We start from the raw sequence: 56392 nt of genomic DNA, 5'->3' as shown, positions 1-56392 counted from the left end.
CGCGCCGCAGGCGCTCCAGCTGCGCGCAACTGCCGGTGTTCACCACTTCGGCAATCTTGCCGGCCAGGTCCGCCCCGATGCCGGGCAGCGCGTCGAGGTCTTCGCCGCGTTCCAGCATCGCCCGCACGCTGCGTCCCATCTCGCCCAGCGTCCGCGCGGCGTTGCGGTAGGCGCGGATGCGAAACGGATTGGCGCCCTGCAGCTCCAGCAGGTCGGCGATCTCGCCGAACACGGCGGCGATGTCGGCATTGACGATCGGCATGGCCGGCCCCTTGCTCCGCTACCAGGCCAGCGCCAGCGCGCCGCCGTCGTCCGCAGCGACGACACGCGTGCCCAGCGCCCTGCCCTCGCGGTCCAGCGTGGTGCGCAGCCAGGCCGCGCCTTCGGCCGGGGCGCGCTCCAGCCGCAAGCGCCGGGTGCGCATCGGCACCGCCTGCAGCCGCTGCAGCTTGCCGGTGGCCGCGTCGAGCTCGGGAAAGTACATCAGCGACAGCTCGCCGCGGAACTCGCCGTAGCCGCCGATGCCTTCGTAGTCGTTGAGGAAGTCGCCGCAGCCGTACAGGATCGGCTTGCCGCCATGCACCTCGATGCCCTTGACGTGGTGCGAGGAATGGCCGTGCACGATGTCGGCGCCGCCGCCGTCGAGCAGCCGGCGGGCGAAGGCGCTGTGCTCGGGCGGGATCTCGAAGCCCCAGTTGCCGCCCCAGTGCAGCGAGACCACCACCACGTCGCCCGGTTTGCGCTGCGCGGCGACGGCCCGGCAGATGCCATCGGCCGTGTGCAGCGAGAGCGATTCCAGCAGGTTGACGCCGCCGTGCGTGCGGCCCGCCGCCCAGCCGCGCGGCACGCCGCTGCTCTCGTCGGCGAAGGCGAACACCAGCACCCGCCCCTGCGGCAGCGCGATCACGGCGGGTGCGGCCGCCTCCTGCGCGTTGCCGCCGGCACCGGCGGTGCGCAGGCCGGCGCCGTGCAGGCTGGCCAGCGTCTGCGCCAGCCCGGCGTGGCCCCAGTCCAGCACGTGGTTGTTGGCCAGCACGCAGCAGTCGATGGCCGCGCGCGCCAGGCACGGGACGTTGCCCGGATGCATGCGGTAGTGGATGCCCTTGCCCGGTTGCGCGTCCTCGCTGGTGGTGACCGCGGTCTCCAGGTTGACGATCCGGGCGTCCGGCCGCTGCTGCGCCAGCACCGCCAGCGCGTCGCCCCAGGGATAGCCGAAGTCCTGCCCGCGCCCGATCGGCCCGGCGCTGCGCTCCGCCAGCGCGACATACTCGACCGCCGATTTCACCCACGATTCGAACAGCTGCGGCCGGCTGGGATGCGGCAACACCTGGTCGATGCCGCGCCCGGTCATCACGTCGCCGCACAGGAACAGCTTCATGGTCAGCGCACGGCCCTGGTCGTGTGCGCCGCGGTGCCGAGCAGCCGGATCGCCTCTTCATCCTCGACCTGACCGAAGGTCCGGTAGAACTGGCCGACGGCGAAGAAGTCCTCCGGCGCGTGCAGGCACACCAGCTGGTCGGCGAAGGGCCGCACCAGTTCCAGGCTGTCGCGCGAGGCCACCGGCACCGCGCACACCAGCGTCTCCGGCCCGCGCGCCCGCACGGCGTGCAGCGCCGCCATCATGGTGGAGCCGGTCGCCAGGCCGTCGTCCACCACGATCACCACCCGGCCGGCGGGATCGGCCGCTGCCCGCCCCGGCGTGTAGCGGGCCCGCCGCTCCTTGAGCAGCGCCAGCTGGTGGCGCTTTTCCTCCGCCAGGTAGCCGGCGTCGGCGCCGGCGGAGCGGGCGTGCGGCGCCAGGTAGACCCAGCCGCTCTCGTCGATCGAGCCGACGGCGAATTCGGGCGAGCCGGGGGCGCGCAGCTTGCGCACCAGCACCACGTCGAGCTCCCCCTCCAGCCGCTCGGCCAGCAGCCACCCCATCGGAACGGCACCGCGCGGGATGGCCAGGATCAGGGGATGGCGGCCGCGGTAGGCGTGCAGGGCCTTGGCCAGCTGTTCGGCCGCGTCCAGGCGATCGGCGAAATACATGGAGACCTCCTTCAGTGATAGGAACGGACGAGATAGGCCGTCAGCCCGCGCAGCGTGCGCAGCTGCGGCGTGTCGGCCTCGGGAATGGCGATCCCGCTGCGCTCGCTCAGCCCGATGACCAGGTTCATGAAGTCCATCGAATCGAGGTCGAGCGCCTCGCGCAGGTCTTCGTCCTCGCCGACGCTGTCCAGGCTGGCTTCCGGCGCGATGCCGGCCAGCACGTCGGCGGCCAGGGCGCGGGCTTGCTGCGGTGTCATGGCTGCCTCCTCATAACGCTTCGGGTTGCTGCAGGGCGCGGTCGATCGCCGCCAGCAGCTGGCCGCCCAGGTGGCCGTCGCTCACCCGGTGGTCCGCCGCCAGGCTGGCCTGCAGCAGCGGGCGCACCGCAAGGGCGCCGTCGCGCACCCAGGGCCGGTCGGCCACGCAGCCGAAGCCGACGATCGCCACCTGCGGCGGGTAGATCACGCCCAGCACGCTGTCGGCGCCGCGCTCGCCCAGGCTGGTCACCGTCACCGTGGGGTCGCTCAGCTCGGAGCTGCGCAGGCCGCCGGCGCGGACCCGCTGCACCAGGTCGCGCAATTCCGTCATGAGCTGGGCCAGCGGCTTGCGGTCGGCGTCTTGCAGCGCCGGCGCCACCAGGCCGCCACCGCGCATGGAGATCGCCCAGCCCACATGGATGCCGGCGCCGGCGCGGAAGGCGCCGCCGTCGTAGAAGCCATTGAGCTGCGGCACCTGCGCCAGCGCGCGCGCGGTGGCCTTGAGCAGCAGCACGGCCGGCAGCAGGCGCTGCGCCGGCGGCCGCTCGCGGTTGTAGTCCTGCAGCCAGGCGCTGGCGGCGCCGAAGTCGATGCTGCTGGTCAGGTAGTAATGCGGGATCTCGCGCTTGGAGCGGCTCATCGCCGCGGCGATGGCGGCGCGCATCGGCCCCGGATCGAACACGGCCGCCGAAGCGGCGCGCGGGGCGGTCGCTGCAGCGGCTGGCGCGGCGGCACGCTCGACGTCGGCCAGCGTCACCGCGCCTTCCACGCCGCTGCCGGCCAGCCGGTCCGGGTCCAGCCCCAGCTCGCGCGCCCGCTGCCGCGCCGCCGGGCTGACCTTGGCGCGCGACGGCTGCTGCTGCGGCTGCTGCTGCGGGTGCTGCTGTGGCTGCTGCTGTGGCGGCGGCAACGGCGCGGCGGGCGTCGCGGCGCCGTCCGCATCGCGCACATGGGCCAGCACCGCGCCCACCGGCACATCGGTCCCGACCGGCAGCAGGTCCTGGATCACGCCATCCAGGAAGATCTCCACGTCGATCGCGCCCTTGCGGGTTTCCACCACCGCCACCACGTCGCCGCGCCTGACCCGGGCGCCGGGCTGCACCAGCCACTGCACCAGCTTGCCGGCCTCCATGTCGGCGCCCAGCGAGGGCATCAGGAAGTCCGCCATGGCGCTCAGGCCTTGCCGAGCACGGCGCGCACCGCGGCCACCACCTGCTGCGGCTGCGGCAGCGTGGCCTGCTCCAGATGCGCCGCATAGGGCACCGGCAGCTCGCGGGCGCAGACCCGGCGGATCGGCGCGTCGAGTTCGAAGAAGGACTCCTCGGCCAGCCGCGCCGACAGTTCCGCCGAGATCGAGCCGCTGCGCCAGCCTTCGTCCACGATCACGCAGCGCCGGGTGCGGGCCAGCGAGGCAGCGACCGTCGCATGGTCCAGCGGCCGGAGCACCCGCAGGTCGATCACCTCCGCCTCGATGCCCTCGTCCGCCAGCGTTTGCGCCGCGGCCAGGCACTTGGGCAGGCTGTTGCCGTAGGTGGCCACCGTCACGTCGCGGCCGGGCCGGCGGATGCGGGCCTGCGCGATGTCCACGCCCTGCAGCGCCGGGTCGAGCTCGCCCTCGGTGTTGTAAAGTACGATGTGCTCGAAGATCAGCACCGGATTGGGGTCCGCCAGCGCCGCGGCCAGCATGTGGCGCGCGTCCTCCACCGTGCCGGGCACCAGCACCTTCAGCCCCGGGATGTGCGCGTACCAGCCCTCCAGGCTGTGCGAGTGCTGCGCCGCCAGCTGCCGGCCGCCGCCGGTGGCCATGCGGATCACCAGCGGCACCGCGAACTGGCCGCCCGACATGTGGGCCAGGGTGGCGGCGTTGTTCATGATCTGGTCCAGCGCCAGCAGGCTGAAGTTGCAGGTCATGATCTCCACGATCGGCCGCAGGCCGGCCAGCGCCGCGCCGATGCCGGCGCCGACGAAGCCGTTCTCGGCCAGCGGCGTGTCGACGATGCGCTGCGGCCCGAACTCCTCCAGCAGGCCCTTGGTGACGGCATAGCAGCCGCCGTACTTGCCGACGTCCTCGCCCATGACGAAAGTGCGCGGATCGGCCAGCAGCGCCGCGCGGATCGCCTGCCGGCAGGCCTCGCGGTAGGTGACGCTCATGGCGCCGGCTCCCGCTGCGATTCCTGAACCACCTGATCCATCAGCACGAAGCGCTCCAGCTCTTCCACCGGCTCCGGCGTGCCGGCGTCGGCAAAGGCCACCGCTTCCGCGATCTCGGCTTCGATGGCCGCTTCGATCGCCGCCAGTTCGCCGGCATGCGCCAGGTGGTTGGCCGCCAGCCAGTCGCGCAGCGCCACGATCGGGTCGCGCTGCTTCCAGTGCTCGACCTCCTCGCGGCTGCGGTAGCTCTGCGGGTCGAACATGGAGTGGGCGCGGAAGCGGTAGGTCCGGCATTCGAGGAGGAACGGTCCCTGGCCGGCGCGCACCTGGTCGAGCGCGCGCTGCGCCGCCGCCTGCACCCGCACCGGGTCCATGCCGTCGACCTGCTCGGCCGGCATGCGGTAGGCCTGGGCCTTGCGGTAGACGTCGGTCTGGGCCTCGGCATCCGCCAGCGGCATGCCCATCGCGTACAGGTTGTTCTCGCAGACGAACAGCAGCGGCAGCCGCCAGACCATCGCCAGGTTCATGGCCTCGTGGAAGGCACCCTCGGTCACCGCGCCTTCGCCGAAGAAGCAGGCCGTCACCGCCCCCGGCCGCAGCCGCTGGTCGGCCAGCGCGATGCCGGTGGCCAGCGGCAGGCCGCCGCCGACGATCGCGTTGCCGCCGAAGAAGCGGCGCGCGCTGTCGAAGATGTGCATCGAGCCGCCGCGGCCGCGGCAGCAGCCCTCGCGCTTGCCCAGCATCTCGGCCATCAGCGGCGCCATCGGCAGGCCGCGCGCCAGCGCATGGCCATGCTCGCGGTAGGTCGCCACCGTGGCGTCCTGCGGCTGCAGCGCGCCCATCACGCCGACGGCCACCGCCTCCTGGCCGTCGTACAGGTGCAGGAAGCCGCGGATCCGCTGCGCCTGGTACAGCTCCACGCAGCGCGCCTCGAAGCGGCGGATGCGCAGCATCTCACGGTAGAGCCCGTGCAGGTGGGCGCGGTCGAGATGGAGCTTGCCGGCGCTCATGGCTGCTCGTCGCTTTCCAGCGTCGACAGGTCGCCCTCGGGCAAGCCCAGCTCGCGCGCCTTCAGCAGGCGCCGCATGATCTTGCCGCTGCGGGTCTTGGGCAGGTTGGCGCGAAACTCGATCTCCTTGGGCGCGACCGCCGCGCCCAGCCGCTTGCGTGCGTGCCCCAGCAGTTCGCGCCGCAGCGCCTCGTCCGGCGCAACGCCGGTCCTGAGCGCGACGAAGGCCTTGACCACCTCGCCGACGATCGGATCGGGCATGCCGATCACGCCGGCCTCGGCCACCGCCGGATGCTCCATCAGCGCGCTCTCCACCTCGAACGGCCCGATCAGGTGGCCGGCCGACTTGATGACGTCGTCGGCGCGGCCGACGAACCAGTAGTAGCCGTCGGCGTCGCGGCGGGCCAGGTCGCCGGTGAGGTACCACTCGCCCGCGAAGCACTTGCGGTAGCGTTCCTCCTCGTGCAGGTAGCCGCGCATCAGCGAGGGCCAGGGCGTCTTCAGCGCCAGCTCGCCCTGCACCATCGGTTCGTCGACCGGCTCGACGCCGCCGCCTTCGGTGCGGCGCACGACGGCAGCGGTGATGCCGGGCAGCGGCCGTCCCATCGAGCCGGGCCGGATGTCGAGCGCCGCGAAGTTGGCGATCATGATGCCGCCGGTCTCGGTCTGCCACCAGTTGTCGTGGAACGGCAGCCCGAACGCGTCCAGTCCCCACAGCACCGCTTCCGGGTTGAGCGGCTCGCCGACGCTGGCGGCGAAGCGCAGCGCCGACAGGTCGTAGCCCTGCAGCGCCTGCGCGCCCAGCTTCATCATCATCCGGATCGCGGTGGGCGCCGTGTACCAGACCGTCACCCGCTCGCGCTGCAGCACCGAATACCAGGCCTGCGCATCGAACTCTGCTTCCACCACCACGCTGGTGACGCCGTTGCACAGCGGCGCCAGGATGCCGTAGCTGGTGCCGGTGACCCAGCCCGGATCGGCGGTGCACCAGAACACGTCGTCGTCGTGCAGGTCGAGCGCGTAGATGCCGGTGACGAGGTGGGACAGCACCGCCTGGTGGACATGCACCGCCGCCTTCGGCCGTCCGGTGGTGCCGCTGGTGAAGTGCAGCAGCGCGGTGGATTCGGGGTCGGTCGGCCCGATGGCGTAGTCCGGCGCGGCCGTGGCGACGACCTCGTCCCACCGGCAGGTGCCGGCCCAATCGTCCCCAACGGCCCCGCCGGCCCCGCCGGCCCCGGCCAGGATCACGTGCCGCAGGCCGGGCAGCCGCTCGCGCAGCGCCTTGACCTTGCGCTGGTACAGCTCCGGCGAGGTCACCAGCACCCGCGCATCGGCCGCCTCGACCCGGGTGGCGATCGGCTCGGGCCCGAACTGCGAGAACAGCGGCGTGACCACGCAGCGCGCCTTCAGCGCCCCCAGCACGGCGATGTAGAGCTGCGGGACGCGGCCCATCATGACGAACACCCGCTCGCCGGGCTGCACGCCGAGCGCGGCCAGCGCGTTGGCGAACCGGTTGGTCTGCTGCGCCAGCTGGCCGAAGCTCAGCTCCTGCCGCGCGCCGGCCTTGCCGATCCAGCGCAGCGCGACCTTGTCGGCGCGGCCGTGGCGCAGGTGCCGGTCCACCGCCTCGTACCCCATGTTCAGGCCCTGCCCGTCCGGCAGGCCGTCGAGCAGCCTGGCGGCTTCGTCCCACTTGAAGGCGGCGCATGTCGCCGGGTAGTCGAGCAGGTTCGGCGCCACCGGCAGCAGCGCCACGTTCTTGCGGATGATGCTGCGCCCCGCGGCGCCGTCGACCGGTTGCAATTCGGCTGTCATGGCTGCTCCTGCGAGCATGATCGGCGCGATCCGGGATGCAGCCTTGACCTGCGTCAAACGCGCGTGCCTGCGCCCCACCGCGGCGCGGCTTGATCCCCGTCAACTCCAGCCCCTGGTCCGCGGCGCACAGTGGCTGCAGCACGGAGAATCCCATGAACGACACAGCCGCCTGCCTGTTTGCGCTGGACGCCTCCCGGGCCTGGGGCGAGGCCGTCGCCGCCCGGATGGGCCTGGCGCTGATGCCGCACGAGGAGCGCGAGTTCGAGGACGGCGAGCACAAGGCCCGGCCGCTGGCCAGCGTGCGCGGCCGCGACGTCTACGTGCTGCAGTCCCTGTACGGCGACGGCGACCAGAGCGTCAACGACAAGCTGTGCCGGCTGCTGTTCTTCATCGGCGCGCTCAAGGACGCCGCCGCCGCCAGCGTGACCGCGGTGGTGCCCTGCCTGGCCTACGCCCGCAAGGACCGCAAGTCCAAGCCGCGCGACCCGATCACCACCCGCTACGTGGCGGCGCTGTTCGAGGCGGTGGGAACCGACCGCGTGCTGACGCTGGACGTGCACAACCTGGCCGCCTACCAGAACGCCTTCCGCTGCGGCACCGAGCACCTGGAAGCCAGCGGCCTGTTCGCCGCGCACTTCCTGCCGCTGCTGGGCCGGCAGGAGGTGGCGGTGGTCTCGCCCGACGCCGGCGGCATCAAGCGGGCCGAAGCCTTCCGGCTGCGGCTGGCGGCGGCGCTGGGCCGCCCGGTGGCTGCGGCCTTCGCCGAGAAGCACCGCAGCGAGGGCGTGGTCAGCGGCGAGATGATCGTCGGCGACGTCGCCGGCCGCTGCGCGATCGTCATCGACGACCTGATCGGCGCCGGCACCACCATCCTGCGCACCGCCCTGGCCTGCCGGCGGCTGGGCGCCACCGCGGTCTACGGCGCCGCCTCGCACGGGCTGTTCGTCGGCTCCGCGCCGCAGCTGCTGGCCGCCGATGCGCTCACGGGCCTGGTGGTGACCGACAGCGTGCCGCCGTTCCGGCTGCCGCCGGGCAAGGTGCGCGACAAGCTGGTGGTGCTGTCCACCGCGCCGCTGTTTGCCGAAGCGATCGCCCGGATCCACGGCGGCGGCTCGATCACGGCGCTGCTGGAGGAAGCTTGACGGCGCAGGCCCGCAGGTGGCGCGCCGCCAGCGCCAGGTAGCGCAGCGTCCGTCCGCGCCAGACCGACGGCGCCCGGTAGCGCGCCTCGCGCAGGTGGCGGATCGCCAGGCCGGCCCGGATGCAGGCGCGCAAGCTCTGGTAGAAGTGCACCAGCTCCGGCGGCACCGGGTCGCCGCTGGCCTGCCGGTAGGCCTGCAGCAGCACGGCGGCCAGCGCGCCGGCATGGGCGCGCTCGCATTCCAGGGCCAGGAAGCCGACCTCGTCGATGCCATCCAGCAGGCGCAGTTCCTGCGAGAACTCCAGGCAGTCGATCACGGCCAGCGGCTCGCCCAGAAACACGTGCTCCGGCCGCAGGTCGCCGTGGCCGTCGACCACGCGGCCGGCGCCGGCCCGGCGATCGAGATCGGCCGCGTGCGCGGCAAGGAAATCGCGCTGCCGCGCGCAGATCGCCGCGATGCGGGCGCCCGGCAGGGCCCAGGCGGGATCGCACAATTCCCGCTCGGACTGCCCGATGCGGTGCAGCAGCAGCGCGCGGTATGCCGGTCCGTCCAGCGGCGCCGGCGGCTGGCTGCCGTGGAACGCCGCCAGCCGCACGGCGATGGCCTGCATCTGCGCCGGCGCGGCTTCCCGGCGCGCCAGCAGCCCGTCCAGCATGGCGCCGGAGGGCAGGCGCCGCATCCGCACCAGCCAGTCGACGGTGCGGCCTCGCGCGCCGACGCAAAGCCGCCCGTCCGGCGTGCGCACCAGCGGCACCACGTCCAGGTAGACGTCCGGCGCCAGCCGCCGGTTCAGGCGCAGCTCCTCGCCGCAATAGAAGCGGCGACCCTGCACCGTACGGAAATCCTGGTGGTCGTACTGCACCGGCTTCTTCAGCTTGTAGGCATGGGCGTCGGTCAGGAACACCCAGGACATGTGGGTCTCGATGGCCTGCAGCGCGCGCGTCGTCTCCGGATAGCAGGCCGGATCGCGCAAGGCCGCCACCTTGTCGGCCAGCGTCAGCAGGGCCTCATCCATGTCGGTCGGCGCCGGTGGCATGTGGGCACCCGGCCCTGCTGGCGTGGTCTGGCCCATGTCAGGCGGGCGCCAGCACGTCGCGCACCAGGCTGGCGATCACCAGCCGGGACGCGCCGCCCTGGTCCAGCGTGGCGGTCGCAAGCTGGAACCTGGAGCGCTCGCCGGCCGGCGAGAGGACCACCATGTCGTCGGCGTCCGCGGCCGACTCCATCCGGTGCCGGGCGTAGGCCGGTCCGTACTGGCGCGGGGGCAATTGGCGGTCGATGAATTCGCCGACCGCGGCGGCGCCGTGGATCTCGCCGGCGGGGGAGGCGGTGGACCACCGTCCCTGCGGATGGAACAGGCGGGCGGCGCCGAGGCCGTCGCGCCGGTCCACGCAGTCGAGGAAGCGCATCAGCAGCAGCCGCGCGGAGTTCCTGGCCGCATAGCTGGTGTGCAGCAAGGCATGGGCGCGCCCGGAGTTCGGATGCCCCAGCTGCGTGGCATACAGCTCCTGCACCGCCTCGTTCTCGTGCGGGCGCCGCCGCGCCGACTGCCGGTCCACCTGGTAGACCGCCTGCATGCGCTTGTGCAGGATCAGCGGGTCCATCGACTTGGGCTCGCCGCCGCCGCCCAGGCAGCCGCCGACGCAGGCCATCACCTCGATCGCCACGAAGTCCTGCCGCCACTGCGGCGTCTCCAGCAGCCGCTGCGCGGCGGCGATGCCGTTGCAGACCGCCACCCGGCCCAGCCCGGGAACCTCGGCCGATTTCACGCCCGCATCGACGCCGCGGAACTGCTGCCATTCCAGCGGCAGCGCGCTGTCCTGCCCGGTCAGGTGCAATGCGGCGCGCACCATCGCCTCCATCACGCCGCCGGAGGCGCCGAACAGCTGTCCCGCCCCCGTGCTTTCGCCCAGCGGATGGTCGAACTGCCCGTCCGGCGGCAGCGCGCCGAACGCGATCCCGCGCGCCCTGATCATCCGCGCCAGTTCGCGGGTGGTGAGCACGTGGTCGACGTCGCCGCAGACGCCGGGCCGCTGGGCCTCGTCCTTCTTGGCGGTGCACGGCATCACGCTGACCACATAAGGCTCGGCCGCGCCCTGCGCGAATGCCGGGCCGAGCCCGCGGGCGAAGGCGCCCCGCTTGGTGACGGCGCCATGCATCTGCTGCGGCGACTTGGTGGTGCTCAGGTGCGGCAGCAGTGCGGGCCGGTTGAGCTCCACCCAGTTCACCCATCCGGGACAGCAGGACGTAAAGAGCGGCAGCCGCTGGCGGGCCTGCAGCCGGGCGAGCAGCTCGCTGCCCTCCTCCATCGCCGTCAGGTCGGCGGCGAAGTTGGTGTCGAAGACATGGTCGAAGCCCAGCCGCCGCAGCGCGTTGATCAGCCGGCCGGTGCTGACCGTGCCCGGCGCCATGCCGAACTCCTCGCTGATCGCGATCCGCGTCGCCGGCGCGACCTGCACCGCGCTGACGCGGCGCCGGCCGTCGAGCGTCTCAAGGACCTCGTGCCAGTGCGGCGTTTCCACCAGGGCACCGACCGGGCAGACGGCGGTGCACTGGCCACAGGAGATGCAGTTGGTCTCGGCCAGCGGCCGGTCGAACACCGTCACCGGCAGCCGGTCCGAGCCGCGCTCGGCGAAGCCGATCACGAACTGCTGCTGTCCCGGCTCGCCGCAGGCCTGCGCGCACAGCCCGCATTCGACGCACTTGGACAGGTCGCGCCAGATGCTGGGCGAGGTGTGGTCGGCCAGCCGGTGGCCAGGGTGCTCGGCCGACCCCATCGGCACCTTGCCCCAATGCTCCTGCAGCTGGTACTCGCCGACCAGCGCCTGCAGCTTGCAGGCGCCGCCGGCTTCGCAGCGGATGCAGTCGTCGGGGTGGCGCGCCAGCAGCCAGCCGAGGTTGGTCTGCCGGAACTGCCGCAGCGCGCCGGAGTCGGTGCTGACGCGATCGCCGGCCCGGGCCCGGGTGGCGCAGGCCGGCTGCGGGCGCGGCTGGCCATCGACCTCCACCAGGCACAGGCGGCACACGGCCTGCGCCGGCAGCCGCGGATGGTGGCAGAGCGTCGGGACATGGACGCCGGCAGCGGCGGCGGCATCGAGCAGGGTCGCGCCCTCGTCGACCTCCACCGGCCTGCCGTTGATCGTGAGCTGGATCATCTGCGTCCCAGCCTAAGCCGGCCGCCCGGCCGCGGCCTTGCGCTGCATCAAGCCCGCTCAGCGCAGCCGCGGCAGCGCCAGGCCGAGCGCGCCGATTCCCAGCAGCGCCATGGCGGCGTATTCGAAGGGATGGCTGCCCAGCCCGCCGCCCTTGAGGAACAGGTCGCGCACCACCACCAGGTAGTAGCGCAGCGGATCCAGCCAGCTCAGCCACTGCAGCAGCGGCGGCATGTTGCTGATCGGAAAGGCGAATCCCGACAGCACGATCATCGGCATGATGAAGAAGGCGGCCCACATCATCGCCTGCTGCTGGGTGGCCGCGTGGGTGGAGGCCAGCAGGCCCAGGCCCTGGGTCCCCAGCAGCAGCACCAGGGTGGCGCCGGCCACCGCGGCCAGCTCGCCGCGCAGCGGGATGCCGAACCAGGCGGTGGCCACCAGCGTGATCAGCATGGTGTCGAACAGGCCGACGCAGGCCACCGGCACCATCTTGGCCAGCAGGAACTCGATCCGGCCGACCGGCGTCACCAGCAGCCGCTCCAGCGTGCCGAACTCGCGCTCGCGCACCACCACCATGGCGCTGAGCATCATGGTGGCGACGAACACCACGTTGGCCAGGATGCCGGGGATGAAGTACCAGCGGTCCTCCAGGTTCGGGTTGAACCAGGCGCGCTCCTCCACCCGGATCGCCGGCAGCGCGCCGGCCGCCACCAGCGACGCCTGGGAGATCACCCGGCTCAGCTCGCCGGCAATCAGCTGCGCGCTGTTCGGATCGGAGCCGTCGCCCACCAGCTGCACCGTCTGCGCATGCTGCAGGTCGGGCGGGATCTGCAGGATCACGCGCACCCGGTTGTCGTCCATCGCGGCGCTGGCGGCGCGCATGTCCGGCAGGAAGTGCAGCGTGTAGTGGCCGGTGGCGCGCACGGCGGCGACCAGCTCGCGGCTGGCCTGGCTGCCGTCGTGGTCCACCACCGCCACCTCGGCATGGCGCACGTCGAAGGTGGCGGCATAGCCGAACAGCACCAGCTCGATCAGCGGCGGCGCCACCAGCACGAAGCGCATGCGCGGGTCGCGCAGCAGCTGCAGAAATTCCTTGCGCAGCAGCGCGCCCAGCCGGCGCAGCGAGCGCAGCATGCCGCCGGCCATCAGCGCAGCCCCAGCACGCGGCCGCGCCGCAGGAAGCCCAGCGTCAGCAGCGCCAGCTGCGCCGACAGCGCCGCGACGTTGATCCACAGCACGCCCTGCGTGGTGCCCTTGAGGAAGATCGCCTTGCTCAACGTCACGAAATAGCGGGCCGGCACCACCAGCGTCACCGCTTGCACCGCCTCCGGCATGTTGGCGATGGCGTAGATCGCGCCCGACAGCAGGAAGGCCGGCAGGAAGGTCGTGACCTGCACCATCTGCGCGGCCAGCACCTGGTTGCCGGCGTTCAGCGAGATCAGCGCACCCTGGGCCATCACCACCAGCAGGAACAGCGCCGACACGCCGGCCAGCTCTGCCAGCGAGCCGCGCAGCGGCACGTCGAACACCACCAGTGCCACCAGCACGCTGCCGGCCACGTCCAGCATGCCGACCACGAAATACGGCAGCAGCTTGCCGGCCAGGAACTCGCCCAGCGCCAGCGGCGTGGTGCGCAGCAGCGCCACGTTGCCCGACTCCATCTCGCGGGCGATGGTCAGCGCCGTCATCAGCGTGCCCACCACGCCCATCACCATCACGATCACGCCCGGCACGATGGCGTAGCGGCTCTCGCTGGTCTCGTTGAACCAGGTGCGCATCTCCACCGTCACCATGCCGGGCGGGCGGCCGCGCGCCAGCGCCAGGTCGGTCACCAGCTGCAGCACCTCGTTGCGCAGCAGGCGGGCAGTGTTGGCGTCCATCCCGTCCAGCACCAGCTGCACCTGCGCGCGGCCCTGCTGCAACTGCAGCGAGTAGTCGTCCGGGATCACCAGCGCCGCCCACACCGCGCGCGCGCCGACCGCGTCGCGCAGCTGGCGCCGGTCCTGGAAGCGCAGCACGCGGAACGCCGGGCTGGCAGCCAGGTGTGCCGCCAGCTCGCGGCTGTCGGCGTCCTGCGCCTCCTGCAGCAGGCCGATCGGCGCCTGCCGCAGGTCCAGCCGGATGCCGTAGCCGTAGATGAACAGCATCATCGCCGGCAGCAAGAACATCAGCGCCAGGCTGCGCGGGTCGCGCAGCAGGTGGCGCACCTCCTTGGCCGCGACGGTGAGCACCCGGTGCAGGTTCATGCGGCGGCCTCCTGCTGCTCCAGCAGCGCCACCACCACGTCCTCGAGTTCGCGCGGCGCCTGCGCATCGATGCGCAGCGCCAGCCCCTGGCCGGCGGCCTGCGCCGTGGCCGCCTGCGCCCACGCCTGCGGATCGAGCCCGGATTGCAGCCGGATGCGGTGGCGGCCGGCGCGCGGCAGCACCTCGCGCACCTCCGGCCGGGCCGCCAGCCAGGCCCCGCTGGCCGCTTCGTCGTCGCAGCGCACCTCCAGCGGCGGCGCCGCCAGCGGCATCGCCAGCAGCGCCTGCGGCGTGCCGCCGGCGATGATGCGGCCGCGCTCCATCAGGGCCAGCCGGTCGCAGAACAGCGCCTCGTCCATGTAGTGGGTCGTGACCAGCACGCCCATCCCGCCCGCGGCCAGTTCGTACACCAGTTCCCACAGCTGCTGGCGCGCCAGCGGGTCGATCCCGGAGGTGGGCTCGTCCAGGAACAGCACGTCCGGCTGGTGCAGCAGCGCCGCGGCGACGGCCAGCCCCCGCTGGTAGCCAAGCGGCAGCGCCGCCGCCCGCTGGTCCTCGACCCCGGCCAGCCGGAAGCGCTGCAGCGACTGTGCGATGCGCTCGCCCAGCAGCGCCGGTTCCACGCCGTACAGGCCGCCCTGCAACTGCAGGTTCTCGCGCGCCGTCAGGTCGCCATACAGAGTGAAGCGCTGCGTCACGTAGCCGATGCGGGAGCGCGCGCGGCGTGCATCGCGCAGCATGTCCACGCCCGCCACGGTGATCGCGCCGGCACTGGGCGCCAGGGTGCCGCACAGCATGCGGATGGCGGTGGTCTTGCCGGCGCCGTTGGCGCCAAGCAGGCCGAACACCTCGCCCTGGGCGACGTCGAGGTCGAAGTCGCGCACGGCCTCGAAGCTGCCGAAGCGGCGCGCGACGCCGCGCGCGGAGATCGGCACCTCAGGCATCGCCGCCCTCCTGCTGCAGCGCCAGGTCGCGCAGCGCCACGTCGTGCAGCCCGGGCGCGAGCGGGGTGAACTGAACGTCCGGGATCGCGGCCTGCAGCGCCGCGATCGCAGCGCCGGCCGGCAGCCAGACGCGGGCCTGGCGGCCGACCGGAAAGGCCAGCTCCACCTCCGGGCGGGCCCGCAGCAGCGGCACCAGCGCCCGGCCCTGCGCGCCGGCCGCCAGGTACAGATGCGAGCGCACCGAGGCGATCAGCTCCAGCGCCGTGCCGATGTGCCGGAAACGGCCGCGCCGCATCATCGCGATCCGGTCGCAGCGTTCCGCTTCCTCCATGTTGGCGGTGGCGCAGACGATCGCCACGCCCTCGGCGCGCACGCCCTCCAGCAGTTGCCAGAAGGCGCGCCGCGACACCGGGTCGACGCCGGTGGTCGGTTCGTCCAGGAAGATCGCGCGCGGCCGCGTCACCAGCGCGCAGGCCAGCGCGAGCTTCTGCATCATGCCGCCGGACAGCTGGCCGGCGCGCCGCTGCTCGAAGCCGCGCAGCCCGGCGCGGGCGGTGAGATCGGCCACCATCGCCGAGGCGGCGGCGCCGCGCAGCCCGTGCAGCGCGGCGTAGAAGCGCAGGTTCTCGCGCACGCTCAGGTCCGGGTACTGGCCGAACACCTGCGGCATGTAGGCCAGCCGCTCGCGCACCTGCGGGTCGCCGGCCGGGCGGCCGAACAGCGCGAGCGTGCCGGCGCTGGGGCGCTGCTGGCCGGTGAGCAGGCGCAGCAACGCGCTTTTGCCGGCGCCGTCGGCGCCGACGATGCCGAAGATCTCGCCGGCGGCGACGCTGAAGCTCACGGCGTCGACGATGGGCCGCCCCGCCGCCTGCAGGCACAGGCCGGTCGCCAGTACCGCGGGCGCGGTCATCCGGGGCTGCGCTCCAGCGGCAGCGAGACGTCGGCCGGCATGCCGATCTTCAGCAGGCCGCCGGCGTTGTCGACCTCCACCTTGGCGCGGTACACCAGGTCGACCCGCAGTGCACGCGTCTCCACCGTCTTGGGCGTGAACTCCGCCTGCGGCGCGACGAAGCTCAGGCGGCCGGCGAACACCTGGCCGGGGCGGCCATCGACGCGCACCTCGGCCGCCTGCCCGAGCCGCACGCGCGCCAGGTCGGCCTCGGGCAGGTAGATGCGGACCCAGGGCCGCGCCAGTTCCGACAGCCGCAGCACCGGCTGGCCGGCGGCGACCACCTGGCCGGCCTCGGCCACCCGCACGCTCACCACCCCCGCCACCGGGCTCGTCACCTCCACCTGCGAGAGCTGCCGGCGGGCCGCGTCGCGCGCGGCGGCGGCCGCCTTCAGGTCGGCCTCGGCGCGCTCCACGTCCTCGCGCCGCGCGCCGGCCCGCAGCAGCGCCTCGTTCTGGCGCGCCTGCTCCAGGCGGGCGACGGCGGCATCGGCGGCGGATTGCACCCGGTCCATCTGCTGCGCCGCCACGAATTGCTGGTCCACCAGTTGCCGCGTGCGCACCACCTCCTGCGCGGCAAAGCGCGCATCGGCGCCGGCCTGCGCCACGGCGGCGGCGGCCGCGCGCAGCTCCTGCGGCCGGGCGCCGGCGCGCAGCGCGGCCAGCACCTTGGCGGCAGCGACGGCCTGGGCCTCGGCCCGGCTGGCGGCCAGTTGCAGGTCGCCCGGATCCAGCCGCGCCAGCAACTGGCCGGGCTGCACCGGCTGGCCTTCGTCCGCCGCCAGCCGTTCGATGCGGCCCGGGACCTGGAACGCGATGTCCACCTGGCGCGCATCGACCGTGCCGGACAGCTGCAGCGGCGCACCGGCCGGCGCCTCCTGCCACGGCCAGTGGCAGCCGGCCAGCGCCAGCGCGAGCGCACAGGCAGCAGCACGCCACGGGCGGGGAATCGGCGGACACGCGCGCATGGGACAAGGATAGGGACGCAGGGGCGAGGCAGCTTGCGCGAGATCAAGCGCCGCGCGCCCGGACCATGACGGCGCCGCTCGCGTTCACCCCACGGACCGGCGCAAGCTGACTAAGATCGGCAGCGTCGAGGCCAAGCTTGGCGCGGTCGACCAACCCACTGGAGGCAATCGGATGCGCGCAGCAGCCTGGTGGCTGATCCCGGCCCTGGCCCTGGCGCCGGCGCTGGCGGCCGCGCACACGGCGCAGCCCGGGCTGGCGGACAGCCTGCCCGCGCCCGGCGCCTGGTCCTTCGAGCCGTGGGTGGTCGGCCTGCTGCTGCTGGCCATGGCCGGCTACGCCCTGGGCACCTGGCGGGTCTGGCGGCGCGCGGGCCGCGGCCGCGGCGTCCAGCCCAGGCAGCTCGCCGCCTTCGTGCTCGGATGGCTGGCCCTGGCCGCGGCGCTGCTGTCGCCGCTCGACGCGCTGGGCGCCTGGCTGTTTTCCGCGCACATGGTGCAGCACGAACTGCTGATGGTGGTGGCCGCGCCCCTGCTGGTGATCGGCCGTCCGCTGGCCGCCTGGGCCTGGGCCTTCAGCCCCGCCGCCCGGCCGGCCCTCAGGGCCGCGATCCGGAGCCGGCCGATCGCCGCGACCTGGCGGCTGCTGACCGCGCCGCTGGCGGCCTGGGCGCTGCACGCACTGGCGCTGTGGCTGTGGCACGTGCCGAGGCTGTTCGACGCGGCGCTGCACTCCGAAGCGATCCACGTGCTGCAGCACGCCAGCTTCCTGGCCTCTGCGCTGTTGTTCTGGTGGGCCGCCCTCGGCGGCGACCAGCGCGTGCCCGGCCCGTGGGCCATCGTGCTGCTTCTGACCACCATGCTGCACACCAGCGTGCTGGGCGCGCTGCTGACGTTTGCCGCCACGCCCTGGTACAGCGGCTATGCGGCCACCACGGCGTCGCTCGGACTCACGCCGCTGGACGACCAGCAGATCGGCGGCCTGGTGATGTGGGTTCCCGGCGGGCTGGCCTATCTGGTGGCCGGCCTGGCGCTGGCGCTGCAGTGGTTCGGCGACCGGCCGCAGCGTCCACACGTCGCCTCGCTGCATTCGCGTTACCGCTGACCTACGTCAGTCGGAATTCAGAAAATTTCGCGCTTCGATGTTGTGACAGCGCGTCCCGCTCCGGTGTATCGTATATATCGTAATGTGATGTATCTGGAACAGCCGATGAAGAACGACAACTGCGTGCGGGGGATTGTTGCCTGGGGCCTGGCGGCCTTCGTTGCGGCCGCCGGCGCGGCGCCCGCAGCGCCGCCGGGCGAATGGCACAGCCAGGCCCATGACGACGCCAACACCCGCTTCAGCGCGCTGGCCGACGTCAACACCAGCAACGTGTCGCGGCTGAAGGTGGCCTGGACCTTTTCGGACGGCACGCAGAACGGCCACGAAGCCGCGCCGCTGGTGCTCAACGACACGATGTACCTGGTGACGCCCTATCCCAACATCGCCTACGCGCTGGACCTGACCCGGCCCGGCGCGCCGATCAAGTGGAAGTACGAGCCCACGCCGACGCCGGTGGCCAAGGGCAAGGCCTGCTGCGACACGGTCAACCGCGGCGGCGCCTATGCCAACGGCAAGATCATCTACAACCTGCTGGACAACCACACGGTGGCCGTCGACGCCAAGACCGGCAAGGAAGTGTGGCGCACCAAGATGGGCGACGTCGGCCGCGGCGAGACCATGACGATGGCACCGTTCGTGGTCGGCAACAAGGTGTACGTCGGCAACAGCGGCGGCGAGATGGGGGTGTGGGGCTGGCTGGCGGCGCTGGACGTGGACACCGGCAAGCAGCTGTGGCGCGCCTACAGCACCGGCACCGACGCGCAGGTGATGATCGGTCCGGACTTCAAGCCCTTCTATTCCTGGATGGTCGGCAAGGACCTGGGCCAGAGCAGCTGGCCGGCCGGCATGGCGCAGCGCGGCGGCGGCGCCGTCTGGGCCTGGATCTCCTACGACCCGCAGCTCAATCTCATCTACTACGGCACCAGCAATCCGGGGCCGCGGGTGCCCAGCCAGCGGCCGGGATACAACCTGTGGACCAGCGCCGTGTTCGCGCGCGACGCCGACACCGGCATGGCCAAGTGGGCCTACCAGTTCACGCCGCACGACCAGTGGGACTACGACGGTGTCAACGAGAACGTGCTGATGGACATCACGTTCCAGGGCAAGCCGCGCAAGGTGCTGGTGCACTTCGACCGCAACGCCTTCGCCTACACCATCGACCGCACCAACGGCGAGGTGCTGCTGGCCTCGCCCTTCGCCTACCAGAACTGGTCCACCGGCATCGACCTGAAGACCGGCATGCCCAAGGTCGTGCCCGAGATGCAGCCCAAGCCGGGCGTCAAGCTGCCCAACGTCTGCCCGCCCGACATCGGCGGCAAGGACTGGCAGCCGTCGGCCTACTCGCCGCGCACCGGCCTGGTCTATGCCGGCATCTTCAACATCTGCATGGACCTGACGGACCACCCGCAGTCCTACATCCCCGGCACGCCGTACGACGGCATGGAGATGCAGCGCTACCCGGCGCCGGGCGGCAACTGGGGCGAGTTCATGGCCTGGGACCCGGTCGCCGGCAAGAAGGCCTGGGCCATCAAGGAGCACTTCATGACCATGAGCGGCGTGCTGGCCACCGCCGGCGACCTGGTGTTCTACGGCACCGCCGACGGCTGGTTCCGCGCCGTCGACGCCCGCAGCGGCAAGGTGCTGTGGTCGCACAAGCTGGGCTCCGGCGTGATCGGCCAGCCCATGACCTACACCGGGCCGGACAAGCGCCAGTACGTGGCGGTGTACTCCGGCGTCGGCGGCGCCGCGATGGTGAGCAAGTCGATGCCGGGCTTTCCGCCGCGCGGCAGCACGCTGTACGTGTTCTCGATCGACGGCGACTCGCCCAGCAGCGGCGCCGGCATGCTGACCACCGAAAGCGGCCCCGTCCCGGCCGCGCCGGCGGGCGTCACCGGGGGCCGGCCATGACAGCCCGCCGCCCAGGCTTGCGCCAGCTCGGCCCGGCGCTGCGGCTGGCCGCCATCGCCGGTGCGATCGCGCTGGCAGGCTGCGGCCGGACCCAGGGTCCGGGCGCGGCCGGCCCGGCGCCGCAGGCCGGCGTCCCGGTGGAGGCGCTGTCGGCGCTGCCGCTGGGCGACGAATCGGGCGGCGCCCAGAACAACCGCGCCGACATGATGCCCAACCCGCAGGAGGGCAACCCGGAGTCGGTGCAGGAGGGCCGCCGCCTGTTCGTCAGCATGAACTGCGCCGGCTGCCACGGCTACGACGCCAAGGGCGGCATGGGGCCCGACCTGACCGACACCAGCTGGCGCTACGGCGGGGTTCCGGCGATGCTGTTCAAGTCGATCTACGAAGGCCGGCCCGAAGGCATGCCGGCCTGGAATCCGGCCCTGCCGCCGGACCAGATCTGGAAACTGGTGAGCTACCTGCAGTCCCTGGGCGGCACCTTCCCGCCCGGCTCGCACCAGGCCTGGGTGCAGGGCGACCGCGCCGGCGACCTGGTGCCGCCGCAGGTGACGCGCACCCTGCCCGAAGGCGCGCAGGCGCCGGCGCCGCAGGGCAAGGACAGCTCCGCCACCTGGGCCCACCATCCGGGGAACAAATAGTGGCCGCCTCGCCGATGTCCTACCTGCAGACCCACGGCCCCGCGGGGGATCCGGCGACGCTGCTGGGCTGGGGACTGGGCATCGTCTCGGCCGTCGTGCTGCTGGTGGTGGTTGTGCTGCTGCTGGCCGGCCTGCTGCGCCAGCGCCCCGGCACGCCGGCGCTGCGCGAGCTGGCGGTGGAAAGCGACAGCGGCGGGCTGCGCTGGATCTACGTCGGCGTCGGCATTTCCACCGTCGTCCTGGTGGCCTGCGCGGTCTGGACCATGACCACGCTGCAGGCCATCGCCATGCCGGCCCGCGCCGCCGACCTGACGCTGCAGGTGACGGCCTCGCAGTGGTGGTGGAAGGTCCGCTACGTGGGCGCGCAGCCGGCCGGCACCTTCGACACGGCCAACGAGATCCACATTCCGGTCGGCCATCCGGTGCGGGTGGAGCTGAGCAGCAACGACGTGATCCATTCGTTCTGGATCCCGCAGCTGGCCGGCAAGACCGACGTGATTCCCGGCAAGACCAACGTCATGTGGCTGCAGGCCGCCCGGCCCGGCGTGTTCCGCGGCCAGTGCGGCGAGTTCTGCGGCGCGCAGCACGCCCACATGGCGATGTACGTGGTGGCCCAGGACGAGGCGGCGTTCGCGGCCTGGCGCCAGCAGCAGCTGCAGCCGGCTGTGGACGGCGCGACCACCGGGCAGAAGGTGTTCGACGCGTCCTGCGCGGCCTGCCATTCGGTGCGGGGCACCGCGGCCGGCGGCATCTTCGGGCCCGACCTGACGCACCTGATGGCACGCAGCACCATCGCCGCCGGCATGCTGCCCAACACGCCCGGCCAGCTGGCCGCGTGGATCTCCAACCCGCAGTCGATCAAGCCCGGCACCCGCATGCCGGCGCCGACGCTCTCCCCCGCCGAACTGCAGGCCGTCGTCGCCTACCTGCAGACGCTGAATTGAGGACATGACCTTGCCCACTCCGCCCGGTTACCGCGTTCCCGTCATTGCCCGGCTGGCCGACGACCCTTCCCTGGAGCAGCGGCTGGAGCGGATCTGGAAGACCGCCCCCGGGGTGATCGGCTGGCTGTCCTCGGTGGACCACAAGCAGATCGGGATCCGCTACCTGCTGACCTCGTTCTTCTTCCTGCTGGTGGGCGGGATCGAGGCGGCCGTGATCCGGGCCCAGCTGGCGCGGCCGGAGCAGGCGCTGCTGTCGCCCGAGCAGTACAACCAGCTGTTCACGATGCACGGCGTGACGATGATCTTCCTGTATGCGCTGCCGGTGCTGTCGGGATTCAGCAATTACCTGTGGCCGCTGATCCTGGGCTCGCGCGACATGGCGTTCCCGCGGCTCAACGCGCTGTCGTACTGGGTGTTCCTGCTGTCCGGCATCTTCCTGTACGCCAGCTTTCCGATGGGCCGGGCGCCCGACGCCGGCTGGTTCAACTACGTGCCGTATACGGCGCTCGAATACAACCCGGGGCCGAACATCGACGTCTACGCGCTCGGCATGGTGCTGCTGGGCGTCTCGACGACGGTCGGGTCGCTGAACTTCGTCGTCACGCTGTTTCGCACCCGCGCGCCCGGCATGTCGATCAACCGGGTGCCGATCCTGGTGTGGGGCACGCTGACGGCGTCGGCCGGCAACCTGCTGGCGGTGCCGGCGGTCAGCCTGGCCTTCCTGATGCTGTGGATGGACCGCCAGTTCGGCAGCCACTTCTTCGACGTCCAGGGCGGCGGCCAGCCGCTGCTGTGGCAGCACCTGTTCTGGATGTTCGGCCATCCCTGGGTCTACGCCATCGTGCTGCCGGCGATGGGGATCGTCTCGGACGGCCTGCCGACCTTCTGCCGGCGGCCGCTGGTGGGCTACACCGCGGTCTCGCTGGCCACCATCACGACGATGGTGCTGGGCTTCGGCGTCTGGGTGCACCACATGTTCGCCACCGGCCTGCCGCCGCTGTCGCTGTCCTTCTTCAGCGCCGCCAGCTTCGTGATCGTGATCCCCAGCGCGGTGGCGGTGTTCGCCTGGCTGGCGACCATCTGGACCGGCCGGCCGGTGTACCGCACGCCCTTCCTGTTCTTCGCCGGCTTCGTGGTGCTGTTCGTGATCGGCGGCCTGTCGGGCTTCATGACGGCGGCGGTGCCGGTGGACCGGCAGCTGACCGACACCTACTTCGTGGTCGCCCACCTGCACTACGTGATCGTCGGCATCAACGTGTTCGCCGTGGCCGGCGGCACCTATTACTGGTTTCCCAAGATCACCGGCCGGATGATGAGCGAGCGGCTGGGACGCTGGAACTTCTGGACCATGTTCATCGGCTTCAACGTCGGCTTCTTTCCGATGCACATCGCCGGCCTGCTGGGCATGCCGCGCCGGGTCTACACCTATCCCGGCGACGTCGGCTGGAACACGGTCAACGCCGTGATCTCGGGCGGCTCGCTGCTGTTCGCCGTCGGCGTGCTGCTGTTCCTGGTGAACGTGGCGCGCAGCCTGCGCCACGGCGCCCCCGCCGGGCGCAATCCCTGGGATGCGGCGACGCTGGAATGGTCGACCTCCTCGCCGCCGCCGTCCTACAACTTCGCCGTGATCCCGCTGGTGGCCAGCCGCCATCCGCTGTGGGAGGACCGGCTCTCGGGCGCCGCCGGCAAGAGCTCGATCGACACCGGCTTCGTGCTGGACCACGGCCGCGAAACCATCGGCACCAGCGGCCTGGACGCCGAGCCCGACGTCATCCTGAAGATGCCCGGCGACTCGCTGGCGCCGGTGCTGCTGGCGCTGGCGCTGGCCGGCTGCTTCGTCGGCCTGCTGCTGCATTCCTGGGCCGGCGCGGCCGCGGGCTGCGCCGCCACCGGGCTGGCCACCCTGGCCTGGCTGTGGCCGCAGAACAGCCTGGGCCAGACCGCGGAGATCGCCCATGCGCGCTGAAGCCATCCTCCCGTCCGAGCCGGCGCTGCCGGTCGGCAGCAAGGGCCGCCTGTCCTCCGGCTGGTGGGGCATGTGGACCCTGGTCGCCACCGAGGCCGCGCTGTTCGCGTACCTGCTATTCAGCTACTTCTACGTCGCCTCGCAGACCGTCGGCGCCTGGCCGCCGTCGGGGCCGCCCAAGCTGGGCATCGCCCTGCCGGACACCTTCATCCTGCTGGCCGGCAGCCTGACCATGTGGCTGGGCGAGCGCGGCGTGCGCAAGGGCCGGCGCGGCCAGCTGCTGCTGGGAATCGCGGCGACCCTGGTGCTGGGCGTGGTGTTCCTCGGGCTGCAGCTGATCGAGTGGCGCAACAAGCCCTTCTCGCTCCACACCAACGCCTACGGCTCGCTGTACTTCACCGTCACCGGCTTCCACATGGCGCACGTCGTGATCGGCCTGCTGATGCTCGCGGTGCTGTTCGTCTGGACCCTGCTGGGCTACTTCGACGAACGCCGGCACAGCGCGGTCTCCACCGGGGCGCTGTACTGGCACTTCGTGACCGCCGTCTGGATCGCGGTGTTCCTGTCCCTGTACGTCGTTCCGCAGTTCGGGTGATCGCCGTGAGCCAACTCGTCTCCTCCCTGCCCGCGTCCGAGCAGCCCTCGCACCCCGCGCCGCACCGCGAGCGCGTGTCGGCGCTGTCGGCCTTGCTGGGACTGCTGCTGGCACCGCTGGCCTGGTTCCTGCAACTGAGCCTGAACGTGGCGCTGGCCAGCCAGGCCTGCTTTCCGAAGGACATGCCGCTGGATGCGCCGGTCATGCGCGGCCTGCTGCCGCTGGCGGCGGGCGCCGAAGTGGCCGCGCTGGTGCTGGCGGCGGTGGGCGGCTGGCTGGCGTGGCGCAACTGGCAGCGCACGTCGGGCGAGCGGCCCGGCCCGGTCCACCATCTGATCGAAAGCGGCGACGGCCGCACGCGCTTCCTGGCCCTGTCCGGCATGATGACCAGCGGGCTGTTCCTGCTGGCCGTGCTGTTCGACGCCGTGGCCCTGAGCGCCGCCCCGGTGTGCGGGGGATGAGCATGCGTGCACGGATTGCGAGCGCCTCCCGCAGACACGTGCGGGAACTCTGCGCCCTGGCGGCCCTTGTGTTGTGCAGCCTGTCCTGCAGCGCCGAGCCGGTCTGGACCGTGCCCGGCGGCGACCTGCGGCGCGGCGAGGCGCTGATCCGGCAATTCGGCTGCGCCAGCTGCCATGCGATCCCCGGGATCGGCGGCGCGCGCGGCAACGTCGGGCCGCCGCTGAACCACGTGGGCAGCCGCACCTTCATCGCCGGCATGCTGCGCAACAACCCGGCCAACCTGGTGCGCTGGATCAGGACCCCGCAAAGCGTGGTGCCGGGCAACGCGATGCCCGACCTGGGCCTGACCGAGGTCCAGGCGCGCGACATCGCGGCCTATCTGTACACGCTCAGGTAGGAATCGCCCGGCCGCTAGCGGCGCAGCCGCGCGGTGAAGGTGGTGCCGTCCTGCTCCGATGAAACCACCTCCAGCGACCCGCCGTGCGCCACGGCGATCTGGCGCGCGATGTACAGCCCCAGCCCCAGGCCGGAGGAACCGGAGTGGCGGTCGCCGCCCATGTCCTTGGCCTGCGCCAGCGGCTCGAACAGCGTCGCCAGCGATTGCGGACGGACCGGCCGGCCCTTGTTGTGCACCGCGATGCTGACATCGCCGGCGCCGGCCCTGGCCGTCACGGTGACGGGCAGTTCGTTGCCGTGCTGGATGGCGTTGCTGACCAGGTTGGACAGCATCTGGCCGACCCGGCCCGCATCCCACTGGCCGCTCAGGTCGCCCTCGCAGGCCAGGCTGATGTCGCGCTCCGGATGCAGGGCCTCCAGCTCCGCCAGCACCTCGGCGCAGACCGAGCCGAGGTCGCTCGGCACCCGGCTGATCGGCAGCCGCATCCCGAGCGAGGTCTGGGTGAAGTCGAGCAGTTCGTCGACCATCGAACGCATGCTGTCGGATGAACTGAGGATGCGCTGGACCGCCTTGGACTGCCGCTCGTCCAGGCCCTTGGTGCGCTCCAGCAGCTGCGCCGACATGCGCACCGCGCCCAGCGGCGTGCGGATGTCGTGGCCCAGCACGCCCAGCAGCAGGCCGCGCGACTGGTCCACCTTGGCCCCGAAGAAGGCCACCGACTCGGTCAGTGCCTGGTCCATCGCTTCCCCGTAGCGGATCAGCTCGGCGACCGCGTCGGGGTCGTAGCGGTCGTTCTGTTCCACCCAGCGCCGCAGGACCGATGCCCGCAGCGCGCGCACTTCCGACAGCATCTGGTCGAGCGTGAAGCGCTGCTCGAAACGGTGCTGGGCATGTTCGTGGGCGGTGGCGGTGATCTGCGGCGAGTTGTCCGGCAGTTCGCCGCGCGATTTTTCATGCTGCTCGGCTTCGCCCTGCACCGTTTCCAGGTCGGCTGCCACCGCCAGCAGCAGCAGGCGGGCATGGTCGCGCAGGTCCTCGGGCGACAGGTCTTCGGCCGCCGGGATCGAGCTTCTGGCGAACTGCTCCCACTCGTCGACGATGTCGTCGACGTCGCGCCTGATCAGCTCTGCCAGCATCGCTGGAGTCCTTGGCGTGCTCACTGCGCGCGGCCCGGGCCGCGCAGAGAGCCCTGCTCCTGCCTGGAGGCATCCTCGAACAGGGACTGCGTCTCGCTGCGCAAGGCGGCGATCTGCGCGGCGAGTGCGTGCTGGGATTCCATGCGGGCGCCGCCGGAGTGGATCGCCGCCACCAGCGCGCGCTCGAGCGCCCTGAGCCCCCGGTGCGAATCCTTCCAGGCAGCGAATGAGTTGCCGGCGGCGGTCTCGGCGCGTCCAGTGGGTACGTTGATGGAAACTCCAGTTGAGGTCTCGGATGGGCCGCGGCCCATGCGCAGCAGGCGATGCCGGTGTCGGGCAGGACACGCCCGCATGCATGGTGCCATGCAGTTCGCAGTATTGGTCCTCAAACGAAATCGTCCGTCATCCAATGCGGCCAATGCGCGTAGTCAATCCGCCCGCCGCGCCCTATCGCGCCGCCAGCGCCTGCTGCTGCCCGCCGCCGCCGCTCCTCTGGGCTTCGGCCCCGTAGATGCCGCAACCCAGGATCAGCTCACCCACGCGTTCCAGGTAGACCGACTTGGGCTCGACCCGGCCGCTCTTCGGATTGAGGAACTTGAAATCGCACCAGCCGATCCCCTGGGTGGAGGCGATGCGAATGAGCTCCTTGCAGATCGGCTTGCCGTCGGCGTCGGTGCGCTCCAGGTCGTACTGGCCCACCACGCTCGGATCGGGTGCATAGGCGCGCCGCACGCCTTTCATGTCGACCGCGAACACGTAGTCCTCGCCGCCGAACCTGCCGGAGCGGTCGTTCAGCACGTCGCAGGCGGCCGGTGCGCCGCGCGCCAGCACCAGCTTCACCGCGTCCTTGACCTGCCTGACCGCCCGGCTGCGTTCTTCCCCGCGGTCCACCTTGAACTGGCTGACCGCCTCGAGCAGCCGGCCGGCTTCCTCCTTCAGAGCCACCCCCGCGCTGGAGGCCTCTACCACCAGGGCCGTGTTCTCCTGGGTCATGGCGTCGATCCGGCTGAGCGCCCGGTCGATCTCGGCCACGCCCGCGCTCTGCTCGGACGACGCCAGGGCGATGCGCTCGATCACCTCTCCCACCTCCTGCACGCGGCCGACCACCTGGCCCATGGTCGATTCGGCCTCGGTCGCCAGCTGCCTGCCGTCCGCCACGCTGCTTTGCGACTGGCCCAGGATCTCCTTGATCTCCTTGGCGGCCTGGGCGCTGCGCTGCGCTAGGCTGCGCACTTCCGCAGCGACCACCGCAAAGCCGCGACCCTGGTCGCCCGCCCGCGCCGCTTCGACCGCGGCGTTGAGCGCCAGGATATTGGTCTGGAACGCGATGCCCTCGACAGTGCCCAGGATCTCGCCGACCCGGCGGGCCCGGGCATCGATCTCGTGCATGGTGCGGGCCATGTTGCCCATCTGCTCGGCGGCCAGTGCGGCCACCGCGCGGGCGGAAGTGGAGATCTCGGTGGCCTGCTTGCAGTCCTGGGCGTTGCGGCGGGCGGACGCCGCCAGCTGTTCGACGCCGGCGGCCGTTTCCTCCATCGCGCTGGCCTGCTCCTCGGTGCGGCCGGAGAGGTGGTTGTTGCCGTCGACGATGTGCCGCGAGGTGCCCACGATCACCTCGGCGCTGGCGCGGACCTGCCGCACGATCAGGTGCAGGGTGCCGTTCATCTTCATGATCGAGCTCCACAGGCGGTCCGCCGTGTTGCTGGTCGACTCGTCGCCGGTGGCGCCGCGGCCGGACAGCAGTTCGCCGGCGGCGATCCGCTCGGCCACCCGGATCAGGCGCGACACGCCGAAGATCATGTACGCGTACAGCGAGAACAGCAGGTAGAACGCCAGTGCAGTGAGCAGGCCGATCAGCGCGATGCCGGCGGCAGGCAGCGCCTGCAGCTGCGGCAGCAGCGAGAACGCCGCGATGGCCGGCAGCACGAACGCCGCCGCGGCCAGCGAGAACCCGGCACCGAAGCTCAGACGCTTCAGGATGAAGAATGCCGGTGCGAGAAGGCGGTTGATCATTGCTGCTCCAGCGAAACGCGTTGCCTAGCCCGCGATCGGGAAGGTGTCAGCAAATGTTACCGAGGTCCGCTGCATTTGCCAGAGGGTAAGCCGCCATTGCGATGCAAATCGCACACATCCGCGCGAAAACGTTGCGTCGCGCTCACCGTTCGCGCAGGCGCCTGGCGCCGCCGTGGCGCCGGTCGGCTTTCTCCGGCACCGGCTTGCGGGCGGCGATGCGCTCGGCCGATTCGGTCAGCTTGTGCAATGCCGCGTCGAACGCGTCGCGCTCCGCATCCGTGAGCACCGCCAGCACTTCGCGACTGAAGGCCACCGATTGCGGCAACAGTTCGGCGTACAGCGTCCGTCCCGCCGCAGTGATGGCGACTTCGGCGCGCCGTCCGTCGCCCCGCACCGCGACCCGCGTGATCAGCTCCTTGGCGACCAGTTCGGGAATCAGCCGCGACACGCGATTGCGTTCGAGGTTGGCGCGCTGCGCCAGTTCCGAGGGCGACATGGCGCCGTGCTCCGTCAGCAGGGCCAACAGCCGCCACTCGCGCCGCGTGATTCCGTAGCGGCCTTCGCAGAGCCGGACGATCATCGCGCCGCTGCTGGCCAGCAACCGGTTCAAGCGGAAATTCAACAGGTCGCTGGTGGTGCGCGGTTCGGTCAGGGACATTGGACTGAGGGATAGCACGGGGGGTAGTTGAATAGATGAATTATCTGTCCGGCTCCTAGACTCGCCGCCACACCAACCATACAACCTTCATGACAACAATGCAGCTGCAGCCGGGCGCCACGAGCGGCGACGCGGAAGTGTTCGACCCTCGCACTGCCCTGGCGTGGCCACGGCCGGTCAGCCACCTGACCGACAACTAGCAACCGGGGCGCAGCGCCCCGAACCCAGGAGACAGACATGACGACGTTCATCCGGAACGCGTGGTACGTGGCGGCGTGGTCGGGCGAGGTGGCGCGCACGCTGTTCAAGCGGCGCATCCTCGACCAGCCGGTCGTCCTGTACCGCAAGGAAGACGGCACGCCGGTGGCGCTGATCGACCGCTGCGCACACAAGCTGTTGCCGCTGTCGATGGGCCAGCTGGTGGGCGACAACGTGCAATGCGGCTACCACGGCCTGGAGTTCGACTGCTCCGGCAAGTGCGTGCGGGTGCCGGGCCAGGCGATGGTGCCGCCCAAGGCTGCGGTGCGCAGCTTCCCGGTCGTCGAGCGCTACAACGCGATCTGGATCTGGATGGGGGACGCCGCACTGGCGGACCCGCAGAAGATCCACCGGATCCTGCGCTACGACGAACCGGGCTGGTCGGTGATCGACGGCAGGTACCAGCGCCATCTCGCGGACTACCTCAACATCGCGGAAAACCTGCAGGACCCGGCCCACACGACCTTCGCCCACCGCTCCACGATCGGCAATCCGGCCGCCAGCGAGGTGCCGGTGAAGGTGGAGCAGGACGGCGAGCACGTCGTGAGCTGGCGCTGGACCAACGACGCCCCGCCCCCGCCGATCGACCGCAAGATCGGCGGCTTCTCCGGCATGACGGACCGCTGCCAGTTCTACAACTACTTCGCGCCCTGCGTTGCCCGGGTCGACGTGGTCACGATGGAAGCCGGCCAGGAGCACACCGAGGAGAACATGGACCGCGGGCTGCGCGCGTACAGCTACAAGTTCCTCACGCCCGAGACCGCCACCACGACGCACTTCTTCTGGCTGCACGTGCGCAACTTCGGCGCCGGCGACACCGCTCTGGAAGCCGCGCTGATCGCCGGCCTGGACCAGACCTTCGACGAGGACAACGCAATCTGCAGCGCGCTGCAGCGCGAGCAGGAGGCCACCGGCGTGCGGCAGTACGCCTTCCTCGCAATCGACGCCGGACCGTCGCGCGTGCGCCGCCTGCTGGAACAGATGGCCGCCGCCGAAGCCGGCACCGATCACCAACCGAAAGAGACCGCATGAACCGTCGATCCGCTCTCGCCGCCGCACTGGCCCTGGGCAGCATGCTGCCCGCCCATGCGCAGGAGGCCGCCTATCCCGACAAGCCGATCCGGTTCGTCGTGCCCTTTCCTCCCGGCGGCATCACCGACCGGATCGCACGCTCGCTGGCGCACAAGATGCAGGAGTCGATGGGCCAGCCGGTGGTGGTGGACAACAGGCCCGGGGCCGGCGCCACCATCGGCAGCGACTTCGTCGCCCGGGCCAAGGCCGACGGCTACACCATCCTGCTGGGCTCGCACGCCTCGCATGCGATCAATCCGACGCTGATGAAGCTGTCCTACGACCCGGCCAGGAGCTTCGAGCCGGTCAGCTTGCTGGCCACGGTGCCGAACATGCTGCTGGTCAAGCCGTCCAATGCCGCGAAATCGCTGCACGAGCTGATTGCACAGGCCAGGGACAACCCCGGCAAGCTGACCTACACCTCCGCTGGGGTCGGCACCTCCGGCCACATCGCCGGTGCGCTGCTGGCGACCATGGCCGGCGTGCAGCTGCTGCACGTCCCCGCCCGCGGCCCGTCCCAGGCCGTGCAGGACACGCTCGGCGGCCACGTCGACATCCTGTTCGACAGCACCGCGCAGTCGCTGCCGCTGGTGAAGGCCGGCAAGCTCAGGGCGCTCGCCGTCACCAGCCGCGAGCGCTCGCCCGCGGCCCCCGGCCTGCCGACGATGTCGGAAGCGGGCATGCCCGGCTACGAGGTGCTGCTGTGGTTCGGCCTCTACGCGCCGGCCGGCACGCCGGCGGCCGTGGTGCAGCGCCTGCATGCGGAAACCGTGAAGGCCTTCGCCGACCCCGCGGTCCGCGACCCGCTGGTGCAGGACGGCGTCCAGGTGGTGGCGGGCAGTCCGGAGCAGCTCGCGCAGTTCCAGCGCGCCGAAATCGCCAAGTACGCGAAGGTCATCAAGGACCTGGGCCTGAAGGCCGATTGAGCGACCAACAACAACTCCGGAGACATCGACAATGAACGCTTTCGCCAACCAGATCTTCAAGAGCCCGCTGCGCCGGCTTCCCGCCCTGCTGACCCTGGCCGCCGCCGCCTGCGCCGCGCAGGCGCAGTCCAGCGTGCAGCTGTACGGCATCATGGACGCAGGGGTGCAGGTCAGCGACACCGGCGCGCCCGGGCAGGGACGCCAGTATGAAGTCGGCACCGGCAACCAGGCCGGCACCCGGCTCGGCTTTCGGGGCACGGAGGACCTCGGCGGCGGGCTGAAAGCGGTGTTCAACCTCGAGATGGGCATCTTCAACGACACGGGCGCGCTGATCACCTTCGGCGAACCTTCCAACATCGTGTTCGGCCGCCGTTCGGTGGTCGGGTTGCAGAGCGCCTTCGGCGACATCATGCTTGGACGCGACTACACCCCGGCATGGTGGAACATCTTCCAGACCGACCGCTTCCGGCTCGGCATGCCGGGAACGATCGCCACCTCCAGCCAGGTGGCCGTGACCCGCGCCAACAACGGCATCTTCTATACGTCGCCGGTCCTGGGCGGCGGCTTCCGGGGCCGGCTGGCGTACACGCTGGGGGCCGAAAGCAGTTCTCCGCGCGACCTCGGCCGGCTGGCCGGCGCCCAGGCGGAATACCGCTCCGGCGGCCTGCTGCTGACCGCCGCGGCGCAGACCCGCACGGACCTGGTGCCCGGCTCCACGACCAACACCGCCCGACTGAAGGAGCGCGGCGCGGGGCTGGAATACGCAGTCGGCAACTACACCGTGAGCGCCGGCTACTGGGCCACCGATCCCGTGACCGCCACGGTCGGCGCCGTGGACCGCAGCCGGGCCGCGTGGCTCGGCGGCACGGTGCGGCTGGGCGTCGGGCAGATCACGGCGCAGGTCACGCGCACGACGATGGACGTCTTCGGCCGCGGCACCGGCCGGGCAATCACCGCCGGCATCGCCTATGTGCATTCGCTGTCCAAGCGCACCTCGCTGTACGCCGGGATCGGGACCGTCCGCAACGATGCGAATTCCCGCTTGCCCCTGAACACCGGCACGCAGCGCGTCGGCGGGACTGTGTTCGACGCCGATCCGCGCGCGCTGGTGGTCGGCATGCGGCACGACTTCTGAGCGGGCGCGGGGCGGGCGCGGCGCCGTCCCCGCCGCCAGCATGCCAGCTACGAGCCCGGCTTCTCGCTGCGCATGGCACGCCAGAGCGCGAGGTCGTAGCCGATCTTGAGCACGCCGCAGGCCACCAGCGGCGCCGCAATGAAGCCGGCCGACAGCAGCGCGCCACTGAGCATCGGGCTCAGCGCGGCTGCCAGGCTGCGCGGCACGGCCGTGAAGCTGCTGGCCGCCGGACGCTCGGCCGGGGTCACGATGGCCATCACATACGCCGTGCGCGTCGGCACGTCCATCTGCGACAGGGCGCTGCGCACGAACAGCAGCCCCAGGGCGAGCGGCAGGTTCGGAGCGAGGGCTGCCAGCACCAGGCAGACGTTGGCCGGAAGATGCGTGAAGACCATCGTATTGAGCAGGCCGATGCGCTGGGCGACCAGCGGGGCGGCAAGCTGGGACGCGGCGCTCAGCAGCCCGGACAGGAAGAAGAAGCTGCCGGCCTGCGTGAGCGACAAGCCGAAGCGCTGCAGCAGCCACAAGGCGAGCAGCGAATTGACGACCAGCCCGCCGGCGAAGGCGTCGACGCTGAACAGAGCCGCCAGCCGCACCACGACACCGCGCGAGGGCCCCAGCGGAACGGCCGGCCCCGGCCCGGCGGCGGCGGCCTGCGGCAGGCGCCGGTACAGCCACCACACCACGAGGCCGATCGCGCCGTACAACACGAACATCGCGCGCAGCGCCGTCAGCCGCGGGATCGACGCCTGGCCGGCCAGCCAGTCGGGCACCCCCACCGCCAGCGCGCCGGCGGCGGCGCTGAGGGCGCCAAGCACGCTGTAGCGGGCGAACAGCGTGGTGCGCGCCTGGCCGGCGGCGGCCGCCGACAGGCGCGCGTGCTCCAGCGGCAGGAACACGCTCACGTCGCCGGAGCTGGGGTTGAGGGTGCCGACCAGCGCGACGACCAGCAACGCAAGGAAGGACGACGACCAGGTGGCGAAGCCGACGCCGGTGGCGGCCATCAGCAGCGCGGCGCCGCGCAGCAGGCTGCGCGAGTGGAACCGGTGGCCCCAGGCGCCCACCGCCAGCGTCGCCATCGCCGAGCCGATCATGGTGGTGGTCGCGATGACGCCGACCTCCTGCGTGCCCCAGCCGGCCGCCAGCAGAAAGGCGGGCAGCAGCACCGCCATGTAGCCGTCGGCGAAGGCGCGCAGCGCCCGGGCGACGAGCAGGGGCAGCGCATCCGGATCCACCCCTGCCGGCAGCAGCAGGCGCGCCGCCGCCGCGCGCAGCGAAAGATCCGGGGCGCCGGCGGGCATGCCTAGCGGACCTTGAAGGCGCGGATCTGCGCCGGCACCGGGCCGCGCGACGGCACGGCGACGAACAGCTGCGAGCGCTCCGGCACGAACAAGCCGGTGCGGGCCCCGGCCGCAGTCGGCAGGCGCTGGGCGATCTCATAGTGGTCCGGATCGATCTGGCGCACCACGTCGACCACGCCCTCGCCGCAGACGGCATAGAGCTGGCGCCGGCTGCCGTCGAAGAACAGGTCGTCGGCGTCGCCGCAGACCGGCAGCGCGGCGACGCGGCGGCCACTTGCCGTGTCATAGGCCAGCAGCTGCGCCGGCTGCCGGGTGGCGACGAACAGGCGCCGCCCCGGCTCGTCCAGGGCCATCGCGAAATTGCCCCTGGCGCCGGCCACCGGCCAGGTCGCCGTGACCTTGCCGCTGGCGCGGTCCACCACCGCGATGTGCCCGGCCCCGGGCACGTTGACGAAGATCCGGCCGCCCTGCCGCTCCAGTTCGAAGGCCTCGGGATGGCCGGACAACTCGATCCGCTGCACCCGCCGCAGCGTGCCAGCCTCCAGCACGGCCAGCGCGTGCCCGTAGCCGACATACAGCCGCCCCGCTTGCGCATCGAGCCGCAGGTTGTCGGCGTCGTCGAGGTCGTCTGCAGTGGCGACGGCGGGCGGTCCGGCCGCGGCGAAAGCCTGGACGTTTCCGGCCGATCCATTGGCGACGAACAGGCGCTGCCCGCTTGCCGCGTAGGCAACGCCCTGCGGTTCATGCAGGGACCGGATGCGTGCCAGCCGCCGGTCGGCGGCGAGGTCGACCACCTCCAGGGAGTCCGCACCCAGGGCCGCGATGAACAGGCGATTGGCTTGGAGGTCGATCGCCAGATGGTCGATCCGCCCGCCCACGGCAGGAAGCTCGATGCTGCTCTCCGGCACGAGCGGCTGGGCGCTCGCCGGCCACACCGCCAGCAGCAATGCGGCGAAGAGCGCAAGGGCGGGCAGCGGGAAGGACGCGTCGCGGGGCAGGGGCATGGGGAGTTGGCCGGCGCTCCCCGGCATCGGAGAGCAATGGATGAAACGAAGTCTACATCGATGTATGCTTCGTGACATGGCATCGCCCCCGGACCCGTCATGGCTTCTGCTGGTGGTCTCGCTCCCGACCTCGGGCGCGACCGCCCGCATGCGCATCTGGCGCAGCCTGAAGACGCTGGGCTGCATGCCGCTGCGCGACGGCGCCTACCTGCTGCCGGCCGGCGCCCAGCGCGAGCAGGCCCTGCAGGAGCTGGCCGACGAGTGCACCCTGGAAGGCGGCACCGCGTGGTTGATGGCCATTGCGCCGCGCAGCGCTGCCGAGGCTGCCGCCTACCGGCAACTGTTCGACCGCTCGGACGACTACGCCGGCTTGCGCAAGACGTGGAAGGATGCGAACCGCAGCTTGCACGCGCTGACGGCCACCGAGCTGGTGCGCTTGCAGAAACGGCTGCAGCGCGAGTACGACGCCGTCCGCGCCGTCGATTTCTTCGGCGGCGAAGCGGGCAAGGAGGCCGAAGCGGCCTGGACCGAGCTGGGCAAGCGGATCGGCGCCCTGCTGTCGCCCGACGAACCGCACGAAGCGGCGGGCCAGGTGCCGCGGCTCGAGCGGGACCAGTACCAGGGCCGCCTGTGGGCGACCCGCCGCCACCTGTGGGTGGACCGCGTCGCCAGTGCCTGGCTGATCCGCCGGTTCATCGACGGCCAGGCGCGCTTCCGCTGGCTCGCCAAGCCCTCGGACTGCCCCAGGAAGGCGCTGGGCTTCGACTTCGACGGCGCGGCCTTCAGCCACGTCGCGGACCGGGTGACCTTCGAGACCCTGATGGCCGCCTTCGGCCTGGAGCAGGACGCCGCCCTGCTGCGGATCGCCGCCATCGTCCACGTGCTCGATGTCGGCGGCGAGCCGGTGCCGGAAGCCAAGGGCTTCGAGGCCGTCATGGCCGGGGCGCGCGAACGCCTGTCCGGCGACGATGCGCTGCTGGCGGACATCAGCGGCGTGCTCGATTCGCTCTATGCGCACTTCGAACGCGAAGCGCGCGCCCGGACCTGAACCGCGGAGAACCTCAGATGAACGACATCGAAGCAAACGCAGCCGGCGGCGAACCGGCCGGCCCCGGGGCGGCCGGCTACACGCTCTGGCAACTGGTGCGCTACATGCTGGGCCTCGGCACATGGGGCTTCGGCGGGCCGGTGGCGCTGGTGGGCTACATGTACCGCGACCTGGTCGAGCGGCGCGGCTGGATCTCCGAGAGCGACTACAAGGAAGGCATGGCGCTGGCGCAGCTGATGCCCGGGCCGCTGGCCGCGCAGCTGGCAATCTATCTCGGCTACGTGCACTACCGGATCCGCGGCGCGACGCTGGTGGGGCTGAGCTTCGTGCTGCCCTCGTTCTTCATGGTGGTCGCGATCGGCGCGGTCTATGTCGCCTATGGCGGCATCGCCTGGATGCAGGCCGTGTTCTACGGCGTCGGCGCGGCGGTGATCGGGATCATCGCGCTGAGCGCCTACAAGCTCACCACCAAGAACATCGGCAAGGACAAGCTGCTGTGGGCGATCTTCCTGGCGAGCGCGGCGGTGACGGTGATCACGCAGTCCGAGATCGTCTGGGTGTTCCTCGGCGCCGGCGTGCTGGTGTGGCTGTGGCGGGCGCCGCCGCGCTTCGGCCCGGGCGTGCACGGCATCGCGGTGCCGCTGGCGGCGTGGTTCTCGCTGGAGGCGATCGACTGGCACAAGCTCGGCCAGATCGGCGCGTATTTCGCCTACGCGGGCAGCTTCGTGTTCGGCAGCGGCCTGGCGATCGTGCCCTTCCTCTATGGCGGGGTGGTCAAGGAATACGGCTGGCTCACCGACCGCCAGTTCGTGGACGCGGTCGCGGTGGCGATGATCACGCCCGGCCCGGTGGTCATCACCACCGGCTTCATCGGCTTCCTGGTGGCCGGCTTCTGGGGCGCGGTGGTGGCCGCGCTGGGCACCTTCGTTCCCTGCTACCTGTTCACCATCCTGCCGGCGCCCTACTTCAAGAAGCACGGCAAGCGGCCGGCCATCGTGGCCTTCGTCGACGGCGTCACGGCCGCCGCCATCGGCGCCATCACCGGCGCGGTCATCGTCATCGGGCAGCGCTCGATCACCGACTGGGTGACGGCGGCCATGGCGCTGGCGACGGTGGCCATCCTGTGGCGCTTCAAGAAGATCCCCGAGCCGGCGATCGTGCTGGCGGCGGCGTTCATCGGCCTGGCCGTGAAGTCCTTCGGGCCGCATGCATGAGCGGCCCGGCGGCAGAGAACGCCTAGCGCCGGCGGCTGTCGAACGCCTCTTTCGAGGTCTGGCCGAAGCCGTCCTGGCGCAGCAGCTCGCGCTCGATGTAGCGGCCGACCTGCGTGCGCAGCCCGGCCACGTCCTGGGCCTGCACGAACACCTGCGGAAACTTGAAACTGAGCCAGGCGTACAGGCTGATGTCCTTGCTCATGTGCTCGGCCGGCTCCAGGTAGCCGGGATGGCCCTGGTCCAGCCAGGCGCCGGCCTGGGGCAGCGCCAGCGGCCGCTTCGCCAGGAAGGCCCGCAGGCAGATCTCGAAGTAGTCGCGCTCGTTGTCCTTGTCGCTGGAGATCGGCGCGCAGGACCATGTGAACTTCTCCTGCAGGCTCATGCCGGGCGCCAGCCGGTCCACCAGGTGCGCCAGCGTGGTCTGCTCCTCCAGGCCGGCGGTCTCGAACAGCGAGCTGTGGGCCGCGATGCGGGTGGCGAAGTACGCCAGGATCGCGCCGATGTGCTGGGTCCCCAGCAGCTGGGCGAGCGCCTCGATGTGCCACGGGCTTGGCGCGATGGCCAGCGCGAACATGGCGCTCGGTTCCTCCTCCAACAGCATCCTGCGGATGTGCGGCAGGTCCTCCCGGTCCAGCGCCGACACCAGCCCCTTGGGGTGCATGCCGTAGCGCCCTGCCCGGCCGGCAATCTGGCGCACCTCGGTGGTGTTGAGCGGCCGGGTCTGCACGCCGTCGAACTTGTGGACCGTTGAAAACACCACGCGGTGCACACGCAGGTTCAGGCCCATGCCGATGGCGTCGGTGGCGACCACGATGTGGGCCTCGCCGGTGGCGAAGCGTTCCGATTCGGTCCTGCGCACTTCGGGCGCCAGGGCGCCGTAGATGGTCGCGACGCTGAAGCCCTGCTCGCGGTAGCGCGCGCTCAGGGTGAGCACGTCCTTGCGGGAGAAGGCGATGACGGCATCGCCCGGCTGCAGGCCGCGGCCCATGCCCTTCTTGCCCCGCTGGCCGCCGGTGACGTTCTCGACTTCGACCTCCAGCGGCGTCTTGCGCTGCAGCCAGGCGGTCTGGTGCGCTTCCCCGATGGCGTCGAGCACCTGGATGCAGGATGCGTGGACGGACGGCGAGCCGCAGACATACACGTCCCGCGCCGGCACGCCGACCAGCGCCGCGGTCCAGGCCCAGCCCCGCCCCGGGTCGCGCAGCATCTGGATCTCGTCGATCACCGCGACGTCGACCTCGTTCTGCGGGTTCATCATCTCCATGGTGCAGGCCGTGTGCCGGGCACCGGGCACGATGTCGTGCTCCTCGCCGGTCATCAGGTTGCACGGGATGCCCTGGGCCGTCAGGCGGTCGCGGATCTCCATGGCCAGCAGCCGCAGCGGCGCCAGGTACACACCGGACCGGGCGTTCTGCAGCGCGATCAGCGCTTCGTAGGTCTTGCCCGAATTGGTCGGGCCGAGCTTGAAGTGGATGCTGCGCTGCAGGTCCCGCGCCACTGGGAAGGCCTGCGGATAGTCCTTGAGCTTGACCAGCTCCTGGGCCCGCTCCGCCTCGATGCGCTTGAGGAGCTGGCCGACCGACTCCACCAGCACGCTTTCGACGCCCTGGGCCAGGTCGCTCTGCCGGATGCCGCGCTCGAGCGCGGTCTTCACGCCCTCCTGCACCTGCATGCGCTGCTGCGGGGTCAGCGCGCCGGCGTATTCGTCCAGCAGGTCCGACACGCCATCGGCCAGCTGCTGCGCGATCCGGGCCTGGGCCTGGGCCGAGAACGACACGCCGACGCGGGCGCTGAGCGAGCCCAGCTCGTTCGGGCTCTTCGGGGGTGCGACCCTGGCCTCCAGCCGCACCCGCGCCTGCCAGGTGGCCGGGCCCTCCAGCGTCTCCACCGCAATCGGGAGCGCCACCTGCTTGGTCCAGACCATCTCGTTCGTGTCGTGGTGCAGCAGATGGCAGTCGTGCGTCTTCAGGACCTCGTCCATCGCCCGCGCCAGCCCCTGCCGCGTCCTTGCCTTGTCGACGCTGCGGATCCGCGCGCCGCGGTCGGCCGCGCTCATTCCCTCCAGGTCCGATTCGCGCCAGGCGTCGATCTGCTCCGTGGACAGCAATGCCAGGGCAGCCGGGTCGAACAGCATCTGGGCCGTGTCGCGCGACCACTTGGCCAGCGGCTTGGTGGTGGCGACCGCAATGCGCTGCAGCGCCACCCACTCGTCGAATTCCGCCCTGGTCACGAACATGGCGTGGGCCGCCTCCTCGCCATTCAGGAGCGATTTCTCCCACTGCCGGCGCGCCTCGTTGCGCTGGCGCCGCTGTTCTTCCAGGCCGGCATGGTGCGCCTGCAGCGCCGCCAGCGTGTCGCCGTCCAGGCCGAACATCCTGCGCAGCGCCGAGGGGCTGGGACCCACGTCGTGCACGGTGCGAAAGTCCTGGCTGGCCGCGCCTGACTGCAGCGCCTCGTAGGCCGGCAGCGGAAAACGATTCTCTGTCACGCCATGCGCCTCGAACCAGGCCTCCAGGCGCGCAGCCGCAGCGGCCTTTTGCGCGGCCAGGCCGGCGCTGGCGGCCTGCAGGCGCTCGTCGCGCTCGCGGGCCTTGGCCTGCGACTGCTCGTTCGCCTGGCGCGCCAGCGATTCGTCGTGCGCGTTCTGCTGCGCCAGTCGCCGGGCAGCGGTCTGGGCGAAACGCGGGTCGGCCTGGGCCAGGGCCAGGCGGTCGGCCCGCTCCGTGACCCCCCAGGGACGGGCGGGCCGATGGCTCGCCGCGGCGGGCGCCGCCGCAATGCTGGCCATCTGGGCCGCCAGCGCCGTGGCCAGGGCTGCGGCCTGGTTGAAGTCCAGCGCCGGATGCGCGAGCCGGTGCAGCAGTTGCAGGGTTTGAGCGACCGGGCCCGCGCCGCCGTTGGCCTCGAACTGCCACACGAAGTCCGGATGGGCCGCCTCCCGGTCCAGGTTGGCCTCCAGGTCGGCCTGGCTGGAGGGCGTGCGCCACGCAGTGCGCACCTGCCCCCTGAGCCGGGCGAGCCGCTCCGGGGTCGCAGCCGCGCCCAGGAACCGGCGGCTGACCTGGTCGACCTGCTCGCTCACCACCCAGTTCGGGTGGGCGAAATGCAGGGTCTGGGAACTGGAATCGGGCGCCGGGCTGCCGACAGGTGCAGCGTTGCTGCTGGACGGGATCGGTTGGGCGGAGGGGAGAAAGTCGGCGTCGTGCGAATGGCTCATGGATCGATCGCATTTTATCGGGCCGCTGCCGCACGCCCGGCCCCCGCTGCGCTTGCCCCTTCGGATCGGCGGGACCGCCGAGGCTTTGCACGCCGTGCCGAGAGCCATGGAATCCAGCGCTCAGTCGCGTTCGATGTCCTGATTGGCGTCGTTGCGGACGTAGCCACGGCCGTCGACGGCGAACACCGACGGCGCGATGGGCCGCTGGTCGAGCTCGGTGACGCGCCACCGGACCTGCCCGTCCTGGCCAAGGATGGTGAGCGGCAACTGGTGGCGCGCGCTCCAGCAGATCTGCGCCACCCGTCCCGCCTGCGTCAGCGTGTACCACGTGCAGGACCCGACCGCGGCGGGCGCCCCGGGCGGCGCATCGGTGCGCGCCAGCCGGTAATCGCCCTTGGGATGGCGCAGCCCGTGCGCCAGGTCGAACCAGTCGGTCTGATTGCCGATGCGGTACAGGTTGGTCCTGGCGATCCGGGTCAGGATCTTGCGGCGCCGGTCGATCACCGTCATGTCGAACTCGGCGCCGCCGCGCTGCCTGGTGACATGCGTCTCGATGTCCGCGTCCGTCAGCCGCTTGAGCCGGGTCGCGCCCTCGCGCCATAGTTCGAGCTGGTGTTCGGCCTTGTCCGTCACGTAGACCGCCTTGAAGTGCATCGGGCCGCGCTCGTCCCCGGCGGCAAATACCCGGGCGAAGGACAGGCCGGCATTGGCCGGCGCAGTTGCGGCGGTCGCGCCCGCCAATGCCGGCGTGGTGGCCACGATTGCGAGCAGGGCCGTCCGGACCACGCCAGCGCCCCGTTGCCGGCCCGCGCCCCTGGGGCCCGCCTTCACTGCCGCACCGCCTTGGCGGAGTCGAAGTAGCGGTAGGTCCTGTTGTCCACCGTGAGGTCCTTCACCGCCAGGTTGATGGTGTAGCTGCCGGCGGACAGCGCGCTATCGACGGTGGCTCCGGTGGGGTCCGTCGGCAGTTCGAAGCGCAGGCCTGTCGCAGCGGCCGCCGGGGCCACGACCGACGCGGCGACGGCGGGTTGCGAGGCCGTCGAAGGGCTCGTCAGCGACTCGTTGATGACTCGGCCATCGGCCTTGGGCATGGCCAGGCCCAGCAGGTAGGCGACGGTGGGCGCAAGGTCGACGTTGCCGGTCGGCGTCTGGAGCGTGGTCGCGGGCTTGAACGACGGGCCGCTCGCGATCAGCGTGTTGTGGACGTCGGCGACACCGAAACTGCCATGCATGCCGCGCTGTCCTCCCATGCTCTCGAACTCGATCCCGGGCATGCCGTTGACCGCCGTGTCGTTGTCCCAGTTGAAACTGACGACCACGTCCGGCTGGCCGCTGTTCTGGCGGCTGGCGTTCTCCAGATTCACCTGGTCCATCGTCAACGTGCCCGGGATCGCGCCGTAGCGGCTGTCGACGAACACTGCGCCGTACTCCTCGCGCTGCTGCAGGTACCTGACCAGGCTGCGCACCGTGGCGACGTCATGGCCCGGCACGTAGAAGTAGTCGGAGCCGCCATTGGCGGCGACCACGATGGCGTTGGCGGGCAGCTGGCCGGGCGCCGGCACCTTGAAGCTGGCCACCGGCGCCGGCAGCGATGCACTGATCGCCTGGTACTTGGCATTGGCAACGCCGCATAGCGTGCCGGTGGTGTCCAGCCGCACCGGCACCGTCGGTGCGCCGGAGCCGTTCAGGCCAAGCATGGCCGAGGTGGCGCAGCCCGACCCGTCATAGGCCTTGAAGCCGCGGAAGGTCAACAGGTCGGCCGAGCGAACGTCGCCGGAGAACGAGAAGCCGTTCGCCGCCGGGGCGCCGATCGACGCCGCGCTGGTGCCGCTGGTGGAGCCGTTGACGGCCGGGCCGTCGGGCGCCGTCGCCGACGCCTTGATGGCGCGCAGCGGGTAGAGGTTGAGCGGGCCCGAGACGCTGGAGTGTCCGTGGTCGGACACCACCACGATGTTGGTGGACCCGTCCATGGCGTTGGCCTTGAGCGCGGCCATCAACTCGCCGAGCCGGGCGTCCTGGGAACGCAGTCCGGCGATCGCGTTCGGCGTTCCGGGTCCGTACCCGTGTTCGACGTTGTCGGGCGTGCGGAACCAGACCAGCGACAGCATCGGCTTCTTCTTCGGCAGGATGTACTGCGTGAAGAGCGACAGCATGTAGGCATTGGACGCATTCTCCGGCGCGCCCTGCGTGGCGTCGGTGGCGTCACGGGCGGCCACCGTCAACCCACCGGCCGGATCGTAGGCGGTGGTGTTGAACGTGATGTAGCCTGCCCGTGAGGTCGGGTTGCCGTTGCCGGACGCCAGGGTGACCGCGTCGGCGCCGGAGTAGCCCTTGGGCGTGTTCGCAGGCAGCGCCAGGCCGGCCGTCTGCAGCTCGGTCACAAGGCTGCGCGGCATGACCGTGTTCTCGTCGACAAAGGAGCTGCCCTTGCCGAGGTCCTGGATGTAGGCGGCGCCGGTCTTGCCGATGACGGCCGTCGTGAGGCCGGCGGCCTGGGCGGTGGCGAACAGGCTCTTGACCAGCAGCAGCTGGCCGCCGTAATAGTCGTTGAGCGTCGCCAGCACCTGGTAGTCCTCGGTGAAGACGGGATCGACGTAGTCCTGGCTGGTGCCGGCCGCACTCGATCCCGCGGGGATCGTGTTGCCTGCACCCTGGGGCGGGACCCAGAACGTGTTGCCGTAGAAGCCGCTGGTCTTCGGGTAGGACCCGGTGGCGAACGACGAGCCGTTCATCATGGTGAAGGTGGGATAGGTCGAATGGTTGTCGCTGAAATTGACACCCGCCTGCCGCAGCGCATACAGGTTCGGGGTGTCGGTCGGATTGACCGAGTCCGGCCGCAGGCCGTCCCAGACCATGACGATCGTCCGCGTCGGCGCGAGGACGGCGGCGGCGGACGAATCGCCGCCGCCGCACGCGGTCAGCAGCGCCGTGCAAACAAGGACGGACGCTGTCATCTGACGGAATGGTTTCATGCGCTCAATCTCCTGTGGATGGAAGGTCGCTGGCGACGGGGACGTTTCCCCGGGCTCTGGCGAGCGGAAGATAGCGAACGCGCATGTCAGGATGATGACCAGGGGCCGCCGGGGCGCCCTGGAACAAGCGCATGGCAAGCCGGATCGCAGGTGCCCGTCGTGGACGGGCGATCGAGCGTGTCAATGCCATGACAAGCCGACCTGCGTGAACGGGTCGAATAGTGACTCGTCGAATGCACCGACCAAGTGGTGCGGCGACCATCCCGACAGGAACGCGCCTCAGCGCAGCACCTGGCTCGCCGCGGCCTCCTTCACCAGGCGCTCGGCATCCTCCGGCAGCAGGAAACTGGCGCCCAGCGCCTTGTCGGCCGCCTTCCTGACCGCCGCCACGTATCCCTCGTGGCTGCCATACCGCTCCTGCAGCGAGAGCCGCGGATCGCCCATCGCGATCCGCTCTGCCCGTGTCTTGGCGAACGGGATCATGCCGCCGACGTAGTTGCAGATCTGCCCCTGGTGGAAAGGGCGGGCGCCGCCGGCCGTGATGTTCCAGCCCAGGTAGGTGCCCAGCGGCGCGTCGCGCAACACCACGGGCACGCCGCCGAGCTCGTTGCCGTCGGCGTCCACCTTGGGCGCCAACATCGGCAGCACCTGCCGGATGGGCGGCGGCACCTGGGCGGCCACCCCCGAGCCGTCCACGGCATTGAATTGCGGGCCCCAGTCGTAGTCGAGCACCGGCATGATGAAGTCCGGCTCCGGCACGGTAGGCCGCAGCTGCGGCAACGTGGGGAAGCCCATCGCCGTCTTGTTGGCCGCCACCAGCGTGCCCCCCTTCAGCGTGGGCCACTGGCTGGGTGGAGGCTCCACCCCCTTCATCACCCAGTTGCGGAAGTGCACGCGCAGGGCATTGACGGTTTCCGTGTGCGGCATCGGGTTCGCCGCCAGCAGGCCCGTCCCGTAGGTGTTGCCCGGGCAGGCCGGGCCGGCGACCGGCAGCGCCGCGCCCGGCACGCTGGTGTCGAAGCCCCCGGCACCGCCGCCATGGTTGCTGGCGGCGATGTAGTAGCGGCGCACGTTGGGCGGCAGCGGCAGGTCGGCCCGCGCGTCGGTTCCCACCCACTCGGGCGTGAGTTTCAGCGCCCACACCTCGGCGGAACCGAAGTGCTCGATGATCTTGGGGCAGGTGCCCGTGGCAGTGCAGCGGTCAAGCAGGCCCACGGCCGGGCCGCCGCGCACCGGGTCAGGCTGTGGCAGCCACCATTGCGGCCCTTCGCTGCCGGCCTGGTACAGCTCCAGGACGCCATCGGGCTGGGCCCAGCGGAAGTTCAGCGCAATGCGGCGCCCGGCGATGATCGGCCACAGTCCGTCGTGCACCTGCCGCCCCGATTCGTCGCGGTTGAAGCCCAGGTGCAGCCAGCCGCGCAGGAAGTTGCCCGATTGCGACACGCCGCGTCCGATGCTGTGCGTCACGGCACCGGCCACCGGGTTGGACGTGCCGGCATCGTCGGCGCGCGTCGTCTTGAAGAACACGGCCAGGTCGCGCCAGGCGGCAAGGCCCACGCCCAGCGCGTAGGCATCGGCCGACTTGAAGACCACCTGGTACAGCTTGCCGGCGTCGAATCCGTTCTTCAGGCAGATCTGGCTCGCATCCGGCGTGCCGGGAAAGGGGTGGGCGGCGTCGCATCTGGCCCAGGCCCAGTCGGCCGGCGCAATGGGCGTCTCGCCGATCACCTCCCCCCGCGTCGATTCGGCCACGCGCGAAACCAGCCGCGACTCGCGCGTGTCCAGGCTGATCGGCCTGTACGGCACCGGATTGGTCTGCACGATCAGCGGTTGCGATCCCGGACCCGAGCGGTTGACGATGCGGCCGAAGACGTCACCCGTGACGGGCGAGCCATCGGGCATGCGGGCGATGGGCAGCTTCAGCCAGTGCGGCTGGTCCACGGCGGCCGTTTCACGCACCCGGGTGGCGCCGGCGTTGTCGCCTTGCCAGGCGCTGGTGAGGTCGATGTCGCCATTGCGGCGTTCGGCCGGCACGTTGGGCCGCCGCAAGCCGCGATTGGGAACCTCGTGCCACATCAGGCCGCTGGCCCGCGCCAGGTCCACCGGCTTGGTGATCACGAAGGTGGCGACGTAGCGCACCCTGCCGTCCGCGTCCTTGACCAGTTGCACGTCGTTGATGATGGCGTTGGCGGGCGACGCCGGGTCCAGCTCGCCGAAGGCGCGGCCTGCGATCTGCTCGGTGGGAACGCCGCCGGAGTCGGCAGCCGGCAATGGGCGGACCTCGTCGATCACGATGCGCGTGACCCGGGCTTGCGCCAGCGGCATCGCGAGCGCGAGAGCCAGGGGTGCCAGGAAGGCGCAGTTGCGGGCCATGTCTTGTCTCCTGTTGTGCCGGCATCCTAGCGCAGCCGCGCGGCGTCAACAGACGAGCCGTGGGCGCAATCGTCGGCTCTCCGCGGGCGCGCGCAGATACCGGCGGACTTCGTTGTCACGCCGTTCGGGCGCCGTTGCGCACCACCGGTCGCTTCATCCCTGGGGCAGTACCGGCCGGCGGACTTGGCAGACATTGGCTGGGTATAGTGAAGACTCAACCAAAACCCCCATGCCCCTGCGCGTCCCTGCGGCTTACTTCCTGGCTTTCTTCCTGATCGGGTTTGTCCACTGGCTCGGCGCCAGCGTGGGCAATCCGACGATCGACGCCATCCTCTACCACTGGCACTACAGCACCGGCATCAATTTCACGTTCACCAGGATCTTCTTCCTGACGTTCATTGCGGAATGCATCGCCTTCCCGCTCCTGCTGGCGGTGGGGGCGACGTTCCTGCAAGCCCTGGTGCAACGGCTGATGCGACGCGGGCCCGCACCGGGCCGGTGGGGGCTGGCCGTCGCTCCGTCGGCCCTGGCCATCTGCTGCGGCATCATGGTCGTGATGCTGAAGCTGTCGGTGGTGAGCTGGATCGGCTACAAGCTCGGCCCCGACCATTTCGCCAGCGAGTACATGGACCCGGACAAGGCCGTGCTGCGGCCCGGGCATCTGAAGAACCTGCTCCTGGTCTACGTTGAAAGCCTCGAAGAGAGCTATGGCGACGCCGGCGTCTGGGGCCGCGACCTGCTGACGCCGCTGCAGCATGTCGGCGGGGTGAGCTTTCGCAACTACCGCACCACGCCCGGCTCGTCGTGGACCATCGCCGCCATGGTTGCAACCCAGTGCGGTGTCCCCCTGCGCTTCGTGCAGACGGACATGAACCAGCAAAATCCGCAGCTGCGCGTCTTCCTGCCGGGCGCCGTCTGCCTGGGGGACATCCTGCACCGCTTCGGCTACCGCAACGTCTTCATGGGCGGCGCGCCGCTGTCCTTTTCCGGCAAGCGGCAGTTCCTGCAGGACCACCACTTCGATGCGACCTACGGCCGCACCGAATGGCTCAAGGAGGGCATCGCCCCGGGCTCCTTCAACGAATGGGGACTGTACGACGACGAACTGCTGCGCCAGGCCCGCAAGCGGCTGGTCGAGCTGCATGACTCCGCCCAGCCCTTCAATCTCACTGTGCTGACGCTGGACACCCACAATCCGTACGGCTACCGGTCGCCCACCTGTCGCGCCCGCGGGATCAAGACCTTTGTGGACATCGTGGAATGCACCACCGGGCAGGTGGCGGAGCTCGTGAAGTTCGCCACCGACAAGGGATACCTGAAGGACACGCAGATCATCGTGATAGGCGACCACCTGGCCAAGTCGAACCCGGTGGCCGACACACTGGATGAGATCCCGGACCGCCGGATCTTCAACCGCTTCGTTTCCGAGAACATGCCGCAGCAGAACACCGATGACATCATGCCCTTCGACCTGTTTCCGTCGATCGTGCAGCTCCTTGGCATCGACGTTCCCGGCGATCGGCTGGGACTGGGATACACCGCATTCGCGGCGCGGCACGTTGCGCGCCCGGCGTCGCGGAAAGCAGGGCTCGGGTTCCCATCGCTGAGCGGCTCCCGGGAGTACGAACGGCTATGGAGCCAACCGTGACCGGCAGCGCCACTGTCGTGGCAGGACCGGCCGGCCGAGCCCGGCGCCCTGCAGGGAATTGACGGGGCCGGGCGCGTCCGCGCGGACGGCTATCGCGGGCTGTACGCCACGACGTCGATCTCGACCCGAGCGTCCACCATCAGCCGGGCCTCGGTGGTCGAGCGCGCCGGCTTCTTCTCGCCGAAGTAGCCCATGTAGATGCGGTTGAAGCTGCCGAAGTCGCGCGCATCCTGCAGCCACACGGTGGTCTTGCACACGTCGTCCAGCGTGCAGCCGGCCAGCGCCAGCACCTTGCCCAGGTTCTTCATCACCTGGTGGGTCTGCGCTTCGATGCCGCCGACGACGATCTCTCCGTTGTCGTCGGCGGGCACCTGGCCCGAGACATAGACGAAATCACCCGCGCGCACGGCGGGCGAGAACGGGCGGGGCTGGCGGTCGGAAGCGACGGGCGGGTTGCCCAGGTGTTCTAGCGGCATGGAGGAGCTCTCTGGAAGTTGTTTTCGGTCCGAACCTGAAATGTATTTTCAAAAACAAGCCAGTTTCTGCGGGTTTCCCCTGAAATGGAGGTTATTTTGCCGACTTATGCTTCACGGCTGAAATTAACTTCCATCTCGGAGCTCGTATGACACCTGGCAACCCCATCCCTCGCCGCACCGCCCTGGCCGCGCTTGCGGCACTCGGCGCGGCGGGAACCGGCATCGGGGCGGCGCACGCCCAGGGCGGCAAATCGGCGCTGAACCTGGCCATGGTGGCCGAGCCGCCGACGCTGGACATCATGTCGACGCCGGCCGACCTGGTCTGCATCATCATGCAGCACGTCTACGAGCCGCTGTTCACCTTCGATGCGAAGGGCGCGCTGGTCCCCATGCTGGCCGAGTCCATGCCGAAGATCTCCGCGGACGGCAAGCTTTACAGCATCGCCCTGCGCAAGGGCGTGATGCTGCACAGCGGCCGCGAACTGGATGCGGACGACGTGGTGGCCAGCCTGAAGCGCTGGATGGACGTCTCCCCGCGCGGCAAGTCGGTGGCCGCGCAGGTGGCCGGCCTGTCCGCCAAGGGCCCGCTGCACGTGGATATCAGCATGAAGAACGCCTATGCGCCGCTGCTGTCGCAGTTGGCGATGGCCTCCGGCATGGCCGCCATCATGGCCAAGGAATCGCTGGCGCAGCCGCTGCGCGAGTACGTGGGCACCGGCCCCTACAAGTTCGTGGAGCGCAAGCCCGACCAGTACGTGCTGCTGGCGCGCTTCGCCGGCTATTCCGCCCGCAAGGAGGCGGCCAGCGGCTACGGCGGCAAGCGGGCCGCCCTGGTGGAAGAACTGCGCTTCGTGCCCGTGCCCAACGCCAACACGCGGGTGGAGGGCGCGCTGGCCGGCCAGTTCCACTACGCCGACCTGCTGCCGATCGAGGCGCTGGCCCGCCTGGAAAAGACCAACGGCAAGGTGGTGCCCATCATGACGCCTTCGTTCGGCTTCCCCTACCTGGTGTTCAACACCAAGGAAGGCTCGATGGCGCAGAAGGCCGTGCGCAAGGCCGTGCAAACCGCGCTGGGCGAAGGCGAGATGCTGGCCGCCGGTTTCGGCGACACGCGCTTCTTCACGGTGGAAGGCAACCACTTCCCCAAGGGCTCGCCCTTCTATTCGGCCGCGGGCACGGAGAACTACAACCAGCGCGATGCCAAGAAGGCCAAGGGCCTGGCCGCGCAGGCCGGCTACAAGGACGAGCCGGTGCGCATCCTCACCAGCCGCCAGTACGACTTCCACTACAACATGGCGCTGGTGATGGCCGAACAGCTCAAGCGGGCCGGCTTCAAGGCGGAGCTGAACGTCGTCGAGTGGGCCACGCTGCTGCAGCGCCGGACCGACCCCAAGCTGTGGGACATCTACATCACGCACTCGGGCCAGTTCCCCGAGCCGATGCTCTCGCCGCCGCAGCTGGGCGACGGCGCGCCCGGCTGGTGGAGCTCGCCCGCCAAGCAGGAGGCGCTGGCCGCGTTGAACCAGGAGCCCAACCCCGCCAAGCGCGGGCCGCTGTGGGGCAAGGTGCAGCAGGTGGTGTATGACGAAGTGCCCTACATCAACGTCGGCAAGTTCGCGAGCCTGTCCGCCCGCGCGCCGTCGCTGCAGAACTACACGCCCTACACCTATCCCTTCTTCTGGAACGTGAGCCTGAAATGACCGCCGCGCTTGCCACTGCGTGGACTGTGCTGCCCCCCGAGCGGGCTTCAGCCGCCCTGGGGCGGTCCGGCGGCGGCCGAGGGTGACACGCATCCTGTTGTCGCGGCTGGGCGGCATGCTGGTCGTCATGGCCATCGTGGCCGTGCTGGTGTTCATCCTGACGCGGGCGGCCCCGGGCGACCCGGTCGCCGTGCTGCTGGGGGACCAGGCCACGGCGCAGGACATCGCCCGCGTGCAGAAGGTCTACGGCCTGGACAAGCCGCTGCCCGTGCAGTTCGGCCTGTGGCTCAAGGAGCTGGCGCACGGCAACCTGGGCGAATCCATCTTCCTGCAACGGCCGGTGACGCAGGCGCTGTGGGAGCGCGCCGAGCCCACCACGCTGCTGTCGCTGATGGCGATCGGCATCGCGGCGCTGATCGGCGTGCCTTGCGGCATCGCCTCGGCGGTGTACCGGGGCAAGGCGGTCGACCAGCTGGCCACCGGCTTCGCGATGCTGGGGGCGAGCGTGCCCAGTTTCTGGTTCGGCCTGGTGCTGATGGAGATCTTCGCGGTGTCGCTGGGCTGGTTCCCGGTGTCGGGCTACGGCGGGCCGGGCGCGTCGCTGGCGGAAAGGCTGCACTGCCTGGTGCTGCCCGCGGTGGTGCTGGGCGTGCTCAATTCGGCACTGATCATCCGCTTCACCCGCGCTTCCATGCTCGACGTGCTGGGCGAGGACTACGTGCGCACGGCCCGCGCCAAGGGCCTGGCGGAAAGCCGCGTGGTGCTCAAGCACGCGCTGCGCAACGCGCTGGTGCCCATCGTCACCGTGCTCGGGCTGACGGTGGCGCTCATGATCGGCGGCGCGGTGGTCACGGAAACCGTGTTCGGCCTGCCCGGCGTCGGCAGCCTGGTGGTGAGCGCCGTGGTGCGGCGCGACTATCCGGTGATCCAGGGCGCGCTGCTGGTGGTGGCGGTGATCTACGTGGTGATCAACTTCCTGATCGACATGCTCTACACGCTGGTCGACCCGCGCGTGAAGTACTGAGCCATGCAGCTGCCGCTCCTGCTTCGCAAGCTGTTTCGCCGCCGCATCGTGCTGGCGGCCGCCATCGCGCTGCTGCTGGTGGTGTTCGTCTCGCTGTTCGCGGGCTGGCTGACCGGCTTCGACCCGAACGAGACGGCGGTGCGCGAGCGCCTGTCCCAGCCTTCGGCGGCGCACCTGTTCGGCACCGACGAGCTCGGGCGCGACCTGTTCGCGCGCATCGCCTTCGGCGGCCGCTATTCGCTGACCATCGCCCTGCTGACGGCCATCGGCTCCACCGTCTTCGGCACCCTGTTCGGCCTGGTCGCCGGCTTCCTGCCGCGGCTGGACGCGCCCGTGATGCGGGTGGTGGACGCGATGATGTCCTTCCCCGACATCCTGCTGGCGATCGCGCTGGTGGGCATCCTGGGCCCTTCGATGCTGAACGTGGTGTTCGCGCTGGTGCTGGTCTACACGCCGCGGGTGGCGCGGGTGGTGCGCGCGTCCACGCTCGTGGTGCGCGAGCTGCTGTTCGTGGAGGCAGCGCGCGCGGTCGGCGTCTCCACCGCGCGCATCCTGGCACGCCACATCCTGCCGAACCTGATGTCGCCGATCCTGGTGCAGGCTTCCTTCATCTTCGCCTACGCCATCCTGGCCGAGGCGGCGCTGTCGTTCCTGGGCGTCGGCGTGCCGCCGGAGATTCCCACCTGGGGCACCATGGTGGCGGGCAGCCAGCAGTACGCCCACCAGGCGATGTGGGTGGTGCTGTTTCCCGGCGTTGCCATCATCCTCACCGCGCTGTCGCTGCAGCTGCTGGGCGACGGCATCCGCGACCTGCTGGACCCGCGCCTGAGGAAGTCGATGTGAACCGTCTCCAAGTCCGCGGCCTGAGCACCTCCTTCGACACCGACGAAGGCCTGGTCCGTTCCGTGGCCGACGTCAGCTTCGACGTTCGCGCCGGCAAGACCACCGCGATCGTCGGCGAATCGGGCTCCGGCAAGTCGGTGACCAGCCTGACGCTGATGCGGCTGCTGCCGCGCGACGCGGCCACCCGGGTCAGCGGCCAGGCCCTGTTCGTCAACCGCGCCGACGAGACGCTGGACCTGCTCACCTTGCCCGAGCCGCGCATGCGCGCCGTCCGTGGCAACGAGGTCGCCATGGTGTTCCAGGAGCCGATGACCAGCCTGAACCCGGTGTTCAGCATCGGCGAGCAGATCGCCGAGTCGCTGCGCCTGCACAAGGGGCTGGGCGGCGCGGCGGCGATGGCCCAGGCGCTGCGGATGCTGGAACTGGTGGAAATCCCGGCGGCGGCGCAGCGCCTGCGCGAGTACCCGCACCAGCTGTCCGGCGGCATGCGCCAGCGCGTGATGATCGCGCTGGCCATGGCCTGCGATCCCACGCTGCTGATCGCCGACGAACCCACCACGGCGCTGGACGTCACCATCCAGGCGCAGATCCTGGCCCTGATGCGCCGTCTGCAGGCCGAGACCGGCATGAGCATCCTGTTCATTACGCACAACCTGGGCGTGGTGGCGCACCACGCGGACGACGTTGCCGTCATGTACGCAGGACGCATCGTGGAAGCCGCCGCCGTCGGCGACCTGTTCGCGCGCCCGCAGCACCCCTACACGCAGGGGCTGCTCGCATGCCTGCCGGCCAAGCAGCGCCGCAGCGAGCACCAGGGCAAGCGGCGCCTGTACGCGATCCGCGGCCAGGTGTCCAGCCCGCTGGCGCCGCCGCCCGGCTGCGCCTTCGAGCCGCGCTGCGACCAGGCGCTGCCGGCCTGCAGCGCCGCGATGCCCGACCTGCGCGCCACAGTCGCGGGCGGCAGCGCCCGCTGCATCCTGGTGCCGGAGGCCGCATGAGCGTGGCCGCTCCATTGATCGAGGTGCGCAACCTGCGCAAGTTCTTCGGTCCGGCATCGCGTCCGGTGCGCGCCGTGGACGACGTCTCTTTCACCATCGAGCCCGGCGAAACCCTCGGCCTGGTGGGCGAGTCGGGCTCGGGCAAGAGCACCATCGGCCGGGCCCTGCTGCGCCTGATCGACAGCACCTCGGGCAGCGTGAGCTACCGCGGCGAAAACCTGGTGACGGCAAGCGGCAGCCGCATGCGCGCGCTGCGCAGCAAGCTGCAGATGATCTTCCAGGACCCCTATGCCAGCCTGAACCCCAAGATGCGGGTGCGCGACATCCTGGGCGAAGCGCTGCACACCCATGGGCTGGCGCCGGGCAAGGCGGCGACCGCCGCCCGCGTCGCCGAACTGCTGCGGCTGGTCGGCCTGCCGCCGGAACATGCGGCCCGCTATCCGCATGAATTCTCGGGCGGGCAGCGCCAGCGCATCGGGGTGGCACGCGCACTGTCGGTGCAGCCCGAGTTCATCGTCGCCGACGAGCCGCTGTCGGCGCTGGACGTGTCCATCCAGTCGCAGGTGGTGAACCTGCTGTGCGACCTGCGCGACCAGCTGTCGCTCACCATGTTGTTCATCTCGCATGACCTGGACGTGGTGGAATACCTGTGCGACCGGGTGGTGGTCCTCTACCTGGGCCGCGTGATGGAAGTGGCGCCCACGGCGCAGCTGTTCGCCCGGCCGCTGCATCCCTACACGCATGCGCTGCTGGCCGCCTCGCCGCGGCCGGACCCGACGACCCGGATGGTGCATGTCCCGCTCAAAGGCGACATGCCCAGCCCGGTGGACCCGCCCTCGGGCTGCGTCTTCCGCACCCGTTGCCCGTACGCGCTGCCGGCCTGCGCCCAGGTGCGGCCCGAGCCGCGCGACATGGGCGGCGGGCGCCTGAAGGCGTGCATCCGCGACGACATCGACCTGCCTGCCATTCCATGAACCTGCAAGACCTCCTCGATCCCACCCTGGACGCTTCCTCCAAGGGCTTCCCGCACCATGCGCCGCCGCTGCGCCGGTCGGCCATCGGCAGCCAGGGCTGGAACGTGCTGCGCGGCGACCTGCCGCTGCCGCTGGCCGTGATCCGGCGCGATGCGCTGGCCGGCAACCTGCAGTGGATGCAGCAATTCGCGGCGGCGCATGGCGTGGGCCTGGCACCGCACGGCAAGACCACCATGTCGCCGCAACTGTTTCGCAGGCAGCTCGATCAGGGCGCATGGGGCCTGACCTTCGCCACGGTGGTGCAGCTGCGTGCGGGGGTGGCGGCGGGCGCGCGGCGCTGCCTGGTCGCCAACCAGGTCTTCCAGGCCATCGACCTGCAGGGCATCGCCGACCTGCGGCGGACCAACCCCGGTTTGCGGGTCGCCTTCCTGGTCGATTCGCAGGCCCAGCTCGAACTGATCGCCGCCTGGCATGCCGGGCACGGCGACACGGCGCCCTTCGACGTGCTGCTGGAGATGGGCGTCGACGGCGGCCGCACCGGCTGCCGCAGCCACGCGCAGGCCCTGGCGCTGGCGCGGGCCTTGCGCGCCAGCGCGGCCACGCGCCTGGTGGGCATCGAGTGCTACGAAGGCCTGGGCGCCACCGGCGATTCGGCCGCGGACACGGCCTATGCGGATGCCCTGCTGCAGCGCGTTCGCGCCATCGCGCAGGCGTGCGATGGCGAGCAGCTGTTCGAGACCGACGAGATCCTGCTCACCGCCGGCGGCTCCGCCATCTTCGACCTGGTGGCCGACCAGCTGAAGATGAAGCTGTCGCTGCCGGTGCAAGGACTGCTGCGCTCCGGCTGCTACGTGACACACGACCATGGCACCTACCATCGCTTCATGAGCGCGGTGGCCCGGCGCATGGGCTGCGGCCACGGCCTGCATGCCGCCATGGAGGTGTGGACGGCGGTGCAGTCCTGCCCCGAGCCGGGCCTCGCGATCCTGGCAGTCGGCAAGCGCGACATCTCCTACGACCTGGAGCTCCCGCTTCCCATCGCCTGGCGCGCGCAGGATGGCACGGCCGTCCAGGCCGCGCCGCCGGACTGGAAGATCGCCGGCCTCAACGACCAGCACGCCTACCTGCGCGGCAGCGGCGCGGAGCACCAGGCGCTGCGCGTGGGCGACCTCGTCGCCCTGGGCATTTCCCACCCCTGCACCACCTTCGACAAATGGCGCTGGATGCCGGTGGTGGACGATCAATACAACGTGCGTGACGCCATCGTCACCTGCTTCTAGATGACTCCTCGCGTACTGGAAAAGATCGCCGAAATCATGGACCGTGCGCCGACGGCGCGGCGCAACGTGCTGGCGTTGATCCTGGAGGATCCGCAGCGGGTGCTGGACGAGACCTTCGAGGCCCTCGCCCAGCGGGCCAACAGCTCGGTGCCGACCATCATGCGCACCTGCCGCGACCTGGGCTACCCCGGGCTGCGCGAGTTCAAGCTGGCGCTGGCGCAGGAGCTGGCGGTCGGCGGCTCGCCGCTGAACCGGCGGGTGCGCATCGACGACGACACCCGGCAAGTGATCGCGAAGGTGACGCGCGGCGCGGCGCTGGTGATCAACAGCGTGCAGTCCCAGCTCGATGCGGGGGCCGTCCAGGCCGCGGCCGACGCGATGGCGCAAAGCACGCGCGTGGACTGCTATGGCGTGGGCGTCACCTCCAACTTCATGGCCTCGGACCTGCAGGCGCGCCTGTACCGCATGGGCGTGGTCTCCAACAGCTACCTCGACCCGCACCTGCAGCTGATCTCGGCCGCCACCATCGGCCCGGGTGGCGTCGTGATGGCGATCACCCACGTGGGCGGCATGCCGTCGCTGCTGGAGGCCGTCGACGTGGCGCGCTCGCAAGGCGCCACCGTGATCGCGCTGACCCAGCCCGGCTCGCCGCTGGCGGCGCTGGCGCACATCGTGCTGGGCGTCGAGGTCGCGCCCGACCCCGTGATGCCGGTGGGCCCCGAGGCCTACCTGGCCCATCTCGCCGTCATCGAGATCCTCACCGTCCTGGTGGCCCAGCGGCTGGGTGACAAGGCGGTGGACCGGCTGGCGCGGATCCAGCACACGCTGGAGACGCGCGGGGTGGACATGCAGCACCATCCCCGCCTCGACTGGGGCGAGGCCGCGAACGGCACCACCGGAGTGCCCGAATGACGCGCGCCATCCTGCTGGAAAACGGGCTGGTCGTGGACGGCACCGGCGCGCCCGCGCAGGTGGCGGACGTGCTGCTGCAGGCCGACCGCATCCTCGCCGTCGGGCCCGGCCTGCGCGAACAACTGCCCGCGGGGCTGTCGGCGCGCGATCTGGAAGTGCACGACTGCAACGGTCTGGCCGTCGCGCCGGGCTTCATCGACGTGCACACGCACGACGACGCCATCGTGCTCGATGCGCCCGGCATGTTCCCCAAGCTCTCGCAGGGCGTGACCACGGTCATCACCGGCAACTGCGGGCTGTCGCTCGCGCCCCATGTGGTCGACCAGCCGCGCGGTGCCCTGACGCTGCTTGGCAATTCCTTCAGGTACCCGTCCGTCGCTGCGTACGCACAGGCGGTCGCGGCCGCCCTGCCCGCCGTCAACGTGGCGGCGCTGATCGGCCACACCACGCTGCGCTCGGCCTGCATGCAGGACCTGGCACTGCCCGCCAGCGCGCAGGAACGGCAGGCCATGTGCGAGCTGCTGGAGCGATGCATGGCCGAGGGTGCGATCGGCCTGTCGTCGGGCCTGTTCTATGCCGAGGCCATGCCGGCGCCGGCGGCGGAAGTCACGCAGCTGGCGAAGGTGGTGGCCTGCCACGGCGGGGTGTATGCCACGCACATGCGCTCGGAGATGGCCGACATCCTGGAGGCGATGCACGAAGCCAGCGACTGCGCCTTCGAGGCCGGCGTGCCGCTGGTCATCTCCCACCACAAGTGCGCCGGCCCCGCCAACTGGGGGCGCACCCGGGAGACCCTGCCGCTGATCGACGCGCTGGCCGCGCGCCAGGACATCTCGATGGACGTCTACCCCTACGTGGCGGGCTCCACGGTGCTGCGCGAGGACCTGGTCGACGAAGTGATCGACGTGATGGTGAGCTGGTCGGCGCCGCACCCGGAGATGACGGGACGGATGCTCGCTTCCATCGCAGCCGAGTGGGGCACCACGCAGCGCGAGGCCTGCACGCGGCTGAAGCCCGGGGGCGCCTGCTATTTCCAGATGGACGAGGAGGACGTGCGGCGCGTGATCAGCCACCCGCGCAGCATGATCGGCTCCGACGGGCTGCCGCACGACCGCCATCCGCATCCGCGGCTGTGGGGCGCCTTTCCCCGGGTGCTGGCGCGCTACTGGCGCGAGCAGAACCTGTTCAGCCTGGAACAGGCGATCCACAAGATGACGGGCCTGTCGGCCCGCAACTTCCGGTTGCAGGACCGGGGGCAGGTCCGGGCCGGCTGGTTCGCCGACCTCGTGGTGTTCGATCCCGCGCGCATCCGCGACCTGGCCACTTACGAGCAGCCGCTGGCGCAGAGCGAAGGCGTGGCGCTGGTGTTCGTCAACGGCGCGCTGAGCCTGGACGCGGGCCGGGCCACGCCGGCGCGTGCCGGCCGGATGCTGCTCAAGCCCGCCGTTGCTGCGCGTGCCTGACGGGCACTCATCTAGCTGTGAAGCTTCAATAGGTTGTATCCGGTGTTCATCCGGATTGGGTTTGAGAGACTG

49 protein-coding genes and 1 pseudogene (1 of these 50 cut by a window edge) are annotated in these 56392 nt (G+C 70.9%); 23 read left to right on the top strand and 27 right to left on the bottom strand.

From position 1 onward, the window contains the following. The 8 genes in view from polX to acsA are tightly spaced (at most 18 nt apart) and all read right to left on the bottom strand, a layout consistent with a single transcriptional unit that may run on beyond the window. Positions 1–262, bottom strand: the 5' portion of a protein-coding gene (gene polX, locus ACFPOE_RS19465; protein ID WP_376851982.1) for a DNA polymerase/3'-5' exonuclease PolX. Its footprint begins 1562 nt before the window's first position; the window shows 262 of its 1824 coding nt (coding positions 1–262); the start codon lies at positions 260–262; its stop codon lies beyond the left edge, outside the window. Between the two features lie 18 nt (positions 263–280). Beyond that, positions 281–1378: a CapA family protein gene (locus ACFPOE_RS19460; RefSeq protein ID WP_376851981.1), complete on the bottom strand. Its 1098-nt coding sequence runs from the start codon at positions 1376–1378 to the stop codon at positions 281–283. Between the two features lie 2 nt (positions 1379–1380). Beyond that, positions 1381–2031: a phosphoribosyltransferase gene (locus ACFPOE_RS19455; protein ID WP_376851980.1), complete on the bottom strand. Its 651-nt coding sequence runs from the start codon at positions 2029–2031 to the stop codon at positions 1381–1383. Between the two features lie 11 nt (positions 2032–2042). Further along, complete coding sequence (locus tag ACFPOE_RS19450) at positions 2043–2288, bottom strand: acyl carrier protein (RefSeq protein WP_376851979.1); 246 nt, start codon at positions 2286–2288, stop codon at positions 2043–2045. A gap of 10 nt (positions 2289–2298) precedes the next feature. After that, the gene (locus ACFPOE_RS19445; protein ID WP_376851978.1) at positions 2299–3456 is read right to left on the bottom strand and encodes a dihydrolipoamide acetyltransferase family protein; all 1158 of its coding nucleotides are present in this window, start codon (positions 3454–3456) and stop codon (positions 2299–2301) included. A gap of 5 nt (positions 3457–3461) precedes the next feature. Then, on the bottom strand, positions 3462–4439 hold the full coding sequence (locus ACFPOE_RS19440) for an alpha-ketoacid dehydrogenase subunit beta (protein WP_376851977.1): 978 nt from the start codon (positions 4437–4439) through the stop codon (positions 3462–3464). After that, positions 4436–5449 carry a pyruvate dehydrogenase (acetyl-transferring) E1 component subunit alpha gene (pdhA, locus tag ACFPOE_RS19435; protein ID WP_376851976.1) on the bottom strand — a complete coding sequence of 338 codons (1014 nt, stop codon included), beginning with the start codon at positions 5447–5449 and terminating at the stop codon, positions 4436–4438. Before pdhA ends, ACFPOE_RS19440 begins: the two co-directional genes overlap by 4 nt. Continuing rightward, positions 5446–7263, bottom strand: a complete 1818-nt coding sequence (acsA, locus tag ACFPOE_RS19430; protein WP_376851975.1) for an acetate--CoA ligase — start codon at positions 7261–7263, stop codon at positions 5446–5448. Before acsA ends, pdhA begins: the two co-directional genes overlap by 4 nt. A gap of 152 nt (positions 7264–7415) precedes the next feature. On the opposite strand from acsA, the gene ACFPOE_RS19425 reads away from it, so the two are divergent. Beyond that, a complete protein-coding gene (locus tag ACFPOE_RS19425; RefSeq protein ID WP_376851974.1) occupies positions 7416–8405 on the top strand; it encodes a ribose-phosphate diphosphokinase in 990 nt (329 codons plus the stop codon). Here ACFPOE_RS19425 and ACFPOE_RS19420 read toward each other — a convergent pair. The 7 genes from ACFPOE_RS19420 to ACFPOE_RS19390 are packed head-to-tail and all read right to left on the bottom strand — an operon-like array spanning position 8380 to position 16664. After that, complete coding sequence (locus ACFPOE_RS19420) at positions 8380–9420, bottom strand: hypothetical protein (RefSeq protein WP_376851973.1); 1041 nt, start codon at positions 9418–9420, stop codon at positions 8380–8382. The two genes, ACFPOE_RS19425 and ACFPOE_RS19420, sit on opposite strands and share 26 nt — an antisense overlap. 58 nt (positions 9421–9478) lie before the next feature. Then, positions 9479–11560 carry a [FeFe] hydrogenase, group A gene (locus ACFPOE_RS19415; RefSeq protein ID WP_376851972.1) on the bottom strand — a complete coding sequence of 694 codons (2082 nt, stop codon included), beginning with the start codon at positions 11558–11560 and terminating at the stop codon, positions 9479–9481. Positions 11561–11617: 57 nt separating this feature from the next. Continuing rightward, the gene (locus ACFPOE_RS19410) at positions 11618–12703 is read right to left on the bottom strand and encodes an ABC transporter permease (protein WP_376851971.1); all 1086 of its coding nucleotides are present in this window, start codon (positions 12701–12703) and stop codon (positions 11618–11620) included. Next, positions 12703–13803: an ABC transporter permease gene (locus ACFPOE_RS19405; protein ID WP_376851970.1), complete on the bottom strand. Its 1101-nt coding sequence runs from the start codon at positions 13801–13803 to the stop codon at positions 12703–12705. The genes ACFPOE_RS19410 and ACFPOE_RS19405 overlap by 1 nt, the downstream gene beginning before the upstream one ends. After that, positions 13800–14747: an ABC transporter ATP-binding protein gene (locus ACFPOE_RS19400; RefSeq protein ID WP_376851969.1), complete on the bottom strand. Its 948-nt coding sequence runs from the start codon at positions 14745–14747 to the stop codon at positions 13800–13802. Before ACFPOE_RS19400 ends, ACFPOE_RS19405 begins: the two co-directional genes overlap by 4 nt. After that, a complete protein-coding gene (locus tag ACFPOE_RS19395) occupies positions 14740–15657 on the bottom strand; it encodes an ABC transporter ATP-binding protein (RefSeq protein ID WP_376851968.1) in 918 nt (305 codons plus the stop codon). Before ACFPOE_RS19395 ends, ACFPOE_RS19400 begins: the two co-directional genes overlap by 8 nt. Further along, complete coding sequence (locus ACFPOE_RS19390) at positions 15654–16664, bottom strand: HlyD family secretion protein (RefSeq protein WP_376851967.1); 1011 nt, start codon at positions 16662–16664, stop codon at positions 15654–15656. Before ACFPOE_RS19390 ends, ACFPOE_RS19395 begins: the two co-directional genes overlap by 4 nt. Positions 16665–16836: 172 nt before the next feature. Here ACFPOE_RS19390 and ACFPOE_RS19385 point away from each other — a divergent pair, with 172 nt between their 5' ends. The 8 genes from ACFPOE_RS19385 (at position 16837) to ACFPOE_RS19350 (ending at position 24676) form a co-directional block, all read left to right on the top strand. Beyond that, positions 16837–17766 carry a cytochrome c oxidase assembly protein gene (locus ACFPOE_RS19385; RefSeq protein ID WP_376851966.1) on the top strand — a complete coding sequence of 310 codons (930 nt, stop codon included), beginning with the start codon at positions 16837–16839 and terminating at the stop codon, positions 17764–17766. A gap of 87 nt (positions 17767–17853) precedes the next feature. Next, positions 17854–19674 carry a PQQ-dependent dehydrogenase, methanol/ethanol family gene (locus tag ACFPOE_RS19380; protein ID WP_376851965.1) on the top strand — a complete coding sequence of 607 codons (1821 nt, stop codon included), beginning with the start codon at positions 17854–17856 and terminating at the stop codon, positions 19672–19674. Continuing rightward, on the top strand, positions 19671–20312 hold the full coding sequence (locus ACFPOE_RS19375; protein ID WP_376851964.1) for a c-type cytochrome: 642 nt from the start codon (positions 19671–19673) through the stop codon (positions 20310–20312). Before ACFPOE_RS19380 ends, ACFPOE_RS19375 begins: the two co-directional genes overlap by 4 nt. Further along, positions 20312–21256, top strand: coding sequence for a cytochrome c oxidase subunit II (coxB, locus tag ACFPOE_RS19370; protein ID WP_376851963.1), 945 nt, complete (start codon positions 20312–20314; stop codon positions 21254–21256). The genes ACFPOE_RS19375 and coxB overlap by 1 nt, the downstream gene beginning before the upstream one ends. 4 nt (positions 21257–21260) lie before the next feature. Further along, complete coding sequence (gene ctaD / locus ACFPOE_RS19365) at positions 21261–23222, top strand: cytochrome c oxidase subunit I (protein WP_376851962.1); 1962 nt, start codon at positions 21261–21263, stop codon at positions 23220–23222. After that, positions 23212–23817 carry a cytochrome c oxidase subunit 3 gene (locus ACFPOE_RS19360; RefSeq protein WP_376851961.1) on the top strand — a complete coding sequence of 202 codons (606 nt, stop codon included), beginning with the start codon at positions 23212–23214 and terminating at the stop codon, positions 23815–23817. The genes ctaD and ACFPOE_RS19360 overlap by 11 nt, the downstream gene beginning before the upstream one ends. 5 nt (positions 23818–23822) lie before the next feature. Continuing rightward, a complete protein-coding gene (locus tag ACFPOE_RS19355) occupies positions 23823–24278 on the top strand; it encodes a hypothetical protein (RefSeq protein WP_376851960.1) in 456 nt (151 codons plus the stop codon). A gap of 68 nt (positions 24279–24346) precedes the next feature. After that, entirely contained in the window at positions 24347–24676 is a 330-nt protein-coding gene (locus tag ACFPOE_RS19350; RefSeq protein ID WP_376852455.1) for a c-type cytochrome, read from the top strand. Between the two features lie 14 nt (positions 24677–24690). Here ACFPOE_RS19350 and ACFPOE_RS19345 read toward each other — a convergent pair whose 3' ends face one another. The 5 genes and pseudogenes from ACFPOE_RS19345 to ACFPOE_RS19330 form a co-directional block, all read right to left on the bottom strand. Further along, positions 24691–25812 (bottom strand): ATP-binding protein, encoded by a 1122-nt coding sequence (locus ACFPOE_RS19345; protein WP_376851959.1) that lies wholly within the window; start codon positions 25810–25812, stop codon positions 24691–24693. A 20-nt stretch (positions 25813–25832) separates the two neighbouring features. After that, positions 25833–26123, bottom strand: coding sequence for a hypothetical protein (locus ACFPOE_RS19340; protein ID WP_376851958.1), 291 nt, complete (start codon positions 26121–26123; stop codon positions 25833–25835). A 136-nt stretch (positions 26124–26259) separates the two neighbouring features. After that, positions 26260–26805: a cache domain-containing protein gene (locus ACFPOE_RS23980; protein WP_465251316.1), complete on the bottom strand. Its 546-nt coding sequence runs from the start codon at positions 26803–26805 to the stop codon at positions 26260–26262. A gap of 54 nt (positions 26806–26859) precedes the next feature. Beyond that, positions 26860–27213 (bottom strand): annotated as a pseudogene (locus ACFPOE_RS23975) (methyl-accepting chemotaxis protein); the annotation flags it as partial. Between the two features lie 754 nt (positions 27214–27967). Then, positions 27968–28483, bottom strand: a complete 516-nt coding sequence (locus tag ACFPOE_RS19330) for a MarR family winged helix-turn-helix transcriptional regulator (RefSeq protein WP_376851956.1) — start codon at positions 28481–28483, stop codon at positions 27968–27970. A 237-nt stretch (positions 28484–28720) separates the two neighbouring features. On the opposite strand from ACFPOE_RS19330, the gene ACFPOE_RS19325 reads away from it, so the two are divergent. From ACFPOE_RS19325 to ACFPOE_RS19315, 3 genes are read left to right on the top strand one after another with little or no spacing between them, the layout of a single operon-like run. After that, entirely contained in the window at positions 28721–29773 is a 1053-nt protein-coding gene (locus tag ACFPOE_RS19325; protein WP_376851955.1) for an aromatic ring-hydroxylating dioxygenase subunit alpha, read from the top strand. Further along, positions 29770–30738 (top strand): Bug family tripartite tricarboxylate transporter substrate binding protein, encoded by a 969-nt coding sequence (locus tag ACFPOE_RS19320; protein ID WP_376851954.1) that lies wholly within the window; start codon positions 29770–29772, stop codon positions 30736–30738. Before ACFPOE_RS19325 ends, ACFPOE_RS19320 begins: the two co-directional genes overlap by 4 nt. Before the next feature lie 31 nt (positions 30739–30769). Continuing rightward, positions 30770–31873 (top strand): porin, encoded by a 1104-nt coding sequence (locus tag ACFPOE_RS19315; protein ID WP_376851953.1) that lies wholly within the window; start codon positions 30770–30772, stop codon positions 31871–31873. Between the two features lie 47 nt (positions 31874–31920). On the opposite strand, the gene ACFPOE_RS19310 is transcribed toward ACFPOE_RS19315, so the two are convergent. Both ACFPOE_RS19310 and ACFPOE_RS19305 read right to left on the bottom strand, forming a co-directional pair. After that, a complete protein-coding gene (locus ACFPOE_RS19310; protein WP_376851952.1) occupies positions 31921–33174 on the bottom strand; it encodes an MFS transporter in 1254 nt (417 codons plus the stop codon). A gap of 2 nt (positions 33175–33176) precedes the next feature. After that, a complete protein-coding gene (locus ACFPOE_RS19305; RefSeq protein WP_376851951.1) occupies positions 33177–34178 on the bottom strand; it encodes a YncE family protein in 1002 nt (333 codons plus the stop codon). Positions 34179–34254: 76 nt separating this feature from the next. Between ACFPOE_RS19305 and ACFPOE_RS19300 the strand changes: the two genes are divergently transcribed. Together ACFPOE_RS19300 and ACFPOE_RS19295 are read left to right on the top strand one after the other, a co-directional pair. Beyond that, on the top strand, positions 34255–35226 hold the full coding sequence (locus ACFPOE_RS19300; RefSeq protein ID WP_376851950.1) for a chromate resistance protein ChrB domain-containing protein: 972 nt from the start codon (positions 34255–34257) through the stop codon (positions 35224–35226). Between the two features lie 17 nt (positions 35227–35243). After that, entirely contained in the window at positions 35244–36440 is a 1197-nt protein-coding gene (locus ACFPOE_RS19295) for a chromate transporter (protein ID WP_376851949.1), read from the top strand. Positions 36441–36462: 22 nt separating this feature from the next. On the opposite strand, the gene ACFPOE_RS19290 is transcribed toward ACFPOE_RS19295, so the two are convergent. The 4 genes from ACFPOE_RS19290 to ACFPOE_RS19275 all read right to left on the bottom strand — a co-directional run bounded on the left by ACFPOE_RS19290 (position 36463) and on the right by ACFPOE_RS19275 (position 45002). Then, the gene (locus tag ACFPOE_RS19290) at positions 36463–39657 is read right to left on the bottom strand and encodes a helicase-related protein (RefSeq protein ID WP_376851948.1); all 3195 of its coding nucleotides are present in this window, start codon (positions 39655–39657) and stop codon (positions 36463–36465) included. A 120-nt stretch (positions 39658–39777) separates the two neighbouring features. Next, positions 39778–40443 (bottom strand): hypothetical protein, encoded by a 666-nt coding sequence (locus ACFPOE_RS19285; RefSeq protein ID WP_376851947.1) that lies wholly within the window; start codon positions 40441–40443, stop codon positions 39778–39780. Between the two features lie 41 nt (positions 40444–40484). After that, positions 40485–42629, bottom strand: a complete 2145-nt coding sequence (locus ACFPOE_RS19280) for an alkaline phosphatase family protein (protein WP_376851946.1) — start codon at positions 42627–42629, stop codon at positions 40485–40487. A gap of 279 nt (positions 42630–42908) precedes the next feature. Continuing rightward, the gene (locus ACFPOE_RS19275) at positions 42909–45002 is read right to left on the bottom strand and encodes an alpha/beta hydrolase domain-containing protein (protein ID WP_376851945.1); all 2094 of its coding nucleotides are present in this window, start codon (positions 45000–45002) and stop codon (positions 42909–42911) included. Positions 45003–45231: 229 nt separating this feature from the next. On the opposite strand from ACFPOE_RS19275, the gene ACFPOE_RS19270 reads away from it, so the two are divergent. Then, positions 45232–46650 carry a sulfatase-like hydrolase/transferase gene (locus ACFPOE_RS19270; protein WP_376851944.1) on the top strand — a complete coding sequence of 473 codons (1419 nt, stop codon included), beginning with the start codon at positions 45232–45234 and terminating at the stop codon, positions 46648–46650. Positions 46651–46739: 89 nt separating this feature from the next. On the opposite strand, the gene ACFPOE_RS19265 is transcribed toward ACFPOE_RS19270, so the two are convergent. Further along, positions 46740–47126, bottom strand: coding sequence for a RidA family protein (locus ACFPOE_RS19265; protein WP_376851943.1), 387 nt, complete (start codon positions 47124–47126; stop codon positions 46740–46742). A gap of 146 nt (positions 47127–47272) precedes the next feature. On the opposite strand from ACFPOE_RS19265, the gene ACFPOE_RS19260 reads away from it, so the two are divergent. The 8 genes from ACFPOE_RS19260 to ACFPOE_RS19225 all read left to right on the top strand — a co-directional run bounded on the left by ACFPOE_RS19260 (position 47273) and on the right by ACFPOE_RS19225 (position 56320). Then, positions 47273–48826, top strand: coding sequence for an ABC transporter substrate-binding protein (locus ACFPOE_RS19260; RefSeq protein WP_376851942.1), 1554 nt, complete (start codon positions 47273–47275; stop codon positions 48824–48826). Between the two features lie 82 nt (positions 48827–48908). Continuing rightward, on the top strand, positions 48909–49850 hold the full coding sequence (locus tag ACFPOE_RS19255) for an ABC transporter permease (protein ID WP_376851941.1): 942 nt from the start codon (positions 48909–48911) through the stop codon (positions 49848–49850). 3 nt (positions 49851–49853) lie between these two features. Beyond that, positions 49854–50693 (top strand): ABC transporter permease, encoded by an 840-nt coding sequence (locus ACFPOE_RS19250; RefSeq protein ID WP_376851940.1) that lies wholly within the window; start codon positions 49854–49856, stop codon positions 50691–50693. Further along, a complete protein-coding gene (locus ACFPOE_RS19245) occupies positions 50690–51691 on the top strand; it encodes an ABC transporter ATP-binding protein (RefSeq protein WP_376851939.1) in 1002 nt (333 codons plus the stop codon). Before ACFPOE_RS19250 ends, ACFPOE_RS19245 begins: the two co-directional genes overlap by 4 nt. Then, on the top strand, positions 51688–52665 hold the full coding sequence (locus ACFPOE_RS19240) for an ABC transporter ATP-binding protein (RefSeq protein WP_376851938.1): 978 nt from the start codon (positions 51688–51690) through the stop codon (positions 52663–52665). Before ACFPOE_RS19245 ends, ACFPOE_RS19240 begins: the two co-directional genes overlap by 4 nt. Continuing rightward, positions 52662–53945 (top strand): type III PLP-dependent enzyme domain-containing protein, encoded by a 1284-nt coding sequence (locus tag ACFPOE_RS19235; protein ID WP_376851937.1) that lies wholly within the window; start codon positions 52662–52664, stop codon positions 53943–53945. The genes ACFPOE_RS19240 and ACFPOE_RS19235 overlap by 4 nt, the downstream gene beginning before the upstream one ends. Further along, on the top strand, positions 53946–54857 hold the full coding sequence (locus ACFPOE_RS19230) for a MurR/RpiR family transcriptional regulator (RefSeq protein ID WP_376851936.1): 912 nt from the start codon (positions 53946–53948) through the stop codon (positions 54855–54857). Then, positions 54854–56320: an N-acyl-D-amino-acid deacylase family protein gene (locus tag ACFPOE_RS19225; protein WP_376851935.1), complete on the top strand. Its 1467-nt coding sequence runs from the start codon at positions 54854–54856 to the stop codon at positions 56318–56320. Before ACFPOE_RS19230 ends, ACFPOE_RS19225 begins: the two co-directional genes overlap by 4 nt. Positions 56321–56392: the final 72 nt, after the last annotated feature.

This window comes from Caenimonas terrae (assembly GCF_042655405.1).
Classification (GTDB): domain Bacteria; phylum Pseudomonadota; class Gammaproteobacteria; order Burkholderiales; family Burkholderiaceae_C; genus Ramlibacter; species Ramlibacter terrae_A.
This window is presented reverse-complemented; position numbering and strand designations above follow the sequence as displayed.

What these genes read in the sequence shown, in the direction of transcription:
- ACFPOE_RS19280 (WP_376851946.1), bottom strand. Translation starts at nt 42,629, where the DNA reads ATGAAACCATTCCGTCAGATGACAGCGTCCGTCCTTGTTTGCACGGCG.
- ACFPOE_RS19390 (WP_376851967.1), bottom strand. Translation starts at nt 16,664, where the DNA reads ATGCGCGCGTGTCCGCCGATTCCCCGCCCGTGGCGTGCTGCTGCCTGT.
- ACFPOE_RS19460 (WP_376851981.1), bottom strand. Translation starts at nt 1,378, where the DNA reads ATGAAGCTGTTCCTGTGCGGCGACGTGATGACCGGGCGCGGCATCGAC.
- ACFPOE_RS19275 (WP_376851945.1), bottom strand. Translation starts at nt 45,002, where the DNA reads ATGGCCCGCAACTGCGCCTTCCTGGCACCCCTGGCTCTCGCGCTCGCG.
- ACFPOE_RS19295 (WP_376851949.1), top strand. Translation starts at nt 35,244, where the DNA reads ATGAACGACATCGAAGCAAACGCAGCCGGCGGCGAACCGGCCGGCCCC.
- ACFPOE_RS19240 (WP_376851938.1), top strand. Translation starts at nt 51,688, where the DNA reads ATGAGCGTGGCCGCTCCATTGATCGAGGTGCGCAACCTGCGCAAGTTC.
- ACFPOE_RS19320 (WP_376851954.1), top strand. Translation starts at nt 29,770, where the DNA reads ATGAACCGTCGATCCGCTCTCGCCGCCGCACTGGCCCTGGGCAGCATG.
- ACFPOE_RS19340 (WP_376851958.1), bottom strand. Translation starts at nt 26,123, where the DNA reads ATGGGCCGCGGCCCATCCGAGACCTCAACTGGAGTTTCCATCAACGTA.
- ACFPOE_RS19305 (WP_376851951.1), bottom strand. Translation starts at nt 34,178, where the DNA reads ATGCCCCTGCCCCGCGACGCGTCCTTCCCGCTGCCCGCCCTTGCGCTC.
- ACFPOE_RS19270 (WP_376851944.1), top strand. Translation starts at nt 45,232, where the DNA reads ATGCCCCTGCGCGTCCCTGCGGCTTACTTCCTGGCTTTCTTCCTGATC.
- ACFPOE_RS19415 (WP_376851972.1), bottom strand. Translation starts at nt 11,560, where the DNA reads ATGATCCAGCTCACGATCAACGGCAGGCCGGTGGAGGTCGACGAGGGC.
- ACFPOE_RS19290 (WP_376851948.1), bottom strand. Translation starts at nt 39,657, where the DNA reads ATGAGCCATTCGCACGACGCCGACTTTCTCCCCTCCGCCCAACCGATC.
- ACFPOE_RS19395 (WP_376851968.1), bottom strand. Translation starts at nt 15,657, where the DNA reads ATGACCGCGCCCGCGGTACTGGCGACCGGCCTGTGCCTGCAGGCGGCG.
- ACFPOE_RS19300 (WP_376851950.1), top strand. Translation starts at nt 34,255, where the DNA reads ATGGCATCGCCCCCGGACCCGTCATGGCTTCTGCTGGTGGTCTCGCTC.
- ACFPOE_RS19425 (WP_376851974.1), top strand. Translation starts at nt 7,416, where the DNA reads ATGAACGACACAGCCGCCTGCCTGTTTGCGCTGGACGCCTCCCGGGCC.
- ACFPOE_RS19345 (WP_376851959.1), bottom strand. Translation starts at nt 25,812, where the DNA reads ATGCTGGCAGAGCTGATCAGGCGCGACGTCGACGACATCGTCGACGAG.
- ACFPOE_RS19260 (WP_376851942.1), top strand. Translation starts at nt 47,273, where the DNA reads ATGACACCTGGCAACCCCATCCCTCGCCGCACCGCCCTGGCCGCGCTT.
- ACFPOE_RS19315 (WP_376851953.1), top strand. Translation starts at nt 30,770, where the DNA reads ATGAACGCTTTCGCCAACCAGATCTTCAAGAGCCCGCTGCGCCGGCTT.
- ACFPOE_RS19445 (WP_376851978.1), bottom strand. Translation starts at nt 3,456, where the DNA reads ATGGCGGACTTCCTGATGCCCTCGCTGGGCGCCGACATGGAGGCCGGC.
- ACFPOE_RS19405 (WP_376851970.1), bottom strand. Translation starts at nt 13,803, where the DNA reads ATGAACCTGCACCGGGTGCTCACCGTCGCGGCCAAGGAGGTGCGCCAC.
- ACFPOE_RS19410 (WP_376851971.1), bottom strand. Translation starts at nt 12,703, where the DNA reads ATGGCCGGCGGCATGCTGCGCTCGCTGCGCCGGCTGGGCGCGCTGCTG.
- ACFPOE_RS19375 (WP_376851964.1), top strand. Translation starts at nt 19,671, where the DNA reads ATGACAGCCCGCCGCCCAGGCTTGCGCCAGCTCGGCCCGGCGCTGCGG.
- ACFPOE_RS19310 (WP_376851952.1), bottom strand. Translation starts at nt 33,174, where the DNA reads ATGCCCGCCGGCGCCCCGGATCTTTCGCTGCGCGCGGCGGCGGCGCGC.
- ACFPOE_RS19230 (WP_376851936.1), top strand. Translation starts at nt 53,946, where the DNA reads ATGACTCCTCGCGTACTGGAAAAGATCGCCGAAATCATGGACCGTGCG.
- ctaD (WP_376851962.1), top strand. Translation starts at nt 21,261, where the DNA reads ATGACCTTGCCCACTCCGCCCGGTTACCGCGTTCCCGTCATTGCCCGG.
- ACFPOE_RS19250 (WP_376851940.1), top strand. Translation starts at nt 49,854, where the DNA reads ATGCAGCTGCCGCTCCTGCTTCGCAAGCTGTTTCGCCGCCGCATCGTG.
- ACFPOE_RS19400 (WP_376851969.1), bottom strand. Translation starts at nt 14,747, where the DNA reads ATGCCTGAGGTGCCGATCTCCGCGCGCGGCGTCGCGCGCCGCTTCGGC.
- ACFPOE_RS19455 (WP_376851980.1), bottom strand. Translation starts at nt 2,031, where the DNA reads ATGTATTTCGCCGATCGCCTGGACGCGGCCGAACAGCTGGCCAAGGCC.
- ACFPOE_RS19330 (WP_376851956.1), bottom strand. Translation starts at nt 28,483, where the DNA reads ATGTCCCTGACCGAACCGCGCACCACCAGCGACCTGTTGAATTTCCGC.
- pdhA (WP_376851976.1), bottom strand. Translation starts at nt 5,449, where the DNA reads ATGAGCGCCGGCAAGCTCCATCTCGACCGCGCCCACCTGCACGGGCTC.
- ACFPOE_RS19265 (WP_376851943.1), bottom strand. Translation starts at nt 47,126, where the DNA reads ATGCCGCTAGAACACCTGGGCAACCCGCCCGTCGCTTCCGACCGCCAG.
- ACFPOE_RS19450 (WP_376851979.1), bottom strand. Translation starts at nt 2,288, where the DNA reads ATGACACCGCAGCAAGCCCGCGCCCTGGCCGCCGACGTGCTGGCCGGC.
- ACFPOE_RS23980 (WP_465251316.1), bottom strand. Translation starts at nt 26,805, where the DNA reads ATGACCCAGGAGAACACGGCCCTGGTGGTAGAGGCCTCCAGCGCGGGG.
- ACFPOE_RS19360 (WP_376851961.1), top strand. Translation starts at nt 23,212, where the DNA reads ATGCGCGCTGAAGCCATCCTCCCGTCCGAGCCGGCGCTGCCGGTCGGC.
- ACFPOE_RS19380 (WP_376851965.1), top strand. Translation starts at nt 17,854, where the DNA reads ATGTATCTGGAACAGCCGATGAAGAACGACAACTGCGTGCGGGGGATT.
- acsA (WP_376851975.1), bottom strand. Translation starts at nt 7,263, where the DNA reads ATGACAGCCGAATTGCAACCGGTCGACGGCGCCGCGGGGCGCAGCATC.
- ACFPOE_RS19235 (WP_376851937.1), top strand. Translation starts at nt 52,662, where the DNA reads ATGAACCTGCAAGACCTCCTCGATCCCACCCTGGACGCTTCCTCCAAG.
- ACFPOE_RS19325 (WP_376851955.1), top strand. Translation starts at nt 28,721, where the DNA reads ATGACGACGTTCATCCGGAACGCGTGGTACGTGGCGGCGTGGTCGGGC.
- ACFPOE_RS19440 (WP_376851977.1), bottom strand. Translation starts at nt 4,439, where the DNA reads ATGAGCGTCACCTACCGCGAGGCCTGCCGGCAGGCGATCCGCGCGGCG.
- ACFPOE_RS19225 (WP_376851935.1), top strand. Translation starts at nt 54,854, where the DNA reads ATGACGCGCGCCATCCTGCTGGAAAACGGGCTGGTCGTGGACGGCACC.
- ACFPOE_RS19385 (WP_376851966.1), top strand. Translation starts at nt 16,837, where the DNA reads ATGCGCGCAGCAGCCTGGTGGCTGATCCCGGCCCTGGCCCTGGCGCCG.
- ACFPOE_RS19420 (WP_376851973.1), bottom strand. Translation starts at nt 9,420, where the DNA reads ATGGATGAGGCCCTGCTGACGCTGGCCGACAAGGTGGCGGCCTTGCGC.